General features: G+C 44.6%; 56 protein-coding genes, 1 tRNA gene and 1 pseudogene (1 of these 58 running past the window's edge). 23 read left to right on the top strand and 35 right to left on the bottom strand.

Going from position 1 to position 57,671, the window contains the following annotated elements:
- On the top strand, positions 1-134 hold the 3' portion of the coding sequence (locus tag AB5217_RS20995; RefSeq protein ID WP_032588333.1) for a nucleotidyl transferase AbiEii/AbiGii toxin family protein. The gene continues 883 nt to the left of window position 1, outside the view; 134 of the gene's 1,017 nt are visible here — the last part of the coding sequence; its start codon lies beyond the left edge, outside the window; its stop codon occupies positions 132-134.
- 45 nt (positions 135-179) lie between these two features.
- Here the strand turns inward: AB5217_RS20995 and mobC are convergent, their stop codons facing one another.
- From mobC to mobA, 3 genes are read right to left on the bottom strand one after another with little or no spacing between them, the layout of a single operon-like run.
- The gene (gene mobC / locus AB5217_RS20990; protein WP_032588330.1) at positions 180-2,189 is read right to left on the bottom strand and encodes a conjugal transfer protein MobC; all 2,010 of its coding nucleotides are present in this window, start codon (positions 2,187-2,189) and stop codon (positions 180-182) included.
- A 19-nt stretch (positions 2,190-2,208) separates the two neighbouring features.
- Positions 2,209-3,477, bottom strand: a complete 1,269-nt coding sequence (gene mobB / locus AB5217_RS20985) for a conjugal transfer protein MobB (protein WP_118023849.1) — start codon at positions 3,475-3,477, stop codon at positions 2,209-2,211.
- On the bottom strand, positions 3,462-3,884 hold the full coding sequence (gene mobA, locus AB5217_RS20980; RefSeq protein WP_118023850.1) for a conjugal transfer protein MobA: 423 nt from the start codon (positions 3,882-3,884) through the stop codon (positions 3,462-3,464). The genes mobB and mobA overlap by 16 nt, the downstream gene beginning before the upstream one ends.
- A 561-nt stretch (positions 3,885-4,445) precedes the next feature.
- On the opposite strand from mobA, the gene AB5217_RS20975 reads away from it, so the two are divergent.
- From AB5217_RS20975 to AB5217_RS20905, 15 genes are all read left to right on the top strand, one after another.
- Complete coding sequence (locus AB5217_RS20975) at positions 4,446-5,228, top strand: ParA family protein (protein ID WP_028728951.1); 783 nt, start codon at positions 4,446-4,448, stop codon at positions 5,226-5,228.
- A 1-nt stretch (position 5,229) separates the two neighbouring features.
- The gene (locus AB5217_RS20970) at positions 5,230-5,658 is read left to right on the top strand and encodes a DUF3408 domain-containing protein (protein ID WP_007478184.1); all 429 of its coding nucleotides are present in this window, start codon (positions 5,230-5,232) and stop codon (positions 5,656-5,658) included.
- A gap of 2 nt (positions 5,659-5,660) precedes the next feature.
- Positions 5,661-6,290 (top strand): hypothetical protein, encoded by a 630-nt coding sequence (locus tag AB5217_RS20965; RefSeq protein WP_122334448.1) that lies wholly within the window; start codon positions 5,661-5,663, stop codon positions 6,288-6,290.
- 170 nt (positions 6,291-6,460) lie between these two features.
- Positions 6,461-6,757: a DUF4134 domain-containing protein gene (locus AB5217_RS20960; RefSeq protein WP_004308755.1), complete on the top strand. Its 297-nt coding sequence runs from the start codon at positions 6,461-6,463 to the stop codon at positions 6,755-6,757.
- 10 nt (positions 6,758-6,767) lie between these two features.
- Entirely contained in the window at positions 6,768-7,130 is a 363-nt protein-coding gene (locus AB5217_RS20955) for a DUF4133 domain-containing protein (RefSeq protein WP_007566699.1), read from the top strand.
- Positions 7,127-9,640 carry a TraG family conjugative transposon ATPase gene (locus tag AB5217_RS20950; RefSeq protein ID WP_007566701.1) on the top strand — a complete coding sequence of 838 codons (2,514 nt, stop codon included), beginning with the start codon at positions 7,127-7,129 and terminating at the stop codon, positions 9,638-9,640. Before AB5217_RS20955 ends, AB5217_RS20950 begins: the two co-directional genes overlap by 4 nt.
- A gap of 11 nt (positions 9,641-9,651) precedes the next feature.
- On the top strand, positions 9,652-10,278 hold the full coding sequence (locus AB5217_RS20945; protein ID WP_007566703.1) for a DUF4141 domain-containing protein: 627 nt from the start codon (positions 9,652-9,654) through the stop codon (positions 10,276-10,278).
- A 19-nt stretch (positions 10,279-10,297) separates the two neighbouring features.
- On the top strand, positions 10,298-11,293 hold the full coding sequence (gene traJ / locus AB5217_RS20940; RefSeq protein WP_028728967.1) for a conjugative transposon protein TraJ: 996 nt from the start codon (positions 10,298-10,300) through the stop codon (positions 11,291-11,293).
- Between the two features lie 20 nt (positions 11,294-11,313).
- Positions 11,314-11,937 carry a conjugative transposon protein TraK gene (gene traK / locus AB5217_RS20935; protein ID WP_004325451.1) on the top strand — a complete coding sequence of 208 codons (624 nt, stop codon included), beginning with the start codon at positions 11,314-11,316 and terminating at the stop codon, positions 11,935-11,937.
- Between the two features lie 4 nt (positions 11,938-11,941).
- Entirely contained in the window at positions 11,942-12,238 is a 297-nt protein-coding gene (locus AB5217_RS20930) for a TraL conjugative transposon family protein (RefSeq protein ID WP_007754134.1), read from the top strand.
- Complete coding sequence (traM, locus tag AB5217_RS20925) at positions 12,216-13,529, top strand: conjugative transposon protein TraM (protein ID WP_007754131.1); 1,314 nt, start codon at positions 12,216-12,218, stop codon at positions 13,527-13,529. Before AB5217_RS20930 ends, traM begins: the two co-directional genes overlap by 23 nt.
- 33 nt (positions 13,530-13,562) lie before the next feature.
- Positions 13,563-14,498, top strand: coding sequence for a conjugative transposon protein TraN (gene traN, locus AB5217_RS20920; protein ID WP_007754128.1), 936 nt, complete (start codon positions 13,563-13,565; stop codon positions 14,496-14,498).
- A gap of 3 nt (positions 14,499-14,501) precedes the next feature.
- On the top strand, positions 14,502-15,083 hold the full coding sequence (locus tag AB5217_RS20915) for a conjugal transfer protein TraO (protein WP_007754126.1): 582 nt from the start codon (positions 14,502-14,504) through the stop codon (positions 15,081-15,083).
- Between the two features lie 13 nt (positions 15,084-15,096).
- The gene (locus tag AB5217_RS20910) at positions 15,097-15,555 is read left to right on the top strand and encodes a DUF3872 domain-containing protein (protein ID WP_007754124.1); all 459 of its coding nucleotides are present in this window, start codon (positions 15,097-15,099) and stop codon (positions 15,553-15,555) included.
- A gap of 12 nt (positions 15,556-15,567) precedes the next feature.
- Positions 15,568-15,888 carry a hypothetical protein gene (locus AB5217_RS20905; protein ID WP_007754121.1) on the top strand — a complete coding sequence of 107 codons (321 nt, stop codon included), beginning with the start codon at positions 15,568-15,570 and terminating at the stop codon, positions 15,886-15,888.
- A gap of 203 nt (positions 15,889-16,091) precedes the next feature.
- On the opposite strand, the gene AB5217_RS20900 is transcribed toward AB5217_RS20905, so the two are convergent.
- The 8 genes from AB5217_RS20900 to AB5217_RS20865 form a co-directional block, all read right to left on the bottom strand.
- Positions 16,092-16,574 (bottom strand): DUF6956 domain-containing protein, encoded by a 483-nt coding sequence (locus tag AB5217_RS20900; RefSeq protein ID WP_028728958.1) that lies wholly within the window; start codon positions 16,572-16,574, stop codon positions 16,092-16,094.
- A gap of 11 nt (positions 16,575-16,585) precedes the next feature.
- Positions 16,586-16,807: a DUF3873 domain-containing protein gene (locus AB5217_RS20895; protein WP_007754116.1), complete on the bottom strand. Its 222-nt coding sequence runs from the start codon at positions 16,805-16,807 to the stop codon at positions 16,586-16,588.
- A gap of 22 nt (positions 16,808-16,829) precedes the next feature.
- The gene (locus AB5217_RS20890) at positions 16,830-17,042 is read right to left on the bottom strand and encodes a hypothetical protein (protein ID WP_007754115.1); all 213 of its coding nucleotides are present in this window, start codon (positions 17,040-17,042) and stop codon (positions 16,830-16,832) included.
- A gap of 52 nt (positions 17,043-17,094) precedes the next feature.
- The gene (locus AB5217_RS20885; RefSeq protein ID WP_007754113.1) at positions 17,095-17,628 is read right to left on the bottom strand and encodes an antirestriction protein ArdA; all 534 of its coding nucleotides are present in this window, start codon (positions 17,626-17,628) and stop codon (positions 17,095-17,097) included.
- A 291-nt stretch (positions 17,629-17,919) separates the two neighbouring features.
- Positions 17,920-18,120, bottom strand: coding sequence for a hypothetical protein (locus AB5217_RS20880; RefSeq protein ID WP_007754109.1), 201 nt, complete (start codon positions 18,118-18,120; stop codon positions 17,920-17,922).
- 142 nt (positions 18,121-18,262) lie between these two features.
- Positions 18,263-18,793 carry an ORF6N domain-containing protein gene (locus AB5217_RS20875; protein WP_032536632.1) on the bottom strand — a complete coding sequence of 177 codons (531 nt, stop codon included), beginning with the start codon at positions 18,791-18,793 and terminating at the stop codon, positions 18,263-18,265.
- Between the two features lie 84 nt (positions 18,794-18,877).
- Positions 18,878-20,107: a site-specific integrase gene (locus AB5217_RS20870; RefSeq protein ID WP_007478215.1), complete on the bottom strand. Its 1,230-nt coding sequence runs from the start codon at positions 20,105-20,107 to the stop codon at positions 18,878-18,880.
- A 273-nt stretch (positions 20,108-20,380) separates the two neighbouring features.
- A tRNA-Ser gene (locus AB5217_RS20865) sits at positions 20,381-20,465 on the bottom strand.
- A 241-nt stretch (positions 20,466-20,706) separates the two neighbouring features.
- Between AB5217_RS20865 and pflB the strand changes: the two genes are divergently transcribed.
- Both pflB and pflA read left to right on the top strand, forming a co-directional pair.
- On the top strand, positions 20,707-22,935 hold the full coding sequence (gene pflB / locus AB5217_RS20860) for a formate C-acetyltransferase (RefSeq protein WP_004308785.1): 2,229 nt from the start codon (positions 20,707-20,709) through the stop codon (positions 22,933-22,935).
- Positions 22,936-22,950: 15 nt separating this feature from the next.
- Positions 22,951-23,679 (top strand): pyruvate formate-lyase-activating protein, encoded by a 729-nt coding sequence (gene pflA, locus AB5217_RS20855; RefSeq protein WP_004308786.1) that lies wholly within the window; start codon positions 22,951-22,953, stop codon positions 23,677-23,679.
- 27 nt (positions 23,680-23,706) lie between these two features.
- Here pflA and AB5217_RS20850 read toward each other — a convergent pair whose 3' ends face one another.
- From AB5217_RS20850 to AB5217_RS20840, 3 genes are read right to left on the bottom strand one after another with little or no spacing between them, the layout of a single operon-like run.
- Complete coding sequence (locus tag AB5217_RS20850) at positions 23,707-24,150, bottom strand: N-acetylmuramoyl-L-alanine amidase (RefSeq protein ID WP_004319684.1); 444 nt, start codon at positions 24,148-24,150, stop codon at positions 23,707-23,709.
- A complete protein-coding gene (locus AB5217_RS20845) occupies positions 24,137-24,328 on the bottom strand; it encodes a hypothetical protein (RefSeq protein ID WP_004302306.1) in 192 nt (63 codons plus the stop codon). Before AB5217_RS20845 ends, AB5217_RS20850 begins: the two co-directional genes overlap by 14 nt.
- The gene (locus tag AB5217_RS20840) at positions 24,325-24,828 is read right to left on the bottom strand and encodes an HU family DNA-binding protein (RefSeq protein WP_004305836.1); all 504 of its coding nucleotides are present in this window, start codon (positions 24,826-24,828) and stop codon (positions 24,325-24,327) included. Before AB5217_RS20840 ends, AB5217_RS20845 begins: the two co-directional genes overlap by 4 nt.
- A gap of 193 nt (positions 24,829-25,021) precedes the next feature.
- Between AB5217_RS20840 and AB5217_RS20835 the strand changes: the two genes are divergently transcribed.
- Both AB5217_RS20835 and AB5217_RS20830 read left to right on the top strand, forming a co-directional pair.
- Positions 25,022-25,252: a DUF4248 domain-containing protein gene (locus AB5217_RS20835; RefSeq protein WP_004302304.1), complete on the top strand. Its 231-nt coding sequence runs from the start codon at positions 25,022-25,024 to the stop codon at positions 25,250-25,252.
- Between the two features lie 87 nt (positions 25,253-25,339).
- Positions 25,340-27,457 carry a BT4734/BF3469 family protein gene (locus tag AB5217_RS20830; protein ID WP_015532734.1) on the top strand — a complete coding sequence of 706 codons (2,118 nt, stop codon included), beginning with the start codon at positions 25,340-25,342 and terminating at the stop codon, positions 27,455-27,457.
- A gap of 248 nt (positions 27,458-27,705) precedes the next feature.
- Here the strand turns inward: AB5217_RS20830 and AB5217_RS20825 are convergent, their stop codons facing one another.
- The 13 genes and pseudogenes from AB5217_RS20825 to AB5217_RS20765 all read right to left on the bottom strand — a co-directional run bounded on the left by AB5217_RS20825 (position 27,706) and on the right by AB5217_RS20765 (position 42,717).
- Positions 27,706-28,011, bottom strand: a complete 306-nt coding sequence (locus AB5217_RS20825) for a helix-turn-helix domain-containing protein (protein WP_004325432.1) — start codon at positions 28,009-28,011, stop codon at positions 27,706-27,708.
- A gap of 101 nt (positions 28,012-28,112) precedes the next feature.
- Positions 28,113-28,358: a hypothetical protein gene (locus tag AB5217_RS20820; protein WP_004325430.1), complete on the bottom strand. Its 246-nt coding sequence runs from the start codon at positions 28,356-28,358 to the stop codon at positions 28,113-28,115.
- 8 nt (positions 28,359-28,366) lie between these two features.
- Entirely contained in the window at positions 28,367-28,501 is a 135-nt protein-coding gene (locus AB5217_RS20815) for a hypothetical protein (RefSeq protein WP_022199423.1), read from the bottom strand.
- Positions 28,502-28,624: 123 nt separating this feature from the next.
- Entirely contained in the window at positions 28,625-29,980 is a 1,356-nt protein-coding gene (locus AB5217_RS20810; protein ID WP_004308792.1) for an MFS transporter, read from the bottom strand.
- A 13-nt stretch (positions 29,981-29,993) separates the two neighbouring features.
- Positions 29,994-30,899: pseudogene (locus AB5217_RS20805) on the bottom strand (glycerophosphodiester phosphodiesterase family protein).
- A 6-nt stretch (positions 30,900-30,905) separates the two neighbouring features.
- The gene (locus AB5217_RS20800; protein WP_230595666.1) at positions 30,906-32,660 is read right to left on the bottom strand and encodes a PKD domain-containing protein; all 1,755 of its coding nucleotides are present in this window, start codon (positions 32,658-32,660) and stop codon (positions 30,906-30,908) included.
- 28 nt (positions 32,661-32,688) lie between these two features.
- Entirely contained in the window at positions 32,689-33,843 is a 1,155-nt protein-coding gene (locus tag AB5217_RS20795; protein ID WP_008774983.1) for a glycerophosphodiester phosphodiesterase family protein, read from the bottom strand.
- A 12-nt stretch (positions 33,844-33,855) separates the two neighbouring features.
- The gene (locus tag AB5217_RS20790) at positions 33,856-35,301 is read right to left on the bottom strand and encodes a RagB/SusD family nutrient uptake outer membrane protein (RefSeq protein ID WP_004302289.1); all 1,446 of its coding nucleotides are present in this window, start codon (positions 35,299-35,301) and stop codon (positions 33,856-33,858) included.
- Between the two features lie 19 nt (positions 35,302-35,320).
- A complete protein-coding gene (locus AB5217_RS20785; RefSeq protein WP_080706936.1) occupies positions 35,321-38,863 on the bottom strand; it encodes a TonB-dependent receptor in 3,543 nt (1,180 codons plus the stop codon).
- 159 nt (positions 38,864-39,022) lie between these two features.
- Entirely contained in the window at positions 39,023-39,985 is a 963-nt protein-coding gene (locus AB5217_RS20780; RefSeq protein ID WP_032845127.1) for a FecR family protein, read from the bottom strand.
- Positions 39,986-40,048: 63 nt separating this feature from the next.
- Entirely contained in the window at positions 40,049-40,645 is a 597-nt protein-coding gene (locus AB5217_RS20775; protein ID WP_004302285.1) for an RNA polymerase sigma-70 factor, read from the bottom strand.
- Between the two features lie 212 nt (positions 40,646-40,857).
- The gene (locus AB5217_RS20770; protein ID WP_032845128.1) at positions 40,858-42,162 is read right to left on the bottom strand and encodes an outer membrane beta-barrel protein; all 1,305 of its coding nucleotides are present in this window, start codon (positions 42,160-42,162) and stop codon (positions 40,858-40,860) included.
- 6 nt (positions 42,163-42,168) lie between these two features.
- On the bottom strand, positions 42,169-42,717 hold the full coding sequence (locus AB5217_RS20765; RefSeq protein WP_004305819.1) for an RNA polymerase sigma factor: 549 nt from the start codon (positions 42,715-42,717) through the stop codon (positions 42,169-42,171).
- 175 nt (positions 42,718-42,892) lie between these two features.
- Between AB5217_RS20765 and AB5217_RS20760 the strand changes: the two genes are divergently transcribed.
- Positions 42,893-43,615, top strand: a complete 723-nt coding sequence (locus AB5217_RS20760) for a NigD-like protein (protein WP_004325420.1) — start codon at positions 42,893-42,895, stop codon at positions 43,613-43,615.
- 137 nt (positions 43,616-43,752) lie between these two features.
- Here the strand turns inward: AB5217_RS20760 and AB5217_RS20755 are convergent, their stop codons facing one another.
- Complete coding sequence (locus AB5217_RS20755; RefSeq protein ID WP_004302280.1) at positions 43,753-44,433, bottom strand: MIP family channel protein; 681 nt, start codon at positions 44,431-44,433, stop codon at positions 43,753-43,755.
- A gap of 146 nt (positions 44,434-44,579) precedes the next feature.
- Complete coding sequence (locus AB5217_RS20750; protein ID WP_009000812.1) at positions 44,580-45,506, bottom strand: hydrogen peroxide-inducible genes activator; 927 nt, start codon at positions 45,504-45,506, stop codon at positions 44,580-44,582.
- 136 nt (positions 45,507-45,642) lie between these two features.
- On the opposite strand from AB5217_RS20750, the gene AB5217_RS20745 reads away from it, so the two are divergent.
- Positions 45,643-46,119 carry a Dps family protein gene (locus AB5217_RS20745; RefSeq protein WP_004305814.1) on the top strand — a complete coding sequence of 159 codons (477 nt, stop codon included), beginning with the start codon at positions 45,643-45,645 and terminating at the stop codon, positions 46,117-46,119.
- A 95-nt stretch (positions 46,120-46,214) separates the two neighbouring features.
- Here AB5217_RS20745 and AB5217_RS20740 read toward each other — a convergent pair whose 3' ends face one another.
- The 6 genes from AB5217_RS20740 to AB5217_RS20715 form a co-directional block, all read right to left on the bottom strand.
- A complete protein-coding gene (locus tag AB5217_RS20740; RefSeq protein WP_032845129.1) occupies positions 46,215-47,414 on the bottom strand; it encodes a DUF1735 and LamG domain-containing protein in 1,200 nt (399 codons plus the stop codon).
- Between the two features lie 21 nt (positions 47,415-47,435).
- A complete protein-coding gene (locus AB5217_RS20735) occupies positions 47,436-48,506 on the bottom strand; it encodes a glycoside hydrolase family 18 (protein ID WP_032845130.1) in 1,071 nt (356 codons plus the stop codon).
- Positions 48,507-48,536: 30 nt separating this feature from the next.
- The gene (locus tag AB5217_RS20730; protein WP_032845136.1) at positions 48,537-50,177 is read right to left on the bottom strand and encodes a SusD/RagB family nutrient-binding outer membrane lipoprotein; all 1,641 of its coding nucleotides are present in this window, start codon (positions 50,175-50,177) and stop codon (positions 48,537-48,539) included.
- A 22-nt stretch (positions 50,178-50,199) separates the two neighbouring features.
- The gene (locus AB5217_RS20725; RefSeq protein WP_042994504.1) at positions 50,200-53,520 is read right to left on the bottom strand and encodes a SusC/RagA family TonB-linked outer membrane protein; all 3,321 of its coding nucleotides are present in this window, start codon (positions 53,518-53,520) and stop codon (positions 50,200-50,202) included.
- 253 nt (positions 53,521-53,773) lie between these two features.
- The gene (locus tag AB5217_RS20720) at positions 53,774-54,694 is read right to left on the bottom strand and encodes a FecR family protein (RefSeq protein ID WP_032845132.1); all 921 of its coding nucleotides are present in this window, start codon (positions 54,692-54,694) and stop codon (positions 53,774-53,776) included.
- A 165-nt stretch (positions 54,695-54,859) separates the two neighbouring features.
- Positions 54,860-56,080 (bottom strand): InlB B-repeat-containing protein, encoded by a 1,221-nt coding sequence (locus AB5217_RS20715; protein WP_229115841.1) that lies wholly within the window; start codon positions 56,078-56,080, stop codon positions 54,860-54,862.
- Positions 56,081-56,529: 449 nt separating this feature from the next.
- On the opposite strand from AB5217_RS20715, the gene AB5217_RS20710 reads away from it, so the two are divergent.
- Positions 56,530-57,093 (top strand): RNA polymerase sigma-70 factor, encoded by a 564-nt coding sequence (locus AB5217_RS20710; protein WP_032845134.1) that lies wholly within the window; start codon positions 56,530-56,532, stop codon positions 57,091-57,093.
- The last annotated feature ends 578 nt before the right edge of the window (positions 57,094-57,671 follow it).

Genomic DNA, 57,671 nt, shown 5'->3' with positions numbered 1-57,671 from the left:
TGAAGAAACTGACCTTTGACAAAAGCAATATGCCGCCGATAGGCAAGGCTGTGGAAACATTGAAGAACCTGCACGAAATATTAGTGCGTTTTGAAGCCTACCGCACAAAAAAACAGAATGAAGAACAACCGTAAAGCTACATCGGCTGTTCTTCACTCCATACATTATATTATATACAGCTATTCTTCCTCTTTTATCAAATGGCATAGCTCCGGGTCGTTCTTAATCCGGGTTATCTCGTCCTCGACAATCTGCCGGACTTCCTGCCGGATGCGGTCATAGTTGGCTTGTATCTCCTCCTGCATCCGGTCGTTGCCGTCCTTGTCGGTGAAGTCGATTATCTGCGGCAGCTTCACGTAACGGGCGGTTTCCCGCTTCACCTTTTCATTGTCCACCACGATTTCGCAGTGGAAAATCTTCTGCTCTATCCGTTCATCGAAGTTGTCCGCCACAGCACCCACGAACATGCCTTGCGTGAGGTTGGATATTTTACTGGCGGGTATCAGGCTGTCCATTTGGGTACTTATAGAGGTGGACTTCTCCCGCTGGTTGATTGTCATGCTCTGCCGTTTCTGCAACACCTTTCCGAAACGCTCGGAAAGGATTTTTGCCGTTTCACCGACTACCTGACCGCTAAACACGTTGCCCACAGTATTTTGTATCACCCGGCTTTCCTTGTCCCCGTAGTCACGGGTAAGCTGGCTGTAATCCTGAAAGCCCAGCAGAACCGCCACCTTGTTGCTTCGGGCAGTAGCAATCAGGTTGTCAAGCCCACGAAAATAAATCGTTGGCAACTCGTCTATTATCACCGAACTTTTAAGCTGACCTTTCTTGTTTATCAGCTTCACGATACGGGAATTATATAAGCCCAGTGCTGCCGAGTAGATATTTTGGCGGTCGGGATTGTTGCCGACAACCAGTATTTTAGGCTCTTTCGGGTTGTTGATGTCGAGTGAAAAATCATCACCCGTCATTACCCAGTAAAGTGCCGGGCTTATCATCCTTGAAAGCGGGATTTTCGCACTGGCAATCTGCCCCTGCAACTGTTCAACTGCCGAACTTTCCCAAGCATCCACGAACGGGGAAAGATAGTTTTCCAGTTCGGGATAACTGCGTAAAATCGTGAAAACATCAGCGTATTTCTTATTTAGCAGTTCAATGGCATGGGGGAACGTGCAATACTTACCGCCTTGATAGATACGGAGATACCAAATTATAGCCGCCAAAAGAATAATCGGGCTTTCCACGAAGAAGTCGCCCTGCTTGCTTATCCAACTTCGATTGAGGTTAAGCATTATCGTGTAGCTTGCTTCATAGGCATCCGCAATGTCCGACATGAAACTGGCGTTTATCGGGTTGCATCGGTGGCTCTTGCGTGGGTCGTCAAAATTGATAATGTAGAATTTGGGCTTTACCTTATACCCGTCCAAGTGGTTAAGCAAATGATTATAAGCGATTTCCGATAAATCGGGAAACTTATAATCATAGCAGTAGAGCGCAAAACCTTTCTCGATTTGCTGTTTTATATAATTATTTACTACTGCGTATGACTTACCACTGCCCGGCGTTCCTAACACGATACTCGCACGAAAAACGTTTACAACGTTAATATAGCCGTTGTTCCACTTCTTCTTATAGTAGAACCGGGTAGGCAAGTTTACAGAGTATTCATTTTCGATAAGCCTTGTTTCCTGCTGGAAACTTTCGTTTTCCGTGTTAAAGACATCATCCATCAGGTTGTTCTTCAACAGCCGGGACATCCATGTACCCGCCATGAGCATACAGATATAGCCCGCCGACAGCGTGGCGATATAAAACACAGTGTCCGCCGTATGTGGCAGCGGAAGTTCCAGCAGCCACCAGTTCAGGAAAAACAACACGACACCCGCCACAAGACTGCAATGTATCTTCGTCCACGTTATCTTTTCCTCTTTCACTCCCTTAGTACCGATGCACGACAGGGCGAGGAACACCACCGAAAAAAGTTTTGTCCAAAGAACGGACGAGAACAGCCCGGTGGTACGCTGGAAGTTCCACAGTATCTTGTCTATCACCTCAAATGTCACTCCCCATTCTTTCAGGGTGGAGTAACAGAACCAGTACACGTTTATTCCCACGAATAGAATACTGATAGCCCGCATAAAGTCCATGACCCGTGCAAGCCCTCTCAAATCATCTTCCTGTTGCATGATTGTAATGTTTTTTAAGTTAGTCGATGCGCCTTGTGCGCTTCTTTTTCTTCTTTCTCTTTTGGCGGGCGGTGTCCTGCGGCTCGTCACCGCCTGATGCACCGCCGCCAAGCAATCCACCGAAAGCACCCAGCACCGAAGCCACACCCGGAACGATATCGGATTTCGGCGTGAAGCCCGGCTGTTCCTGATGCGTGGGCTGGTCTTGCTGTGGTGCTGACAATTCGGACTGGTGCATCTTTCCGGTTTCGCCCGAAAAACGTTCGTTGAACACGTTCGCCGAATACTCCTTGCCCAAGCGTGAACCGTTCAGCACCACCCGGTTGTCATGGTCGATGAACGTAACGCCATAGATGCGCCCGCTGTCATTCTGACGGAATACCACGTCAATGCCCTGCTTCTTTAGCTGCTGTTCCAGTTCCTTGCGGCTGTGGGCGGTCTGCATGGCAGTGGCTACAATCTTCCGGGTGCGCTCTTTCAGCTTGCCGTTCTTAATCAGCTCGCCCGATTTCTCCATTCTGCGCTGCACCGCTTCATAACCTACCGACTTGCCGATGCGGGAAGCCTTTACCGGGTTGCCCGCCTTTTCTCCCTTGTCGTTCATGGCGGAATAGACTATGCCCTGATAGGGCTTGCCGTTCACTTCACCCTTGACATCCTCGGCGCAGACGTTGTAAACGGCAAGCAAAGCCTTGTATTCCCCGAACGATTGGAAGCGGTAGCCGTAGCAAGCCGCTTTCACGGTGTTGCCGATTTGGTGCTTCACGTCCCCGGTGGCATAATCCACCTTTTTAAGTTCCGGACGTTCGGCACGTTCCTTTCGCTCTGCCGGGTGCAGGTTGTATTTCTTTTCCAGTTCACGGGTGATTTGCTTGCTGCGACGATGCTCGAACTTGTCATTCAGCGGTCTGCCGTTCTCGTCCACCCGCAACCCCACGATGTGGATATGGTGGCGGCCGATGTCGGTATGCTTGTACACCAAATAAGGCTGGTTGCCATAGCCCAACTTCTGCATATACTCTTTGGCTATGTCGGAAAGCTGCTGGTCGGTCAGCACGTCTTCCGGGTGCGGGTTTATGGAAATATGAAGTATCGGCTTCTTGGTGGATAGCTGGACGGGCATCTGCATTTCAAAGCTGCGCATACACTCGCCGATAGAGAAGTTCCCGTCCTCGCTCAACAGCATTTTGTTGGAAAAAAGCACCTTTGCTTCCTCGCTGTCCACCTTGTTTTGGTTGTACACCAGTGCGCCGAACATATTGCCGCCCGTGCTTATTTTGGCAACCATAGTTCCTTGCATTCATTGGTTAATGCAATAACTTGGCGGTTCAGTACCGCCAGTTCGGTGGTCGCTTTCTCCAGTTTATAGAGAAAAGCCAATGCCTTTTTCTCCGAAAAGTTGCCGTGTAACGCCTTTACGACTTGGTTGTAATTGACCGCAACCGCCCGGAACTGGGCGTAAAATTCGGTCAGCCGGGCGCAATATTCTACTGCCGATTTGTCCACTTTCACCACCCGGAACGGCTCGCCGAACAGCCGGGCGGCGATGAAACGGGACTTGCTCGTAACGCCCGACTGCTCCCACTGCGAGAGGAAGCGGGCGTTCTCCCGGTCGTTCAGGTAAAGGACATGGCGATGCTTCGCCGGGTCTGCGAGGGCGGGGCGACCGCCCTTGTTGGTTCTTCTTGTTTCCATGCTTCTTTGGATTAAAAAATTACGACTTCGGAGTGATTTTTACCCCCGCAAGGGGCAAGGCGTTTTCAGGCACGGAAAACGGTTTTGTATGCTACAAAACACACCTTGCTATTTTCTGACGAAAATCGAAATCCGTCACGGACGGATTGGGGTTAGCGTGGAACGGTAAGCCCAGCCATTCACCAGCCCTGTTTTACACCTGCGCCCCCTGCGGTTCGTTACTCCGCTGCAAAGTAACGGTGATTTATAATGCTGTAAAATAGGTGGTTGGTGGACAAAACGGGACAGCGCAGGACAAATCGGGACAAGGTTTTCAGGGGACGTTTTTTCTCCCTTTTTTTGCATCGGATTTCAATATTGAAAGCAAGATTGAAAGAAATATTCCAATCAGGAAAGAATGATTGAAAGCAGGATTTCAATAAAACATGATTGCAGGATTTCAATATTTCAAGAAAGAATGAAAGCAGGAAAACAAGATTGAAATAAAACAGTCTTTCAATATTTCAAGATTGCAATATGGAAAGAATGATTGAAAGCAATAAACAAATCTATCAACCAATAATGAACGGAAGCAATATGGAAAACGAGAAAACACCCCTTTATGTCGCCTTTTCCACACAAAAGGGCGGGGTCGGCAAAACCACCTTTACCGTGCTGGCGGCGAGTTACCTATACTACCTCAAAGGCTACAATGTGGCGGTGGTCGATTGCGACTACCCCCAGCACTCCATTGCCGGGATGCGCAAGCGGGATGCCGAGCAGGTCGGGGCGGATGAAGATTACAAGCGCATGGCGTATGAACAGTTCACCCGGCTGGGGAAGAAAGCCTACCCGGTACTGTGCAGTTCGCCCGAAAAGGCGATTGCAACGGCTGACGGATATATAGCCGCCGGACACGTGCCGGATATAGTGTTTTTCGACCTGCCCGGCACGGTGAACAGCGAGGGCGTGATAAACTCCCTTGCGGGCATGGACTACATTTTCACCCCCATTTCAGCCGACAAGGTGGTGCTGGAAAGCAGCCTGTCGTTCGCAATGGCTATCCAAAAGCTATTAGTGAAGAATGAAGCCTGCCGACTTGCAGGGCTGTACCTCTTTTGGAACATGGTGGACGGTAGGGAGAAAACAGACCTTTACACCGCCTACGACAAGACCATTAAGGAACTGGAACTGCCGCTGATGAAAACCTTTATCCCCGATACCAAACGCTACAAAAAGGAACTGGTGGCGGATAAAAAGGCGGTGTTCCGCTCCACGCTCTTTCCCGCCAGCCGCCCGTTGGTAAGGGGAAGCAACTTGGAAGAACTGATAACCGAAATAGTGTACTACATCAAATTAAAATGATATGGCAAAGCAAAGCGGCGGGATGCCGAAGATAGACGAGGATTTTATGCGGGAACTTATCTCGCAGGGTGTACCCGCCAAGCGGGAGAGCCAGCCGGATGATGAACCGCAGCCCGGCAGCGAAACGGAAACCGCCCACGAGGGACGGCAGGCTGAAACAGTGCAAGTAGAGAAACCGACACCCCGCAAGCGCAAGGGCGGTTCGGGCGACTACCGGGAAACCTACTTTCAGAAAGTGGAACTGGCAGACCGACAGCCCTTGTACGTGAGCCGAACCACGCATGAGAAGCTGATGCGTATCGTGACGGTGATAGGCGGGCGAAAGGTGACGGTAAGCAGCTACGTGGAAAACATTCTGCTGCGCCACTTCGAGCAGTACCAAGACGAGATAAACACCCTGTACGAAAGCCACTTCCAAAAGCCTGTCTGACTATGGTAATCTATTGCATACTTACCGGGCTTTTGGTGTACTACATCGCCCTGTGGCTGTGGTATCGCTACACGGACAGCCGGACATCACCGGGCAAAACGGATGATGCGCCGCTTCCACGAAACTGGGTTTCAGGCTACACGCTGATAGGTGAAAGCCGATACAAGAGCGGACAATTTCAGACAGCGCAGGACAAATCGGGACACCTCCCGCAAGCGGCTGAAAATGATACTATTTTTGCGCCGCAGGCTGACGGACTGCCGGAAGAAACGCCCGGTTACGAGAATGACGAACCCGACTACGAGGACGAGGAAATAGCCGGGTACATGGACGGTGACGATGATACCGGGCGGGCTACGGGCGTGAGCTTTGACGAACTGGGCGAAGCGGTACGCACGGCGAACGCCGACAACCCCACCGAAACGGAACAGCGGCAAGCCGCCGGGACACTGGCAAGGATTGAGGGGACGAACCTCTACGATGCGGTGGTGGAGAACATCAACGGCGGGCTGGCAAAGGTGGCGGAACTGCTGGGACGCAACGAAGCGGAACTGGCTGCGGCTGCTGTCCCTGCCGAAGCTGGCAATAAAAGCAAGGAACACGAAGCGTTCGACATGAACGATTTCCTATAATATAATAATGTATAAGCCTGACAGCATGAAACAGCGTGATTACGGTTGATTGGCAACCTGAAAACCAAACAGACAAACGGGACTATCCCCGACCACTAAAATTTCAAATTATTCACCAGCCGGGAAAGGCGGACTATCCACCCGCCGCCCGGCATTAAAAACAAATCACAATGAGAAAGAAAATCTTCTTGTCGGCGGCTATACTTGCCGCCGTGGTAAGTGCCTACGCACAAGGAAACGGGCAGGCGGGCATCACCGAAGCCACGAACCTAATCACCGGGTATTTCGACCCCGGAACAAAACTGGTGTACGCAATCGGGGCGGTCTGCGGCTTGATTGGCGGGGTAAAAGTATATAACAAGTTTTCAAGCGGCGACCCCGACACCTCAAAGACCGCCGCCAGTTGGTTCGGGGCGTGCATCTTCCTGATTGTAGCCGCCACTATCCTGCGCTCGTTCTTCCTCTAAACCTGCGGCTATGTCTGACGAGTTGTTGAGGGCTAAGCCCGAAAAATATCAGGTAAACAGGGGTATCGGGAAGCCCGTGGAGTTCAAGGGGCTGAAAAGCCAGTACCTCTTTATCTTTTGCGGCGGCTTGCTCGCCGTCTTCGTGGTGTTCATCGTCCTGTTCATGGCGGGCGTGAACCAGTGGCTATGTATCGGTTTCATCGTGTCGGCTTCGCTGCTGCTCGTGTGGCAGACGTTCCGGCTCAACGCCAAGTACGGCACGCACGGGCTGATGAAAGCCGCCGCACGCAAACGGCATCCACGCTTCATTATCAGCCGAAAGGCGATACCCCGATTATTCACCTACAAAAAAAGAAAGGAAGAAAGACCATGAGAAATATGTTAAAGGCTACCACGCTGGAAAGGAAATTCCCCCTTTTGGCGGTGGAGAACGGCTGCATCATTTCAAAGGATGCGGACATAACGGTGGCTTTCAGGGTGGAACTGCCCGAACTGTTCACCGTCACCAGTGCCGAGTACGAAGCCATACATTCGGCATGGTACAAGGCAATCAAGGTGCTGCCCGACTACTCCATAGTACACAAGCAGGACTTCTTCATCAAGGAGAACTACCAGCCCGACACGGAAAGGGACGAGCTTAGTTTTTTAAGCCGCTCCTTTGAACGGCACTTCAATGAACGCCCGTTCCTGAACCATTACTGCTACCTGTTCCTGACAAAGACGACAAGGGAGAGAAGCCGCCGACAGAGCGACTTCTCCACCCTATGCCGGGGCAGGATTGTACCGCAGGAGATAGCCGACAAGGAAGCGGCGGCAAAGTTCATCGAAGCGGTCGGGCAGTTTGAAAGGATTATGAACGACAGCGGGTTTGTCACCCTTACCCGGCTGGCGGCATCGGAAATCACCGGGCAGGACGGAAAGGCGGGCATCATCGAGAAATACTTCTCGCTATCGCAGACAGATACCACCTGCCTGAAAGACATCGGGCTGTACCCGGAAGAAATGCGTGTCGGGGACGACATACTGTGCCTGCACACGCTTTCGGACGTGGAAGATTTGCCCGGAAAGGTCGGGACGGACACACGGTTTGAGAAGCTGTCCACTGACCGGAGCGACTGCCGACTGTCATTCGCCGCCCCGGTGGGCGTGCTGTTGTCGTGCAACCACGTCTATAACCAGTTCATCTTCATAGACGACCACGCCGAAAACCTGAAGAACTTCGAGCAGACCGCCCGGAACATGCAATCGCTCTCCCGTTATTCCCGTGCCAACCAAGTGAACAAGGAATGGATAGACGAGTACCTGAACGAAGCGCACAGCAAGGGGCTTGTATCGGTGCGCTGCCACTGCAACGTCATGGCATGGAGTGACGACCGGGAAGAACTCAAACGCATACGCAACGATGTGGGAAGCCAGCTTGCGCTAATGGAGTGCAAGCCACGCCACAACACGGTCGATACGCCCACGCTCTTTTGGGCGGGCATACCCGGAAACGAAGCGGACTTCCCCGCAGAGGAAAGTTTCTACACGTTCTTGGGGCAGGCTCTCTGCCTGTTCGTGGAAGAAACGAACTACAAGAGTTCGCTTTCGCCGTTCGGCATCAAAATGGTGGACAGGGTGAGCGGTCGCCCGCTGCATATCGACATATCGGATTTGCCCATGAAGAAAGGCATCACGACCAACCGCAACAAGTTCATACTTGGGCCGAGCGGGTCGGGTAAGTCTTTCTTTACCAACCACATGGTGCGTCAGTATTACGAGCAGGGGGCGCACGTGCTGCTGGTAGATACGGGTAACAGTTACTTGGGGCTGTCCCAGCTTATCCACAACCGCACGCACGGCGAGGACGGGATTTATTTCACCTACACCAACGAGAACCCGATAGCGTTCAACCCGTTCTATGTCGAGGACGGGGTATTCGACATAGAGAAGAAAGAGAGCATCAAGACCCTTATACTCACCCTGTGGAAGCGGGATGATGAAGCCCCGAAGCGGTCGGAAGAAGTGGCGTTGTCAAACGCCGTGAGTGCCTATATCGAACTGACAGGCAAAGACCGTTCGGTAACGCCCTGCTTCAACACGTTCTACGAGTTTGTCCGGGATGATTACCGCCGACAGCTTGAACAGAAGAACGTCAGGGAAAAGGATTTTGACATAAACAATTTCCTGAACGTGCTTGAACCGTACTATCGTGGCGGTGAGTACGACTACCTGCTGAACTCCGACAAGGAACTGGATTTGTTGCACAAACGCTTCATTGTCTTTGAGTTGGACAACATCAAAGACCACAAGATTTTATTCCCGGTAACGACTATCATCATCATGGAAGCCTTTATAAACAAGATGCGCAAGTTAAAGGGAATAAGGAAGTTAATACTAATCGAGGAAGCGTGGAAAGCGATTGCATCGGCGAACATGGCGGACTATATCCGCTACCTCTACAAAACCGTCCGAAAATATTTCGGGGAAGCGATTGTAGTCACGCAAGAGATTGAGGATATTATTTCTTCCCCTATCGTGAAAGAGAGTATCATCAATAACTCGGACTGCAAAATCCTGTTAGACCAAAGAAAATATCTCAACAAGTTTGACAGCATACAGAACCTCTTGGGACTGACCGACAAGGAGCGTTCGCAGATATTGTCTATCAACATGGCGAACCACCCCGGACGGAAGTACAAGGAAGTTTTCTTCTCGCTGGGCGGCACGCAGTCGGCGGTGTACGCCACAGAAGTTTCATTGGAAGAATATTACACCTTCACGACAGAGGAAAGCGAGAAAATGGAACTGTTCGCACTTGCCGACAAGCTGGGCGGCAACCTTGAACTGGCTATCAAGAGGCTTGCAGAAAGCAAACGTAATCCCCAATCATCAACAACTTAAAAATCAGGAACATGAAAAGAACAATTCTCCTTATGGCGGTATGCCTTTGCTTCATCGGCAACGCATCCGCACAGTGGGTGGTGTCAGACCCCGGCAATTTGGCACAGGGCATCATCAACACCACCAAGCAGATAGTGCAGACTTCCACCACAGCCAAAAACACGCTGGACGGCTTCATGGAAGCGCAGAAGATTTTCCAGCAGGGAAAAGTCTATTACGATGCGCTCAAAGCGGTACACGATGTTGTCAAGGGCGGCATCAAGGTGAAGAAGTCCATTGAACTGGTGGCGGAAATATCCGAAATCTACGTGCGAAACTACCAGAACATGCTGGCTGACCCGAACTACACGCCGGATGAACTCACCGCCATTTCAGCCGGGTATGCCAAGCTGCTCTCCGAAAGTGCGGACGTGTTGCAGGACTTGAAGAATGTAGTGAACGTGACGGGTATGTCGCTGACGGATGCCGAAAGGCTGGCGGTAATCAACAACGCCTACAAAAGCCTGCTCAACTACCGCAACCTCGTGAACTACTACACCCGAAAGAACATATCCGTGTCCTACCTGCGGGCAAAGAAGAAGAACGACACAGACCGGGTGCTGGCTCTTTACGGCTCGGCGGATGAACGCTACTGGTAACATATAAATCGGTATGCCTATGTTATTAGCAGCGGTGGATTTTGACAACCTGCACCAAGTGTTGCGGGTGCTGTACGATGAAATGATGCCCTTGTGCAGCAACATGACGGGGGTAGCCAAAGGAATAGCCGGGCTGGGTGCGCTGTTCTATGTAGCCGCCAAAGTGTGGCAGTCGCTCGCACGTGCCGAACCCATAGACGTGTACCCGCTCCTGCGTCCCTTTGCGCTGGGGCTGTGCATCATGTTCTTTCCCACGTTCGTGCTGGGGACTATCAACACGGTATTGTCGCCAGTGGTGAAAGGGTGCAACCAACTTATGGAAACGCAGACTTTCGACATGAACGAATACCGGGCACAGAAAGACCGACTGGAATATGAAGCCCTGATGCGTAGCCCCGAAACGGCTTACCTCGCTTCGGACGAGGAATTTGACAGGCAACTGGAAGAACTGGGCTGGTCGCCCTCCGATATGGTAACTATGACGGGTATGTATATGGACAGGGCGGCGTACAATATAAAGAAGTCCGTCCGGGACTGGTTCAGGGAACTGCTGGAAATGCTCTTTCAGGCGGCGGGGCTGATTATAGACACGCTGCGCACGTTCTTCCTAATCGTGTTAAGCATACTGGGTCCGCTGGCGTTTGCGATTTCCGTCTATGACGGTTTCCAAAGCACGCTGACCCAGTGGATTTCACGCTATATATCCATTTACCTGTGGCTACCCGTGTCGGACTTGTTCAGCAGCGTGCTGGCACGCATACAAACCCTGATGCTACAAAAAGACATCGAGCAGCTTTCAGACCCGAATTTCATTCCTGACGGGAGCAGCACCGTGTATGTAATCTTTATGATTATCGGCATCGTGGGCTACTTCACCATTCCAACGGTGGCAAGCTGGATAGTGTCGGCTGGCGGTACGTCTGCCTATAACCGCAACGTGGCACGGGCTGGGTCAATCGCCGGGGCGGCGGTCGGTGCGGCAAGCGGGAAAGTAACCGGGAAACTACTCAAATAACCAACATCAATATTTAGTATATGGAATTTAAGTCATTAACGAACATCGAAACGAGTTTCCGGCAAATCAGGCTCTTTGCGCTGGTATTCATCTGCCTGTGCGCACTGGTGACGGGCTTTGCCGTGTGGAACTCGTACAGCTTCGCCGAAAAGCAGCGGCAGAAGATATACGTCCTCGACAACGGCAAAAGCCTGATGCTGGCACTCTCGCAGGACATGGCGCAGAACAGACCCGTGGAAGCCAAGTCGCACGTGCGGCGTTTCCACGAACTTTTCTTCACGCTCTCACCCGACAAGGGGGCTATCGAAAGCAACATCAAACGCTCGCTGTTCCTCGCCGACAAGACCGCTTTCAACTATTACAAGGACTTGGCGGAAAAGGGCTACTACAACCGGGTGATTTCCGGAAACGTCACGCAGACGGTGGAGATTGACAGCGTGAAGTGCGACTTCGACCAGTACCCCTACAAGGTGAACACGTATGCCCGCCAGTTGATTGTCCGGGAAAGCAGCCTGACGGTGCGAAGCCTTGTGACCTCGTGCCGCCTGCTCAACGCCACACGGAGCGACAACAACCCGCACGGCTTCATCATCGAAGCGTTCACCATTACCGAGAACAAGGATTTGCAGACCATTAAGAGATAGCCTTATGGAAAGAAAACGAAACTACATCGGAAAGGTGCGGGACTGGGCGGACGACCGCCTGCGCCGAATGTGCGGACGGATTACGCCGGGCAAAAGGCTGGCGGTTATCCTCGTGATGTTCTTCTTCCTTGGCGGCTTGTCTATCTACATTACCGTTTCATCAATCTACAACATCGGGAAGCGGGACGGCAGGCGGCTGCAAATAGAACACATCAGGCAACTGCCGTTGCACGGCAACGACACAACCAAAAGTATCAACCCCTTAAACAGACCGCAATATGGAAGAAGTACAGAAGAATGAGAACGGCACGACCGTACCGCAGGCGGACGGGAAGCCGAAAAAGGAAGATAAACCCAAACGGGAACTTACCCCGCAGCAGGTGCAGCAGCGCAGGAAAATGATAGTCTTCCCGCTGATGTTCCTTGCCTTTGCCGGGTGCATGTACCTGATATTCGCACCCTCCGGCAAAGAGGACGTGAACGTGGAAAGCGTGGGCGGCTTCAACGCCGACATACCCCTGCCCGCAGAGGACGGGATTATAGCCGACAAGCAAAAGGCTTACGAACAGGCGATGATAAGCCGCAGGCAGCAGGAGAAGATACAGTCCTTGCAGGACTTCGGTTTCACCGGGAACGATGAAGCGGAAGAACCGCAAGCGGAAATCGACCTGATGCCGGAAGAGGATGCGAAGCCCCAAAGGGGCGGCGGTGCTTCTTCGGCATACGCTTACCGGGACATCAACCGCCAGTTAAGCACGTTCTATGAAACTCCGGCGGTGGACGAGGAAAAAGAGGACTTGAAGCGGCAGGTAGCGGAACTGACCGATAGGCTGCAACAACAGAACGCCACACCCACCGCTGACGACCAAATGGCACTCTTGGAAAAGTCCTACGAGCTGGCGGCAAAGTACATGAACGGCGGGCAGGGACAAGTCGCACAAGTCCCGGTAACGGGCGACATTGACCGCAAGCCGGATGCGGTGGCGGTGCAGGCTGTCAGGGAAACGACCGTTTCGGGATTGCGGCAGCCCATGAGCGATGCCGACTTCATCCGGGCTTACAGCCAGCCACGAAACTACGGCTTCAACACGGCAGTAGGCACGGGGTACGCTATGGGAAAGAACACGGTAGCCGCCTGCATCCACCAAGACCAAACCCTGACGGACGGGCAGGCGGTGAAACTACGGCTGCTCGAACCCATGCAGGCGGGGAACATAGTCGTGCCGAAGAATACCCTCGTGGCGGGGACGGCAAAGGTGCAGGGCGAGCGGCTTGACATACTGGTGTCCTCGATTGAGTACGCTGGCAACATCATCCCGGTGGAACTCGCCGTGTTCGACACGGACGGGCAAAAGGGGCTGTCCGTCCCGTCCTCTATGGAGCAGGAAGCGTTCAACGAAGCTATGGCGAATATCGGAAGCGGGCTGGGTACAAGCATTTCCTTTGCCCAAAGTGCCGGGCAGCAGGTGGCTATGGACGTGACAAGGGGATTGCTGCAAGGAACGTCCGGCTACCTCGCCAAGAAGTTCCGAACCGTGAAAGTGAAGCTGAAAGCCGGGTACAGGGTGATGCTTTACGCCAAACAACAATAACCATTTTATCAACCGTTAAAATTTCAATTAGCAATGAAACAGATTTTTGTAATGTTCGCCCTCTTGCTGGGCGTGTGTGCGGCAAACGCACAAACCACTGACACCGTGAAGTATGCGGCTGGCAACGACTTGTACCGGGGGATTACCCGGAAACTCCCGTACCGCCAAATGGTTACGCCCTACGGCGTGGAAGTGACCTTTGCCAAGACGGTGCATATCATCTTCCCCGCCGCCGTCCGCTATGTCGATTTGGGAAGCAACCATATCATAGCGGGCAAGGCGGACGGTGCGGAGAACGTAATCAGGGTGAAAGCCACGACAGAGGGCTTTCCGGGAGAAACGAACTTCTCCGTTATCTGCGAGGACGGCAGTTTCTTTTCGTTCAACGCCAAGTACGCCCGTGAACCGGAAATGCTCAACATCGAAATGAAAGACTTCTTGGAGAATGAAGATACGTCCGACTTCTCACATACCCGGATGAACATCTATTTCCGGGAACTGGGGAATGAAAGCCCGCTATTGGTGAAACTGATAATGCAGAGCATCTACAAGAACAATGACCGGAAAGTGCGCCACTTGGGTAGCAAGCGTTTCGGCATACAGTTCTTAATCAAGGGGATTTACACCTATAACGGGATGCTCTATGTACACACGCAGACAAAGAACAGTTCCAACGTGCCTTTCGATACCGACTTCATCAAGTTTAAGATAACCGATAAGAAAGTACCCAAGCGCACGGCTATTCAGGAAACGGTGCTGGATGCGGTACGTAGCTACAACGAGGTGATAGAGATTGCAGGAAAAAGTACCGTGCGCACGGTGTACGCCCTGCCGAAGTTCACCATTCCTGACGACAAGCTGCTGGTCGTGGAACTCTACGAGAAGAACGGCGGGCGGCATCAGACCATACGGGTGGAGAACGCCGACATCGTGAACGCAGAAGTGATTGACGAACTAAAAATCAAATAGGGAATGAAAAGACACATCTTTATAATGATGCTCTTTGCGCTGTGCCTGACCTCGTTTCAGGCACATGCGCAAAGATACCTGCCGGGCATGAAAGGCTTGCAAGTCACGGCGGGCATGGCGGACGGGGTGCATTGGAACTCCGACACGGATTTTGCCTACCACATCGGGGCGGCGTACAGCGTTTACACCAAGAACGCCAACCGCTGGGTGATTGGCGGCGAATACCTGCACAAGAAGTATGACTACAAGGATATGCAGATACCCGTAGAACAGTTCACCGCAGAGGGCGGCTATTACCTGAAATTCCTATCGGACAGGCGAAAGACTTTTTTCCTTTCATTGGGATTGTCGGCTCTCGCCGGGTACGAAACAAGCAACCGAAGCGAAAAGCTGCTGCCGGACGGCTCTACCTTGCTGGATAAGGATTGCTTCATCTACGGCGGTGCGCTGACGCTGGAACTGGAAGCCTACCTGACCGACCGGATAGCCTTGCTTGTCAGTGCAAGGGAACGGGCGTTGTTCGGCTCGGACATAGGCAAGTTCCACACGCAGGTATCTTTGGGACTGAAATTCATTATCAACTGACCGCTATATAATAATGTATATGAAGAATGTTATGTATAAAATCATCATGGGCTGCTACATCGTGGCCGCCCTCGTGCTTGTCACCGCCTGTAATGACAACTTGGATATTCAGCAGGCGTACCCGTTCAGCATCGAAACACTGCCAGTACCCAAAAGGCTGAAAGTCGGGGAAACCGCCGAAATACGCTGCCGACTGGTGCGTGGCGGCTATTACCAGCCGACTACCTATCAGATAAGGTATTTCCAGCCGGACGGCAAAGGGAAGCTGGAAATGGATAACGGCACGGTGTTCCTGCCCAATGACCTCTACCCGCTGGAGAAAGAAACGTTCTGGCTCTACTACACCTCGGCATCGACCGACCAGCAGACGATTGACATTTATATCATCGACAGCTTCGGGCAGATGCAGCAACTTACACTATCATTTAATAATGACAACAGCGAAGAAGAAACGGAAACAATAACCCCCTAATAATAAAACGACATGGTAAAAATAGAATTGGATATAGAAGGCATCTCGTGGTACATAGAAACCACGTTGGAAACAGATACAGTTCCGGCAGTAGGTGACATCATCATTATGGACAAGGACTGTATTTCCGAACGTGACAGTGCTGAATTATGGAAAACGCCGTCCAATCAGGTTTTCAAATGGGCGGACGAAGAAGATGATGCGCCTGTAATGGAATGGTTCGATTGCGACACGGAAATGCTTGTCAATAAACGGACATGGAAATATGACATCGAGGAAGAAGAAACCGTGTGCATACTTGGTGTAAAATTTATTCACTATGAGGATTTATAGTTGCGACATTCGTTTTTATCATCCTCTTGGGAAACCGGGTATGGAATGATACGCAAAGCGTAAATATCGGGCAGACATCCCGCCGGGAAGCATCGGCGGGATGTTTCCATGATAGGGAAAACGAAAGGCTTCTTTGTTACTTTCTTCACCCGCTGGCAGGCTCACGGAAGAAAGTAACGGCGGCAAGCAGCCGCCGTTTTCTATCAACTGGTTTTAAGGCTCTTTATGGACGTGTATTTCTCTAACCACACCTTTACCTGCTCCATGTTATATTCGCCCGTGATGATTGCCGTATGGTCGTCTATAGCTACAAACCGGACACTTTCATAGCTGTTTACCCAGCCTTGCAGGGAACAGACACCCCACGTTGCAACATCTTCAAAAACACTGCGGTCTATCCGGCTGATTGGTTCGCCGAAAACTACCGTCATTATCTGAAAGTCCGGTTTATCCTCCAACAGTTGCAAATGGTGCAGCGTGCCGAACTCGTCTATTTTGCGCCCCCACGCCCACACATCATTATACAAATCATCGCCCCACTGGTGCGGGTGGTCGAAACGGACTTTTACCTCTATGGTGTGTTCGTTTTCTTCTGTGTCCTCGATAACGCCCGTTACCATTAAGCCCGTAAAAATGCACTCGCAACGCCTGCCGATAAGCTCCTTGTTTACTTCTGTTGTTTTCATGTCCCTAAAATTTACTTGTTTATTACTCCGTTCTTCTTCGCTATCCATTCGTCACGCCTGCGGCGGCACTCGTCCAGCGTTTTGGCTACCGTGCTGAAAAGTTCGCCGTCCGTGTGGCGGTAGTCATATTGATAATAAATTTGTCCCCTGAAAGCCCCTAAACAGCATTTCACGAACTTTTCTTCTCCCGGTGTTTGGGTAATGCTTACCCCGTTTTTGTTAAGTGACTGCATGATGTTCTATTTTTTTTAATGGTTATAATATCAGTAAAGAAAGCAACAGCAGGAAAAGCAGAGCCACGCCCAGCGCATAAAGGGCTGAAAGGCAGACCCGGAGCAGGAAACGGGCGGCACAAAACACGATATACGCCGTTATCGCCGTGCCTGCTCCGGCTACGCTGGTAAACCGCCATGCAAGGCAGAGCAGCAACACCCGCCAAAGGATTTTATAAATGCTTTTCCGTTTCATCGCTTGGTCGTTTTTAACGGGCAGGGCTTTGACACCCCGCCCGGATTGGTTGTTATGCCGCACGGAACACAAAACCGTCATCAAACCAGTAATCGCACATAAAAAGGTCACGGGCGAACTTTTCATAATCGAAATAGGTCTTTGCGAACTCCGGCAGGTCGTAGCATTCCTCGATAATTTCATAGGCGAAATCTTCTTCATCGTCATATTGACCCAGATACTCGTCCCGGAAATCACGTACAAGGTCGTCCGCATCTTCCTCGCCCAAATCATGGCTTTTATAGTTGCACCACACGAAAAAGGCTTCCTGCTCGGTGTCGCTCAAATCCTCCACCGCATCACGCAGGGCGAAGAAGTTTTCAGAAATCCAGCTTTCGCCGATTAAGCCCTCCGGCACGTTCTCCCAGTCCTGAAACATGTATTCCGCATCTTCCTCGTCCTTGTGAAGTTCCCGGCAGGCTTCATAAAATTCTTCCTTGTCCGAATAGTCCGAAAGGTCGAGCCATGCGCCGGACAATGAACCGTTGTTGTACTTGGCATAAGTGCCTACATAAACTTTTGCTTCCGATAATACCTTTGCTTCCATATTGCTGTAATTTTTTAAGTTTTTAATTTTATGCGGATTTGAGAGGTGAGGGAGTTGAAGTTTCACTGAATTTTTTTCCTGTTTCCCGTAAATCCGACTTTTTTTTTATGCGTCTTCCGGTCGGGTCGGTCGTTTTCGTTTCACATAGGCGTAAAAGGGTAGTGTTTAGAGTTTGCAAGGTTTTGGGCAAAAAATACCTCGCAAGGCAGGGAAGATTTTTTCGCCAAACCGGAACGGCTCGACCTTGCAAAATCGTGAAGAACACGTAACTACCTTTGCCTATTGAAATGATTAAAACGACTGTCCCGGCTGGGGGACTGCGTAAGAGGAAGATTTACAAATAGGGAAACTGGGGAAAAGTGCCTGTTCTCTTTCATCTTTTAGGGAACACTCCATGCGGGCGGGAAAGGCAAGGGTGTTGTGAGCTTGCTTGCAATACGCTTGTGCGGGTTTCCAACGGCTCTTTTCACGAAATACAGTCAGCCATGCCACGCACGGCTGGCGTTTCGGGAAATGTGCCAGTTGGAAAAGGATATAAAAAATGCGGGTAGTCGGTAGACTGCCCGCAAGGTGGAAGAATGTACAATGCTGGGATATAGGTTATTAAGTGGAATTTCGTTACCGAAATCGTTACCTATTCGTTCTTGCCACGGTTATAGGTAACGAAACCTACCGGACGGCGTTCTTTCTGTTGTTTCGACTGGCTCAAAAGCTGGGTAAGGGCTTGGTACAGTTCGTTGAACTGCGCATCGGTGCTTACCTCCAGTTCCTCGATGCGCCTTGACAGTTCCTCGTAACCGATTGCCATTTGGCGCATGAGGACAAAAGCCCGCATGATTGAAATGTTTACTTCTATGGCTACTTTGGAGCGGAGAACCGAAGAAAGCATGGCTACGCCCTGCTCGGTGAAAGCCATAGGCATAGCAACGCCGAAGTTGTAAGCAGGGGGTATCACATTTTGTGATACCCCTATGGATAACAGCAAGTTAGCTTCCTCTTGGGTGAGTACAAACATAAAATCACCCGGAAAACGCTCGATATTGCGCTTGACCGCCTGCTTCAAGGCTCGTGTTTCCACTTGGTAGAGTTCTGCCAAATGATAATCGAGCATCACCCGGCAACTTCTGACCTCAAAAATCTTGTTTTGGATAATCTGCAAATCCATAATCGTATATTTTAGGAGATTTAGCAATGTTGGAATAATAGTAAGGACTGGTCACAAATTGTGACCAGTTCCATATAATCAAGATTACATGGCAACTTCCTTGTAAATCTTCTCAATGCCGACAAACTTCTTGTCAAGCCCCTGCATATCGCTGCCTATCTTGCTGTTGGTGATGCGGGCGTAGATTTGCGTAGTTTCTATGTTTGTGTGTCCCAGCATCTTGGACACCGTTTCAATGGGTACGCCCTTTGACAGCGTGGTGGTCGTGGCGAACGTGTGCCGGGCAAGGTGGAATGTCAGGTTCTTTTTAATACCGCATATATCGGCAATCTCTTTCAAGTAGGCGTTTAGCTTCTGATTGCTGATTACGGGAAGTATCTTGCCGTCCGGCAACTTGCCCTTGTACTTCTTCAAAATCATCTTGGGAATATCCAGCAGGGGGACATTCACGTCCGTGTTGGTCTTTACCCGCTTGGTGATTATCCAAAGGTTGCCGTCAAAAGACTTTTGGATATTCTCCTGCCGCAAATTGGCGACATCGCTGTATGCCAGACCGCAGAAACAGGAAAAGACGAACAAGTCCCTGACGTGTTCCAGCCGTTCGGAAACCATTTTCTTTTTAAGGATAATTTTAATCTCGTCCTCTGTCAGATAACCCCTGTCCACTTTTTCCAGCCGGATTTTGTAGCTGGCGAAAGGGTCGCCCACCAGTATGCCGTTGTTACGGGCGATGATGATGATACGCTTGAAGAACTGCATGAACTTGGCGGTGGTGTTGTAGCCGCACTTGCAGGCGGTACGCAAATACAACTCAAAATCGGTAATGAACATCGGGCTTATCTCCTTTATGGATATGTCCGATACGTTGTACTTGCTTTGGATAAATTCAGCGAGGTGGCGGCGGGTCACTTCATACTTGCGGTAGGTCGCTATCGTCTTGGATATGCCTACAAGCTGCTTCACATCGTCATTGTGCTTTTGGAACAATGAAAGGATTGTTTCGTGGCTCTCGCTGTGTCCCAAGAACTCGTTTTTCACTTTCTCGGCGGTCACGTAATTGTCACGCCGCTGCATTTCGTGGTAAATGGTATTCAGGGAAGAACGTATGTCGTCCAAAAGGGCGTTTATCCTCCCGGCATCCCTGCCTTTGGCTTTGCCCGCAGTAATGCTCCAGTTGTCGGGCTGGATGCTCTGTTTCGTACTGAACTGGCAAAGTTTGCCGTCTATGGTGATGCGTGCCATAATCATAACCTCGCCGTTTTTCTTTTCAGAACCTTTCTTCAAATAAAAAAGAACCTTGAATGTCGATTTCATAACTCACTTTTTTTAGTTGCAAAATTAATTTTTACCTCTCGTTTTCGAGTTATGCAGACTATGGACTAATCAAGTCATTATCAGGTCATTTATGGACAAATCGTTACCGTTTTTGTCCGGCGGGGAATAGGTAACGATTTAGTAACGAAACTTTGTCTTTTACCGTACTTTTGAAGTCTTGGAAGCAGGACTTTCGGGCAATAAAAAAAGCCACAAATCATTGATTTGTAGCTTTTTGTCCGTTTGCTGACCATTTCTGTCCAGCACGTTCAGCGGAGAGACAGGGATTCGAACCCCGGGTACCTCGCAGTACAACGGTTTTCAAGACCGCCGCAATCGACCACTCTGCCACCTCTCCAAAACTTCTTTATCAGAAGTGCTTTTCGTTAAAAGCGGTGCAAAGGTACGAATATATTTTAAACTTACAAGAGTTTTCACAAAAAAAAATCACGAACATCATTTCCAAAGAATAGCAATATCTAGGTATTTTATGTTGAAAAGCATAAAATAGAGCATATTTATGCTGATTATATGAAAAAACGTTGTAACTTTGTGCGCTCTAAAGAAAAGGATAACTACAACCTCTAATTTTATCATTTATGGAATTAAATAAGATCTTTAAAGACGGTCTTTGGAGCACAGAAATCAACGTAAGAGATTTCGTTAGTCACAACATCACTCCGTATTATGGAGATGCTTCTTTCCTCGAAGGACCTACCGAACGCACAAAAGCTGTATGGAACCGCTGCCTCGAAGCACTGGCAGAAGAAAGAGCCAATAACGGAGTACGCTCACTGGATAATGTCACCGTCTCAACCATCACTTCTCATAAAGCCGGATATATCGACAAAGAAAACGAACTGATCGTCGGTCTGCAGACAGACGAACTTCTGAAACGTGCCATCAAGCCTTTCGGAGGTATCAACGTGGTGAGCAAAGCCTGCCATGAAAACGGCGTGGAAGTGGACGACCGCGTAAAAGATATCTTCACTCACTACCGCAAGACGCACAACGACGGAGTATTTGACGTATATACCGAAGAAATCCGCTCGTTCCGTTCTCTGGGATTCCTCACCGGACTTCCTGACAACTATGCCCGCGGACGTATCATCGGCGACTACCGCCGTATGGCTCTCTATGGTATCGACCGATTGATTGAGGCAAAAAAAGAAGATTTGCGTAACCTTACCGGTCCGATGACCGAAGCCCGCATCCGCCTGCGCGAAGAAGTGGCAGAGCAAATCAAAGCATTAAAAGACATGAAGGTAATGGGCGAATACTACGGACTCGACTTGAGCCGTCCTGCCTACACCGCACAAGAAGCAGTACAATGGGTATACATGGCTTACCTTGCTGCCGTAAAAGAACAAGACGGTGCCGCCATGTCACTGGGTAACGTCTCTTCGTTCCTCGACATTTATATGGAATATGAATTGAGCAAAGGAACCATCACAGAATCTTTCGCACAGGAGCTGATCGACCAGTTTGTCATCAAACTGCGTATGGTGCGCCACCTGCGTATGCAATCTTACAACGACATCTTTGCCGGCGACCCGACATGGGTAACCGAATCCCTGGGCGGACGCCTCAACGACGGACGTACCAAGGTGACAAAGACTTCTTTCCGCTTTCTGCAAACACTCTACAACCTCGGCCCTTCACCGGAACCGAACCTGACTGTATTGTGGAGCCCGGAACTGCCGGAAGGATTCAAAGAATTCTGCGCAAAAGTATCTATCGACACTTCTTCCATCCAATATGAAAACGACGACCTGATGCGTGAAGTACGCCAGTCTGACGACTACGGAATCGCATGCTGCGTATCTTATCAGGAAATCGGAAAACAAATCCAATTCTTCGGCGCACGTTGCAACCTGGCAAAAGCCCTGTTGCTTGCCATCAACGGCGGACGTTGCGAAAACACCGGTACGGTAATGGTGAAAAATATCCCCGTACTAACCAGCGACACACTGAACTTCGAAGAAGTAATGAGCAACTACAAGAAGGTATTGACGGAAATCGCCCGTGTTTACAACGAAGCGATGAACATCATCCATTATATGCATGATAAGTATTACTACGAAAAAGCCCAAATGGCTCTTGTAGATACCAACCCACGCATCAACCTTGCTTACGGTGTAGCCGGACTTTCTATCGCCCTCGATTCACTGTCGGCCATCAAATATGCTAAAGTGACTGCACGCCGCAACGACATCGGTCTGACAGAAGGTTTCGATATTCAAGGCGAATTCCCTTGCTTCGGTAATGACAACGACAAGGTAGACCATCTGGGTGTTGACCTGGTCTATTTCTTCAGCGAAGAATTGAAGAAACTTCCGGTTTACAAAAATGCCCGTCCTACTTTATCTTTGCTCACTATCACTTCCAACGTGATGTATGGCAAGAAGACAGGTGCTACTCCCGACGGACGCGCCAAAGGTGTCGCTTTTGCTCCGGGAGCCAACCCTATGCACGGACGTGACAAGAACGGTGCCATCGCCTCTTTGAGTTCCGTAGCGAAATTACGTTACCGCGACTCACAGGACGGTATCAGTAACACTTTCTCCATCGTCCCCAAATCACTGGGAGCTACTGAAGAGGATCGCGTAGAAAATCTGGTGACAATGATGGATGGTTACTTCACCAAAGGCGCTCACCACCTGAACGTGAACGTACTGAACCGTGAAATGCTTTACGACGCCATGGAACATCCGGAAAAATATCCGCAACTTACCATCCGTGTTTCCGGTTATGCCGTAAACTTCGTGAAGTTGAGCCGCGAACATCAATTGGAAGTTATCAGCCGTAGCTTCCACGAACGTATGTAATCAGATCTACTCAATATGACGATAAACGTACATTCATACGAAAGTATGGGAACATTCGACGGGCCGGGCTTACGGCTCGTCGTTTTTCTTCAAGGATGCAATTTCCGCTGCCTGTATTGTGCCAACCCCGACACGATAGCCGGAAAAGGAGGCACACCTACCCCACCGGAAGAAATCGTCCGCATGGCTATGAGCCAACGTCCTTTTTTCGGGAAACGCGGAGGAGTCACTTTCTCCGGAGGAGAACCTACGTTTCAGGCCAAAGCACTAGTCCCTTTAGTGCGTGAACTGAAAGAAAAGGGAATACATGTATGCATAGACAGCAACGGCGGTATCTGGAACGAAGAAGTTGAAGAACTTTTCAAACTGACGGATCTTGTATTGCTGGATATTAAAGAGTTCAATCCGGCACGCCATCAAGCACTGACCGGAAGAAGTAACGAGCAAACCATCCGCACGGCAGCATGGCTGGAAGAAAACGAGAAACCTTTCTGGCTGCGTTATGTATTAGTGCCCGGATACAGCGATTTCGAGGAAGACATCCGCCGTTTAGGAGAAGCTCTGGGAAAATATAAGATGGTGCAACGAGTGGAAATCCTGCCTTATCATACATTAGGCGTACATAAGTATGAAGCGATGGAGCAGGAATACAAGCTGAAAGACGTAAAAGAAAATACCCCCGAACAACTTGAAAAAGCTGCGGAGGTATTTAAAGAGTATTTCACTACTGTGGTGGTCAATTAACCACCACAGTAATAAATAGGATAAAAATCACCATGTCTCTGCTTTCACCTCGAAACAGGGACACTCTTTGATCCGCTCCCAAGGGTCAACAATTCCATTATAATTGGTGTCAGGACTCAAGTCCCGATGACCGACCACCTTTGCATCCGGATAACGCTGCAACAGTTCGCGCACCAGGCGATGCAAAGATTCTTTCTGGCGGGAAGTACGCGTATCCGCTGCCTTTCCGTCCTCATCCAGTCCGCCTTCATAGCACACCCCTAAACTAATCGCATTAAAACCGCGTGCATGAGCACCCACCGTATCTTCATCCCTCATCGGCTCTATCTGTCCCGACTTGCGAATGTAGTAATGATACCCCCAACACGAAAAGCCCCGAAAGCGATGGGCAGTGTCCACATCCTTCGCCGTGAAGTCGCGATCGACACGGGTAGCAGAGCAGTGAATCACAATCAGACTAATCTTTCTCATCGTCCTTCTCCCTTTCCGTCGTTTTCACATTACACACTTCCTTATGGGTAGCATTGAAGCGCACCTCTCTCACAATTCTGTTCCGCTTTCTTTTTCCGAAGAAAGGCACAAGGAACATGATTACATCCAAAATCTTAGTTACAATTTCTTTCATTTGATCCAATATTAAAGTTATCATGCTGCCGGATCCGGAGCTTCTCCGCTTCCACCACCGTCTGAACCGCCACCGGAACCTTTGTCATCATCTTCTCCTTCATTGCCGCTACCGCCCGTTTGGGCCACCGCACGCGTCGTTACCTGCTGGTAGCTAAGAATCTTCGTGATGTCCGCCAACGTCTTTCCGGGACGGAAAATAATATGGGCAGCCGTAATCAGCGAACTTGAAAACTCCTTGACCGACACAGCTCCTTCACTGTTCAACCCGATCTGCAAACTGCCCAAATCACCCAACCGGACTATTCTTCCCGCTTTCAACGCACGCTTCGCCTCATAAAGAATACCCGAAATGGCGGCACGCACATCTGTCTCCGTACAGGTAGACCGACTGGTGATTCCTTCGCACAACTCTTCAAAATCCAACTCTCCCGAAGCCTGTGCCTGCGCGTAATACTTTGCCGACTCATCCTTTTTGGCAGGATTCTTGCGCGGCACTACTGAATAAGTTACTGTCATTGCCATAATAAAATAATTTTAAGATTTCACACATTTCGAACGCGTTCCTTATTTGTTAACGACATAAAGATAACACATTTTCCATCCTCCGGATTCCCCAACGAAGTTTCCTGATACTCTATGAATAATAATGACGTTATTCTTTTAATAAACCATTAATTTTCAGTAACTTTATAGCATAAACCAAACATCATTCATCATGTATTATCCGGACCAACCGTTTCTTATCCGCACTTATAAAAAGTCGGAACTAGCTCATCTTTACAACCCCAACGTATGCCTCAAAGTAGCCTTACAAATACTACGTCGTTGGATTGTCTACAACCTTCCGCTCCTGCAAGAACTCGAACAAGAAGGCTATCGTGCCCGCAACCGCCTTCTCTCTCCCCGGCAGGTGGCAACGATCATACGCTATTTGGGAGAACCCTAAGAACTTAATCAAAAAAACGAAAAGTTCCATTCTATTATTTTACAAACAAATTTCTTTGCAACCGCAAATTAAAAAGAACAAACTAACATGGATCATTTTACCATCTTTCAAGACTTTTACCGCGTCATAGCCGAAATGACAGAAGAAGAAATCGTATCGGCCATCAGCAACGGCACATACCGGGAAACGGTGGAGGACGTGCGCCGAATCTTCGCGGAACAAGGCGAGAAAGCAGCCAACGAAAAGAAAATAGAACTACCGGAAATCACCTTTTCAGCCAACTACCGGGGAGGACGTTCAAACGCAACTCTCGTCAAGTATCTGGGATACATCGTAGTAGACATCGACCATCAGACACAGGAAGCATTGGCACGCATCCTCGCACTGGCAAAAAAGTGTGCCCACACCCGCATCGCTTTCATCAGCCCCAAAGGAATGGGACTGAAAATCGTGGTACGTGTATGCCGGACAGACGGGACATTGCCCGAAACAATTCAGGAAATTGAAGATTTCCATCATGCTGCTTATCACAAAATCGCTTCCTTTTATGCCCAGCTCTGCGGAGTTGAGGTCGACACTTCCGGGCAGGATGTTAGCCGCACTTGCCTGTTCTCTTACGATCCGGATATTTATTTCAATCCCGATGCCACAGCTGTCATCGTGGAACAGCCACCGATGTTCTTCAAGTCTCAAAAGAAGAAAAGGGCATCCGGCAAAAAGAAAAAGACGACAGCACCAGACAACAATCCCCTCACCGAACAAGTGGCCCTCAACTACCATTCCTCGCACGCTTCCTTAATGGTGACTCTGAACTATTATCACAATAAATCCGAAAAGTACGTCACCGGCAACCGGAACAACTACCTGCATTGCCTAGCTTGTATGTACAATCGCTACGGCGTCCCCCAGGAAGAGGCGGCAGCTTTTATCAAGAGCCAGTTCACCGATCTTCCCGCGGATGAAATGGACGCACTGATCGGGAGTGCTTACGGACACAACGAGGAATTCGACACCCGCAAGCTGAATAGTACGCAGAAGCGAATGTTACAGATTGAGCAACATATCAAAGAAAATTACGATACACGCTACAACGAAGTGCTTCATATCATGGAATATCGCAGAAGGAAAACGGACACGGAGCAACCGGAACCTTTCCATATTCTCGACGAAATGATGGAAAACAGCATTTGGATGGAGATGAACGAACTGGGCTATTCGTGCACCGTCAAGACGATTCAGAATCTGATCTACTCCGACTTCAGCATCACCTACCATCCTATTCGCGAGTATTTAGACTCGCTACCTGAATGGGACGGAACGGATTATATCGGTATCCTTGCCAACAGCGTGCATACTAGTCACCAGAAATTTTGGGTAGAATGTCTGGAACGTTATCTGGTGGGAATGTGCGCTGCCGCCACACAAGACGATGTGGTGAACCACACTGTTTTGTTGCTTTGCAGCGAAATACAGAACATCGGAAAGACTACGTTTATCAACAACCTGCTGCCGCCCGAATTGCGCGCCTATCTTTCTACCGGTCTTATCAACCCGAGCAACAAAGATGATCTGGCTAAAATAGCGCAGGCGATGCTTATCAATCTGGATGAGTTTGAAGGGATGAGCGGACGGGAACTGAATATCTTCAAGGATTTGGTTACCCGCAAAGTAATCAGCATCCGCCTGCCATACGCGCGGCGTTCGCAGAACTTTCCTCATACGGCTTCTTTTGCCGGCACATGCAATTACCAGGAAGTGCTTCACGACACCACAGGTAACCGCCGTTTTCTCTGCTTTCATGTCGACTCGATGGAGTTTATCAAAATAAACTACGCGCAGTTGTATGCACAAATCAAGTATCTACTCAACAAGCCGGGGTATCAGTATTGGTTCACCCAGTCGGAAAACTCACGGATTGAAGAAAACAACGAGGATTTCATTTTCCACTCACCGGAAGAAGAACTGGTGTTGACACATATCCGCAAACCGGAACGTTTTGAAAAGGTGCATTATCTGACGGTCACTGAAATTGCGGAATTGATTCGCGAACGGACGGGGTATCAATATTCTCACGGAACCAAAGCCCAACTAGGAAAAGTGATGTCCAAACACGGCTTCGAATTTCATAAGGGAAAAAACGGGAGAAGATACACTGTATTCATTATTGATACGGAACAGGTGAAATCAAACAGGCTATATGAATAAGATTTCATCTCCTTCGCACGCAAAAAGGTGAGGGTTGGTGAGGGTACTTTTGCAACTTTTCATTTTTATATTTCTTATTTCTATTCTTCTATTTTCTAAAAAAAAAAAATACGAATGTTAGAAATTTACCCTCACCTACCCTCACCTTTTTCCTTTTTCTTCCTCTTCCTTCCTCAAAAAAACGGTGGGAAATTTGAAAAAGACAGTTATCTTTTTCAAATTTCCCACCATGTTTTTTTAATCGCTTCTTATAAAGACATCGAAAATTCGATCCTACAACCTAACGCATTCATGATGCGATAGAAAGTAGAAACCTTAGGTTCTGTCTGACCACTTTCCACTCTTGAAATATAAGAACGATCGGAACCGATACGCCGGGCTAACTCTGCTTGAGTGATCTTAGCCTTTTTCCTTGCGTCTTCGATAATTTGCCCGGTGTAGAAAGCATACGCTTTTTCTTCTGCTTCCGCACGAGTAACAGTTCCTTCCTTACCAAAACGCTCATCTATTAATGCGCTGACGTTAAAGAATTCCTCATTTGTTTTTGCTTCCATAATACTCCTTTCTTAATATCTTTGCTTTTTCAATTTCTTTCTTTGGAGGTCAATATACGAATTGTTGTTCAACTATACAACAATCGTCTTTTTATTTTATATTATTTTTCCTCAAATTCTCCAGCACGCTTTTTCTTCTCATAAGACACCAGCGTCTCTACACTAAGCGTTTTCCCATTCTTAGGGCTTATCACATCTACAACGCTTGCTAACGCACGAAAAGTCTGTTCGCAATTTGCTATTCCGTCATACGTCAACCTACCCCGATTGATGGCATCGAGCACAACAGAGACATATTGCTTCGGATTTCCCCGATACTCAATGGTGACAGGCGTGAGATGCGACATCTCTCGAGTCAGTTGACTGACGATTCTTTTTTTTGGTCGAGCAGCTCCATTAATTTTTCACTATGCACATTGATTTGTGCGGTTACTTCACGAAGTTCATCTTTCAATGAACACAATAATTCATCATTACATGAATTTTCCATAAAACATTATTAAAAAATGAATATAAAAAAGCCATTCCGGGAAGAGCAATCATTACTTACTTCCCGAAATGGTGACTAATACCTCGAAAACAAAGACTTATATTCTAACCTAATGTACTCACTTTAGCTTACTTCTTTTGATTTTGCATTCCAAACTAACAAAGCAAACAACACCGAAAGCAAAGTAGCCCCAATCCAAAACCAATTGATATAGGTGAAGTCATAAACATCAACTCCATTTTGAACGGTCTTTTGGCCTTCTATTAATATACCGCTCATCACATCTTGCAATCCGGCACCAATATAACTGGCAATACCGACTACTCCCAATGCAGCACCCGAAGCATTACGGGGAGCAATATCCACTGCCATCAAACCACCCAGAAAACAGATCAAAACTCCGATTCCTAAACCAAAAAGTACCATTGCCAACACATCTATCCAAAAATGAACTCCCGGAACTAAGAGAAACAGACAGAGAGCTATTACGTTCATCAATCCGAAAATTAACGCAGGGACATTACGACGTCCACCAAATAACTTATCAGAAATAACACCTGAAAACATAGTACCGATTATACCACAGACCGGACAAATAGAAATGATAAAACTGGCATCCAATGTAGAGTACCCCTTTTGAGCTTCCAAATAAAAAACGCCCCAACTATTGATAGCATAACGACTGATATACATAAAAGCACTCGAAAGAGCCAGTATCCAAATGGCAGGCATCAGCAATACCTGACGCTGTGCTTTATTAAAATCAGCCGTTTCTGTCTCACTCATTTCCTTTTTCTGTTTGGGAACATTCACCGAAGGAAATCCCATGCTTTCGGGAGTATCATGGAAGAACTTCCAGACGATCAACGCTCCTATCAATCCCACTATACCGGCTCCGAAGAAACCATACCGCCAGCCCAACACACTGACAATTGAGGCTATTATCAGAAAAGTCAACGCTTCGCCGATATTATGGCTCGCAGACCAAAAGCCATAGTATGAACCGCGCTCTTTGTCCGTGAACCAACGAGAAAGCCCTACTACACAAGAGGCTGCTCCCATAGATTGAAACCAGCCGCTAATCCCCCAAAGGATAGCGAACAGGATAAAAGAATTAGTAAAACCGAGACAGAGGTTAACCAAAGCAGTTATCAATAAACCGGTAGTCATAAAACGGTTGATATTACTACGGTCGGCAAGGAAACCGTTCGTGAATTTTCCGATGGCATAGGTGAAAAACAATACGGAACCTATGATGCCTAACTCTGTTTCCGAAAAAATGCCTTCATCTACAATAGGTTTCTTTACGACATTCAGGCTAAGACGGCACACATAATACATACCGTAACCAAAAGTCGCAGAAAGGAAAGTAGACCATTTCAGAAACTTCAGACGGCGAGCATCGGATGAAGACAAAGCTTCTCCGTTACAAGGTCTCGGCGAAGAGACCTTGTAAAAATTGATTAGTTGTTTCAACATGAAGAAAGTGCGTTTAGTCGTGAAGTTTCTTTTCGCGTAGATACTCTAATAATAGAGCTGGGCGGTCTGTTTGAATTAGCTTGGCTCCCTAGCCAATTATCCACCCCCAACTTTCATCCGGCTGATGAAGTTCTACTGCACGGTCGTCGTCATGCCCGCCACATAGTTCGGGCCAAAGCGAATTTATAAAAAGATTAGAGCCTGTATTACGTACTTTCTTTATCAAATTAAGAATCTCCGGACTGTCACTATCAAACACTAATTCATAAGCAGCAGGTTTCATATGTGTCTGATAACTATCAATGACAGCTTCCGCCCCGTCTTTATGAAGTTGTACAATAGGCATGAAGATTACCTTATCCAATACATCACCGTTTTCAGCCTTGACTTGTTCATAAGGAAGTCCGGCTTTAATAATACATTGCTGAACAGTTCCTGTTTCTTTCAAAACAGCATATACATCTTTGAAGTAATCATAGCCTTTATCAATATTAACAAGGATCTTACCTTTACATAATGACATTACTTCTTCCAATGTCGGTATCAAATGAGCTGTTTTATGCCCTGTACCACTTTTCAAACGGAACTGACGTAATTCTTCCAATGTATAGTCTGCCGGATAACCTTTTCCTGTTGTAGTACGATCAATTTTCTTGTCATGCATCAAAATCAGATGTCCATCCTTGGTTTTCTTCAGATCGATTTCAATTACATCTACCCCCATATCAATACAATTCTGGATAGCCTGCAGGGAGTTCTCCGGAGCATTACGCCAGTCAGCTCGATGAGAAACAACTAAAACTGAATTACTTGCAGGCTTCTGTAGATTCGCAATTATTTTATCCGAATGATTCTGTGCCTCTAACCCTCCTATTATCAGAAGGGTTAAAGCTATTAATATATTTATCTTTCTAAGCATATCTTTTTATTTTTGTAAAGCATTTCTTTTTGCATTCTGTCCGCGCTGTGCCCATGGAGAATTTGCAGGTCCTTCAATACCACAATCAATAGCTATCAATTTGCAGGCACCATTATCCTCATACGTGACATACACAATACCATAGTCAGCAATGACTGGTGACGACCAAATTTTAGAACCTAATTGTCTCTTATATTTCTCCGTACCATCAGCATTCAATATTATATAGTTACCGCCATCATCACAGATGTGAATATTTCCGTCACTGTCTATAGCTGGTGTTGTTCCTATTTCAGCGACAGAGGAATAACTCCATTTCTTTGCTCCTCCTTTAGTCAGGGCAACAACTTGGGCATTCGGATTCTTTGTACCCACATAGATGGTTCCGTCAGCACCGATAGCCGGTCCTCCCTGGTCAATCTTGCCCATAGTACCACTCGCCGGATATCTCCACAACTCATTACCCTGGTTATCATAAGCTGCAACCACTCCTTCAGAAAATGCCACATATACATTTCCTTGCGCATCAATAGCGGGATATACAGCTGCAGCCGTATTTCCTTTCCCTAGATTAGGAGACAAGTTCACACCATCTTGCGTAGTACGGGCAAATCCGTTCGCTCCCGACAAGGCTGAATAGATAACTCCATTCTGTCCAACCGATATACCACCATTAGCACCACCATTGGGAGATTTGCGTCTCCAAAGTTGTCTGCCGGAACTACGGTCAACCATGTGTACAGAACCATCCGTCCCTCTATTTCCAATCAAGATATTGCCATCACGAGACAAAGCAGGAGAAATATAGGGAATATTAGTACCAATACCTAGTTCATATCTCCACTTTTGTGTTCCATCCGGATGAATAGCATACAGACTGCTGCTTATGTTTTTGTCTGTTGTACTCGCACCCATATAAATAGTTCCGTCCGCACCTACCATAGGAGACGAACCTTGATTTCCTGCTCCTCCGTCCTTGCTTAAATCAAACATCCATTTTTGCTCTCCGGACGGCGAATAAGCAAAAAGGTGGAGTGCATTGGATGACACATATACATCCCCATTGTCACCAACAGCAGGAGAGATAGACCGTAAAGAAGAGGATACCTCAAACGTCTTATCCCAAAGGACAGTTACTCCGGATATAGAAGTATCACGAACGTATAAAGTAGCTTGCTTTGTATTTGTAGCTCCACGATCATCAGTAGCTGTCAGCTTTACAGTTACAAATCCTGTTGTCGTGAAAGTTATTTCCGGGTCTTTTTCTTGAGAAGTCTGCCCATTGCCAAAATCCCACTCGTAAGAAACAATTTCTCCATCCTCATCCACAGACTTATCGGTAAATTGAACTTTCTCATTCACTTTACAAATGGCAGGGCTATAGCTGAAGTTTGTAACCGGAGGCATATTCGTCGGACGAATCACAACAGTATGGGATGCAGTTGCATATCCTCCGAATTCATCTGTCACGGTTAATTTAATAACATAGGTTCCAGCCCTCTTATACAAAACGGACGCATCTTTAGTAGTAGCCCTATTCCCTTCCCCCTCAAATCCAAAATGCCAGAAATACTCTACTATCTCTCCTTCCGTCTTTACTGATTCATCAGTCAGATAAACGATATCACCGACCGTATATTCTTCTTTATCTATAGAAAAAGAAGCCTCCGGGGAGGTTGTCTGCCGCACTTCATCGCCGTCCTTACATGCAAATAGACAAACGACTGTCACTATCAGGAATATATATTTCTTCATAATCATTCTATTCATTATTTAAGATTAAAACCAATTATCTTTTACCTCTCTGTTTCAGATAGGCATCCAGCAACTGGGGATGGTCTGTCTGTATCAAATTAATCCCCTTCGACAAAATCAAGTCCACTCCTGTATAGTTTCCTTGTGTCATCTGTGTATCATAGGTATAACCATTCATATCTAACATATTAGTCGAGACAAACAGCCCTTTTGAAGATATGGCTGTCGAGAGCCCGCCATTTAATGTTTTCGACAAAGATATCTGGGCAAACATCACTCCTGGTTGCTGTGAAAGGAAATCTGCATGCTCCTCGTTTTCACACTGCGGATAAGGTATAGGAGCCGGCGAATAATCCAAAATATTCTGCAAGACATCCCGATTATTAGATGTATAAAAGAACACACGGTCTAACATCCCACAGCTTTTCACAACATCATACAGTTCTTTAGGAGACACTTTATTCAAGAAGTCCAAATCAAAAAAGATCTTTCCCCGCCCTGCAACCAATGCGTCATACAAAGAGGGGACCGTGTGATTGGTTACTGTGCCGTCTGCCAGCTTCAGACGATAAGACTGGAGCTGCTCATAAGTCAAATCTTTCACTTTCCCCTTCCCTGTAGTTGTCCTGTCTATGGTTTCATCATGCATCAACACAATTACTCCATCCTTTGTCATGCGAGGATCTACTTCTACAATATCTACAGCTCCCCCTAATTCTATACAACTTTCAATTCCAGCTATCGAATTTTCGGGAATATTCGGGTTGGAAGAATTGCCACGATGCCCCATTATCCAAACTTTTGCAGGGTCAAAGTGTTGCAAAGCATAACGTAAACTCTTGCCGGATACTTGTAATTTCTGCAGAGCCGCCGCTACATTGCCAGTCTTATCTGTCACCCTAACCGAAATATTATAACTTCCTTCTTTCGTAAACGTATATTCCAATTCAGGTTCTTCACCCAATGTCTGCCCTTCCATCGTCCAAACCACAGATTGGATGTCTTGCCCATCATTAAGAGCTACCTTCAGAACAACTTTCTCTTCTAATGCCGGATAGGCATTACTTGCCATAACTCTAGCAGTAATCGTTCCACTCCCCTGTTCTTCAATCGTACTATCATCCCCACAAGCAAATAAAACGACTGCTAATACTGATATATAAATGATATTTGAGATTTTTCTTATCATACTATTTTATTTTTAGTTATATCCTTCATTTTGATACATTCTTGTCGGATCCAGTTTATGTTCATCATACGGGATAGGCAACAAAAAATCTTTCGCAGAGAAATTTGGATTCTTCGCTTTCATGTGCTCCAACAGTTCCTGACGAGAATAAAGACGTAACAAATCATACCAATACTGTCCTTCAAAAGCAAACTCGACTCTTCTCTCACGAAGGATCGCATCGCGCAAACTACTGCCGGAATAATCATCCAGACCAGCACGTTCGCGTACCATGTTCAAATAGCTTACCGCATCATTCTCGCTCAAATGCATTTTCACTTCTGCCAACATTAATGCGACATCGGCATAACGAAGCACAATCCAGTTATTCGCCCCATAGCCATTTATGTCATCGAGATCTGTGTACTTCTTCACATAATTAACGTTCTGTGACGTACCGCACGAGATAGCCTTACGCGTATCTCCCGATTCATAGGCACTCATCATATCAGACGTCGGTATATTATTCCCCGTCCCCGTTTTCTGCGAAGTAAGCCCCGTCTGGGAAGTGGGTTGAAATATATAGGCGTAATTTGAGGCTAAACTGGAGTTGCCTCCTTTATACATCACCTGAAAAATATTCTCTTGACAGAATGTTTGAGCTTCCTTATCAAAAACATCAGCATAAGGGATATCTTTCAGGCTTGTAAAAGGTTTCATGTTCCATGCTGCAACTAAATTTGTTTTCGCAGATTGCAGATTTGAAGTTCTTTCCGACTGAAAATCAGAATCAGCAGCCATTGTCAAGTAAACTTTGCCCAATAAAGCATACGCAGCAGCTTTTGAAGCACGGCCTACCCCATTACCCGTTTGAATATCCGGCAATTCACTATTAATAACCTGTGTCAAATCGGAAATAATCAAATTATAGACTTCGCTCTTTGGCTGGCGGGCAGTATATTTCTGAATTTCATCTTTCGTCTTTAGTTCTTTGGTTACGATAGGGACATCTCCAAACTGCATTACAAGATGAAAATAAGTCAATCCACGCAAGAAATACATTTCCGCCTTTTTCTGGTTTTTCACAACTTCATCCTTAAAAGGAATATCATCTATCTGATCCAATATTATATTAGCTCTTGTCACGCATTTATACAAATCTGCCCAATGAGTTTTCACTTGTGCATTATCTGTTGTCAATGTATAGTTATAAAATTGATAATTAACCCCATTTCCTGCTCCCGGATCCTGCAACGTGGTGTTTTCCGAACGAACATCTGTGTATAAATACATATTCTTATAATACCCGTTTCCTCTCAAAGCTGCATACGCACCATTCGCAGCCATTGCAATATCATCTTCGGTCTGATAGAAAGTACTGGCCGGAATCTTATTTGGATTGGTTTCTTCCAGAAAACTCGTACAACTACTGCAAAACAATAGCGAACTTACTGCGATAAATACTATGTATTTTTTCATAATCTGATTCTTTATTTATTTAAAAAGTTATTTTTGCTCCTATACTATAAGTACGTGCCAAAGGATAAACCCCCCAATCAAAACCGGGTAACAGGTTATTACCTTTATAATCCACTTCAGGATTATATCCTTCATAATCGGTCAATGTGAATAAATTGTCAACACTGACATATAGCCTCAACGCCTGAACGCTCACTTTCTGCATCCACTTCACCGGAAAATTATACCCCAATGTGATATTTGCACAACGGAAATAGGAAGCATCATCCACCATATAAGAACTAAGCCGCTGACTGGTATTAGGAGTGGAACTACGCGCTGCACGAAACACTCCGCCGGAACCCGGATTTTCGTCAGAATGCCAACGGTTCAAAACAGATGCCAACTGATTGCCGGAGCCTTCCATATTGTACAGATAATATTTCTGGAAGTTTATTACTTCAGCTCCTTGAGAACCGGTAAATGTCGCTCTCAAATCAAAGTTCTTATAAGAGAAATCGGTACTGATACCGTATGTAAAATCCGGGTAAGCATTGCCTAGAATTTCACGGTCGTTTTCTGTAATCAAACCATTCTTATCAACATCCCGCCATTTCACATCTCCCGGATGTATGTTATTATAATTAGGAACTGCCGGTCCTATCAACTGATATCCGTCAGGAAATTTGCCATTAACCAGATTGCTTTTATCAATCATTATATTGGTGTAATCCTTCTCGGAAATAATACCATCAGCAATGTAGCCATAGAAAGAGCCGATAGGAAGCCCGGAACGGGTCACATGGCTTACCACATTGCGCTCACTAACTAAATACAAATCATTAATACCACCCAAATCGACAACTTTATTTCGATTTACTGATATATTAGCACTTACATTCCATTTAAAATCTCCTGTCAAAATACGCCCGTCTATTTGGAAATCAACTCCGCTATTACGTACTTTTGCATTTTTCAAGTTTGTTTTTACACTGGAAGAGCCCGATATGGATGATATAGGCTGGTCGTACAACAAATCATACGAAAGACTATTATAATAGTTACCTATCAAGTTGACACGACCATTGAATAATCCCAAATCAAACCCTACATTGTATTGGGATGTTTTTTCCCATCCGATAGCCGCATCTTTGAAAGTTCCTTGCCAATAGGCTGTTTCGACAGTATTACCATATACGTAACCACCTTGAGACATAGTAGCTGTATGCTCGTAGTTACCAATATTGTTGTTTCCACTCAATCCCCAACTGGCACGAAGTTTTAAGGATGAATTATTACCTAACAAATCCTGATAAAACTTTTCATTCGATATAGTCCAACCTAAAGAAATAGAAGGAAACCAACCCCAACGGTTTTCTTTTCCAAAACGTGAAGATCCGTCAGTTCTTACTGTACCCGTCACTACATAGCGATTATCGAATGAATAGTTTACACGTGCCAGATAAGACATCATTGTCCATGCAGCCTTTCGGGTATCGCTGCTATACAAGCCTATATCGGAAGCATTCGGACCATGCGCTGTCACTTCATGAATACGGTCGTCGGGAAAACCTGTTGCTTCAACGGCTACGCGGTCATAAGTTTTTTTCTGTAAGGTGTAGCCCACTAAAGCATTCAGGCGATGTTTCCCGAATTCACCATTATAATTTAACGTAAACTCTCCCAAACGGTCAATATCACGATTTGTTATGTCACGAGCTTTCACACGTGCCTGAACAGCATCCGAATTGGGCATATCACCATCTTGTCCTACAGTACGCGGACGATAGTAATTATAACGGGAAGTATAATATTGAGTTCCCAAATTGGCTTTAAACTGAAGCTGTTTCAATATATCATAAGTGATATTAGCATTGAAATTCATTCGGCTTGACTTGTTGCGGATATCAATTTCATGAGCAAGTGCCACGGGATTCTCGACCATCTGATAGCCATCAGCTTTCATCGCAATCTGATTTCCGACTGCATAAGTTCCATCCGAATTATATACAGGGAATTGAGGAAACATTAATAGAGCACTTTGTACGACACCATCATTTATATAACGACCGTCTGCTTGAACCTGTCGTTCCGAAACATCAACAAAAGAAAAGTTTACTCCAACTTTCAAGCGTTTCGTGACTTCTGCATCTACATTGGCACGAACATTCAAACGCTTATGTCCGGAAGGAGCTATAATTCCATCCTGATCCAGATAACCCAAACTAAAACGATATTTCAAGAAATCCTGTCCTCCTGTAACAGATAGATTATGACGATGCATCGGAGCATTCCCATAGATGGCGTCCTGCCAATCTGTATTGTAAGTAGGATCGACCGGTTTTCCGGTTGTGAAATCAAAAAACAAATCAGAAATGCCCACTTCATTCAAGTTAAAACCTTTTGAAGCTCTTATTGCATTATCATCCAATGGGTTCCATGATTTTCCAGCAGCTTCTGCTTTATCACGATAAGAATTATTACGGGCTTCAATCACCAAATCCCTGTATTGATAGGCATCCAGCAACTTAATCTTACGCTCTACTTGTTGCATACTAAACTGATAGTCATAATCAATACGGGCTTTTCCTGAATTCCCCCTCTTTGTGGTGATAAGTACCACGCCACTGGCACCGCGAGAACCATAAATGGCTGCCGAAGCTGCGTCTTTCAATACGTCAATAGTTTCGATATCCTCGGGATTGATATATACATCTTCTGAAGCCGGATATCCATCAATCACATAGAGAGGTGTTGTACTAGCTGAAAGAGAGTTCGTTCCACGAACTTTAATCTTCACTCCTTCTCCCGGCGCACCACTTGTCTGCATCACCTGTACACCAGCGACTTTACCTACTAAAGCTTGTCCGGCAGTTGCTGCTGAAAGAGATAATTCACTAGCCTTAACACTTGCCAAAGAACCTGTAAAATCACTCTTACGCATAGGAGTATAGCCAACGACTACGACTTCTTCAATCATCTTACTATCTTCCTGCAGAACAACTTTCGCCATATTTTTATCGGTAGCACGAAGTTGAACGGGTTTATATCCGATGTAGGAAACTGTTAGTTGAGATGTTTCAGAGACATCATTGATGGAAAAATTACCATCTAAATCGGTTATTGTTCCATTAGATGTACCCTTGACCACAACACTAGCACCGATAATAGGCTCTCCATGCGAATCAACTACGGTTCCCGAAACCTTTATATTACGCTGCTTTTCTTGTGATTTACGAATCAATACAATGACATTCTCTTGCTCTTTCTTGTAGGTTAACTCCATTTTACCCAAAAGTTGTTGCATGGTTTGTTCAATCGTTGCATCTTTCACATTTAACGAAACTTTTTGGTTTAACTCCGGAAGGCTCTCATTGTAGAAGAATTTGTAATTGCTTACTTGCTCGATTTTCTTTAAAGAGGCTCTCAAAGAGATGTCTTTCACATTCACCGTTATTTGAGAATAAACGGTAAAAGAGACGCTTAAAAACAAAAGCAGACAAATAGCCCGCAGTGTTTTCCAGTTCTTACTTCTCCCCACGTTTGTTTGAGGGAGTTTTTCAAAGGTTGTTTTGTGCTTCATATATCAAAACTTTTAAGTTGTTTGATAGGTATACAGACTACTATACTCACTCGTCCAATCGCCTATCAGACTTTAACTCTCGTTAACTTATTCAATTCAGAGAACAAAAAAGCCATTCCTAAGTAGTGGGCTTCGGAATGGCTCTATTCATTATTTTTTCTACAATTTCTCTTTCAAAACTATCACCGAACCGTCCATTTCATAATAGAAAGGTGAAGTTAGCATCAGAATATTCAGCGCATTCTGTATGCCGCCTCCCGGAATGGTTCCGGTGAAATATTCATTAGGTAGTTTATTGGAGTCGAAACGAATCTCTACGTCATAAATACGTGAAAGAGTTTTCATGATATTTTCCAAAGATTCTTTCTCAAAGTACATATTTCCTTTCGTCCACTCAATATAGTCAGTCGGATGCACTTGAGTGGCTGTTATCTTATGAGTGGCTTTATTATATTCTATTTTGTCGCCGGGCTTCATGATATGCGATATTTTCTGCGCATAGACCCCTACTTTTCCTTCCAAAAGAACGACTGTCACGTCTTTGGCATCTTCATAGGCAGATACATTAAAAGAAGTACCGAGCACTTTCACTTCCAAATCACCGATTTGCACAATGAAGGCGTGTTTCTCATCATGGGCTACTTTAAAATAGGCTTCACCATTCAGTTGCACACGACGCACATTTTCTCCGAAGTTATTCAGGTAACTTAATTGGGAAGCTGAATTGAGAACAACATTTGTTCCGTCCGGCAATTCGATGGTTGCTTTATCTCCTTTGCCCGCTTTCACAATAAAGGGTGTTTCTGCCGTTGGAGAAGAATCTAAAAGATAGTAAGTGAAGAAAGCGACACAGACAGGTAATAAAATGGCAGCAACCCATTTCCAAGGGATGATACGGAGGGGGCGCACTTCCTTGCCCAAAGTCTCTTCTTTGATCCGGGCAAAAAGTTTATCACGCAACACTGGGTTCATGGAGGAATCCGATCTCTCAAACTCTTGTTCCCACCAGTCATGCAACTGACGGTCATTCTTTATCCAGTCTGACAGTTCTTTTATCTCGACATCCGTGATCGTTTCTTCGAAATATTTTTCAATTAGCTCTTTATAATGTGTCTTATCCATCTTTCCACTTATTTACAAGTATACATTTTCATCCTACTTCCCATCCAAAAACAAGTATTACTATTACATTTCATTAACAAAAAAGGCCAACAAAAGGGTAATTACCTTATCATAATGCTTCATCAACTGTTCACGCATAAATTTCACAGCCAAAGATAATTGGGTAGCAACCGTACTTTCGGAAATTCCCATGATTTCGGCTATTTCTTTATTTGTGTAATTCTGCCTTTTGCTCAAAATGAATATTTTCTTCCGTTGCGCAGGCAGTTCTTCGGCAAGAGAATCGATATACTCATTCAAAAAGCGCAGATCAATATTCTCTTCTGTCTGTGAATCACGGTCTACGCTACTTTTCATGAGATATTCATTGTAAACATACTCTACGGTCTGACGCTGATACATATTCATCAATAAGTTTTTGGCAATCGTACAGAGAAAAGAGATAAACGAGGAAGCCGGGTCTACTTTTTCATGCACTTCCCATATACGAATGAAAGTGGCTTGTACCACTTCTTCGGCCATATATTGATTGCCGGAAGAGAGTCGCATAATGAAATTGTACAGTTTGCCACTATACATATTATACAATCTTTCGAATGCCTGAAAGGAACCGCCTTTTAAGTCGATTAATAAATGTTTTTCATCTGTAGAATCTACCATATCTTAGAATTTTGCAACAAAGGTATGCAGCCATAGGTCATAAACAGGTGACAATATTATTAATATTTTCTCAATTATCCGACTTTTCTGAAGAAAAAGATAGTAAATAGCAAATAGTAACGCCATCCGGTCAGGATAATGACGCTATCCAATCAGGATAGTGACGGTATCCGAACCGGATGGCGTTACTATATTTAGTGAGGTAGTTCGTACTAATAAGTCAGACGAACACCTGCTTGTATGTTGAAGTTAAACGGATTCTCTTTACGTATAGTCTGTATATCGGAGCCATCATTGAAATAATAAGCAACACCCGGTTCCACGTAAATACCCAAACGTTTCGTTGCATTGATCTGCGCACCTACACCACCGGATACCGAGAACTGCAAAGGCTTCACTGTTTCTTTTTCAGATCCTAGCTTTCCATAAACACATTTCTCAACCATACCTCCACCGGAAACATAAAGAGTGACGAGTTTCTTATCCAGGAAGTTCCAGTTGGCACGCAACGGAATACCGATATAATGCAGTTTCTGCTCTATCTGTTGTTCTTCACCTGCCAGTTTTGCATCCGAAGAAAGCAGCGTATAAATCAGTCCTGTCTCAAGAGAGAATCCTTTAGCTAAACCTTTACGAACGGACAATCCGAAAGAAATAGGCTGATGATGTTTAATGTCAACCACCTGTTTTGCCTGACGCAGGTAAGGTACTCCATCTTCGAAAACCAATGTTTGGTCATTAGGAATCGTCTCCATCAGACCGTTGGAAACTGAAAGCATACTCACACGTGACATATAAGCATGAGATCCGGCACCTACTTCTGTTGAAGCACCTCCTGAATTTCCTACCGAAAGTCCCATTGACCATGTTCCCTTTTGAGAAGATCTTTTTTCTGTCGGAATATGAAGTTTGTCTTTACCGGAAGGACGACGCGGTCTGTTATTCGATCGCTCTGTATCCTGTGACTGTCCCTGACTGACATCTGTATTTTCTGCCTGCTTCGGTTCATCTTTTACATTTTCAGTTTCTCCATTTCCTTTTACATTCTTATCTTCCTCACTCAAAGAGTCTTCTCCATTTCCTGTTGAAAGTTTATTTTCATTACCGATCCCTAATGGATCTACACCTGTTTTCTGCTCCGTATGATTCCTGTCGACTTTCGCCAAACGATCTTCGCGAGTTACCGGCCGTAAGACAGGTTCCACAGCAGTTCCCTGCATATCCGGTTGTTGCACACCCGGCAATGCATCGGGCGTGGAAGCCAATGCCGGAGTTTGTATATGACGTATTTCATCCGCAGCGGGTGTCCCTAGAAAATACAGACTTACTGACGAAACGACAGCTAATATTATAATAGCTGCAGCAGCCATCATCCATTTTCGATAAGGATATATTTTCTTCTCCACAGGAGGCATAAGTTCTTTCTCCAGTTGTTCCCAACCGGAAGCAGGCGCCGGTTCGGAATAATCCGCAAGCTTCTCCTTCAACTTATTCATCCACAATTCTTTCTCTTCCATCTCTATCTATCCATTATGCATTATCCATTCTTTTACTCTTTTTGCTAATACACTCTTCGCACGAAACAGTTGCGAAGCTGAAGATTTTTCATTGATACCTAATACCTGTGCGATTTCTTTATGCGATTTGTCTTCAAATGTATAAAGATTAAACACAGTACGATAGCCGGCGGGTAATTCTTCAATAAACTGCATCAACACATTTTGTGGTATCGCTTCTACATCGGAAGCATCCGGCTCTTCATATTCTTCGGGCAACTCTTCCAAAGGTGTCGACTGATTAATCACATCATTTTTCCGAAGATACTGTAAAGCTGTGTTGACCATCACCCGTTCCATCCAGGCTCGCAAAGAGCCTTCACCCCTCCAGGTGAACTTATCGAACGAATCGAATATCTTTAAAAAACCGTCGTGAAGCAGATCCTGGGCTGTATCCCGGTCGCCGGTATAGCGTAGACAGATGCCAAGCATACGCCCCGCATACTGTTCATACAGTTCCTTGCGGGCCCGGTTATTACCCAGCCTACATTGTTCCGACAACTCTATTTCTTCCATTCTCTTATACACGTGTTTACCTTATAAATGCAGCAAAGATAGAAATACTGCATAGAGAGAACAACTCTTTTATCACTTTTGTTTCTTTAACAGATCCGAATGCAATATTTTCTATCCTCTTGCATTTTCACTACAGAAAACATAAATATTATAAAATCTAAAACCTAGTAAGTATATGAAGAAATTTAAATTCATTGCCTTTATCTTTGCTATTATGACTACCATGCCGATTCTCCAGTCATGCTTGGACGACGATGATAATTCGTCCGATCTTCTGGCTATCAGCACCATCAATATGATTAGCCAGGATAGCAAGGAATTTTATTTCACTTTGGATGACGGGAAAAAGATGTATCCCAGCAACTCACAAGGATGGAACAATGAAGATTGGGTGGAGGGACAAAGAGCTTTTGTGATATTCAACGAGCTGGAAGAGCCTGTGAATGGATACGACCTAAATATTCAGGTGAAAGGTATCAATCCAATCTTAACCAAAGACATCGTCACAATGGGTGAAGATGACAACGACGAAGAGAAAATCGGAGATGATAAGATCAACACGACTTATATGTGGATCAATAAGGATAATAAATATCTGACGATTGAATTCCAATATTACGGAACACATAGTGAAGATAAAAAACATTTCCTGAATCTGGTGATTAATGACAAAGAAGAGACTGCTCCCACTGCTGACGAAGGCAATGCGGAGGACGAATATATCAATCTGGAATTCCGTCATAACAGTGAAGGAGATGATCCTCAACGTTTGGGTGAAGGATATGTGTCTTTCAAACTGGATAAGATTAAAGACCGGATGGAGGGGAAAAAGGGACTAAGAATTCGTGTCAACACCATTTATGGCGGGCCGAAAACTTATGAAGTGAAATTTCCTTAGACTTAGACGACTAATCTAATGTGAACATGCGAAACACACTCTTTTTTAATATAATATATTAATTACGCAAAAGAGGGCGGTAGTTGTGAAACTGCCGCCCTTTTACTTTCTTCTTTATATTCTTTCTTCTAAAAGAGTTATTTCTTATCTCCCAGATAATTCCAAACAACTGCACTCAATGCAGCTCCTACAAATGGAGCAATGATGAACAGCCACAACTGCGACAATGCTTCTCCTCCTTGGAATAATGCCGGAGCAATACTACGTGCCGGGTTTACAGAAGTCCCTGTGATAGGAATACATACAATATGTACCAATACAAGAGTCAAACCGATGGCAAGTCCTGCCAGATTGCCTGCTCCCTTCTTCGGATCGGTAGAGCCGAGCACTACCAATACAAATATGAAAGTAAATACTGCTTCCGCAATAAATGCCTGCAACATTTCTCCATCACCAAAACCATTCGAACCTGTCGCTGTAGGCCCGTCATGAGCACCGGTAGAAACTAAAGCAAAAAGAATAGCCGAACCGATAATAGCTCCGATTACCTGGAAAATCATATACATACCTGCATCTTTTCCATTCATACGACCAGTCAAAAACACTCCTAATGTAATAGCAGGATTAATGTGACATCCCGAAATACCTCCGATAGCATACGCCATCGCTACTACGGATAAACCAAAGGCTAAAGCTACGCCGATTGTTCCCACACCAGCACCTACTGTATCAGCCAAACCACCAGCAAAGACGGCGCTACCACATCCCATAAGAACGAGCACCATCGTTCCAATCATTTCTGCAATGTACTTTTTCATAGTAATTAATATTGTTTTTGTTTACTTTCCAAAAATAAGCAATTCAGACTAGAAATCAAAACATATCCGTATTATTATAACGCAACTTTGCTACATTTTTTACAGAAAGAGATTGTTCTCGATGGAAAAAGGGATTCCCTAATGTGCTATAACAAACATTGTATGGACTGTAAAGAAAGCATTTCCTTGGGAACCGCCGCCTTTATTTCCTCTTTCAGGACGCATAAGAGACTGTGGCGAATAAAATCTTTATTTGTTACCAGTACCACTTGCCGTGTAGGTCGGGGAATGGCAAACGGACGTACCAACTGCCGCTGTTCTTCCGTCAATTGCATCACTGCCAATTCGGGAATAAAAGTGATTCCTTTTCCACTTTCTACCATTCGCATAAAGGTTTCCATACTTCCCAAACGATAGGCCATCTGATTAACCTTCACAGCCTCCATCTGACAGAAACGGACGAGTTGATCGCGAAAGCAGTGTCCTTCGTCCAAAAGCCAAAGATGTTCGCCTGTTATATCAGAAGTACGGATCATATCATGCTTGAAAGAGGATTCTTTTCGTGACACATAAGCGTAAAATTGCTCATAGAAAAGAGTTTCTTCTGTCAAGAACGTATCTTCCAGTTTGCTGGCAATAATTCCCGCATCCAAATCTCCGGCATGCAAAGCCTGCTGAATATCCTGTGTCTTCATTTCCGTGACACGAATATCCAGTTCGGGATATTTTTCCATTAGTTGAGGAAAAAAGCGAGGAAGCAGATAGGGAGCGATAGTGGGCAATACTCCCAAGCGGAATACGCCTGACAATGACTGTTTATCTTCACTGATTATTTCTTTCACTTGAGCTGCCTGCGCCAGAATCACGCGAGCCTGGTCTATCACTTTCTGTCCGATGGCTGTCGGACAAACGGGCTGTACTGTCCTATCGAACAACTTTACTCCCAGTTCATCTTCCAGTTTCTGAATCATTGCACTCAAAGTAGGCTGCGTCACACGACAATATTCAGCTGCCCGTGCGAAATGCCTGAACTGGTCTACAGCCAGTATATACTCTAATTGTTGTATCGTCATCTATCAAATCTTATTAAGTTATAGATTTCATCTATGCAAAGATAGAAATTTTCAGTTTGACAGCAAGCATTTTACGCCTTATCTTTGCAGTACAGAAAAAAAGAGAACAAGTATAAATCATTAAAAATAGAAGAATATGAAAACTTTAGAATTTATCAAATTGAACGAATCGGGAGCAAACAACGTAGTAGCATCTTTGCAACAACTATTAGCAGACTTCCAAGTGTATTACACCAATCTTCGCGGTTTCCACTGGAATATCAAGGGACATAATTTCTTTGTACTCCACAGTCAATTCGAAAAGATGTATGATGACACGGCTGAAAAGGTGGATGAAATCGCAGAACGTATCTTGATGCTGGGTGGTACTCCTGCCAATAAATTCAGCGATTATCTAAAAGTAGCAAATGTGAATGAAGTGGATAAGGTAAGCAACGGAGACGAAGCATTGAATAATATCCTTCAGTCTATCAGCTATCTGATTGGTGAAGAACGTAAGATCTTATCTATCGCTTCTCAAGCCGGAGACGAAGTAACCGTTTCGATGATGAGCGATTATCTGAAAGAACAGGAAAAGTTGGTTTGGATGTTGGTGGCTTATAATAGCAAGTAATTAAGATAAAAGGTTTAGGTTAAAAAAAGGAGATGTGTCAAAATAATCACATCTCCTTCTTATTTCTATTCAAACTTACAAATAAACTAGAAGAATCAAGGACAAGGTACCTCAGTCATCCATTCTATATCGCCAGTTCCTTGTTTTACAGCAGTATGACCGTGCCCGGTATAATCCTTACACTCGTCACTCATGTCATCCAGTTTCCAGTATCCTTCCAGTCCTTCACTGTCCACTTCTACAAAACAACGGTGAAGCGGATTCTTCAACTCGGAAGCAGTCAATGCCCTTGTCCAAAAACGTGCTTCGCTCACAGAGCCTTTCAAATAGAAACCGTTTTGCACTCCTGGCGCAGCTCCGATGTAGAACTTATCTGACAATGAAATCGGATTTGCATATTCCGCTTGTACAAACAAAATTCCATCAATGTACAAAGACAGGGTATTATTTTCAAATACTCCGGCTACATGATACCAAGCATTCTTTTCGAGCGTATATCCCAACTTACCAGCATACACTGACCACCCTTTCGTTGCAAACATAAAGACAGGCACATCACCTTCACCTCCCACACGGTCAGGAGTTCCATCTACAAAAATCCATGTACCTTTCTCTGCATTCTCTCCAACAGGAAAACCTATAATACTCATTAGATTACCACCATAGTATTTAGGGAACTCCCATAAACTTACTCTTGTTTCGATAGTAAATGCGCTCATATTCTGGAATCTGCTGACATCATTATCCTTAAAGTTTATCTTAAAATAATTCTGTCCATTCAGTTTAGGAACATTCACAAGTAACTTCCTGTTGACTATGACATATAAAACATCACTTCCCGGCAAACCAGGATAATCTTTATTTTTACTAACCAACTTTACAGGTAACAAAAAATTAACGCCTTTCTGTATGGCATCGATATCCTTTACCACCAATTTTACCGCTTCAGAACGATATTTTCCACTTTCTATCAATACGGAACTACTTGACAACACACAAGCACCTTCCGGTAATGTCTTGTAAGATTCCCCATGATCACTATTATAACGTTCCACCAACGAATTGTCAATCATCAATTCACCTTCTATATTTGAATTTGCAACCAACGAACTGGAAATTGTTATTCCCAGTTCATCGTTATTGTTCGTTGCAGAGAAAGTCGTTATAGGAGTCTTTTCAGCAGCAGTGATATACACCGCTTCCACATCTATGCTTTCATTGCAGGACGTTCCTATAAACACAAGACATGAAAGGCAAGCAACAGCCCATATATTTTTTGTGAATAAATTCTTCATTTCTTTATAACTTTATAATTGTTATTCTTCGACTTCATCCTCTCCTCCTTCAGATTCATCTTCCACTGTTTTACCAGCAGGATTCATAATCTGAATCGCCTGACGTGCATAATAGTAATTATTAGGTGGTACCGGCAAATTCAAATGGTTTCCTTCAGCATATCCGAACTGTAATACATAAGCGCCACAACCCGCTACATTATTCGGACTTTCCGCAGCATAATGCGCCATTCCCCATAAACTGGGGATGTATTCATTATTATACCGGTATCTCACTCCACCTTGTCCAAACGCATTGCCAACCTGGCTCACCCATTCGCAAAAGATTCGCTTTTCATTTGGAAATCCCTTTCCATAGTCTTGATATCCATTCTGACATCTTCCATTCAATGAAGATTCGGAACTGGCATTATATGCCTGACCTATAAAATAATCAAAACGATCTGCATATTCAGCGTCATTCCACTGTCCGTCAACAACCAACAATTTATGTTTGCCATTCACCTTAAATTGTTCATCACACTTAGGCCCCAGGTATTTGCTCATCACATCAATAAAAGTACGCATCATTTCCGTGGTATAGCTATCCCCACCGAAACTAGGTTCGTAATCCAAATCAAACCCGTCCAATCCCCATGTATAAATAGAATCAACTAGATTTTCAGCGTATACTATCATCGAATCCAAGTCCTCTCTTCCTTCTCCAGTCGTAGCAAAATATTTATCTGGCCACATTGTCAACAATACTTTGGTACCTCTGTGCTCTTGAAGAAACTTCACATCTTCCCGATTCTGCTTATTATTCACATATCCCGTAAAGAATGAGACAATATCAAGACTGTCCGGGATACCTCTTAACCGGGTCTGCATGGAAGAAGTAGCAGGACTATAGTTCATCCATGCAAAGAAAATCTTATGTTTCGAATTTTTGTAGGCAATCAACGCAGCCTCTTCTTCCGGCGTCAATTCCTTATATTTCATTTCCGGCAAAATAGTCGGTTCAGCTTCTATCCAATCGCTGCATCCGATAATCTGGGTCACCATAAACAGACAACACAGAAATTTTATTATCCGATCGTTTTTCATATCCATATAAAACTATTAAGATTATACACTATATTTTTAATTCTGATAAGGTTTATCATTTCTTTTATCCCACCAAAGTTTCGTTCCACCATTATCTGCACCACCGAGCAATTCAGAATTATTCACGGCTTCTTGATACAAATCGGGATAATCTTTCGACAAGTTGGTAGGATAAGGTAATCTAGCCACTTGTTTTTTAGAATCAATACGCCCACCACTATTGTTTGTAGCTACCCGAATCACTCTCGGACATCCCGTTCTTCTGAATTCGCTCCATGCTTCTTGTCCGTCAGGGAACAGAGCAATCCACTTTTGAGTAATGATTTTCTCCAACTTTTCATCAAAGCCAGTGGCATCCGCCCAATTCACTGACACTTGTCCCGTACTACTGTCACTATAACTGGAGTTCTTCGGATCAACATAACCTTTCGGCAAAGTAGTCCGTTTTATGTATGCACTCGCGTCTCCCGCTTTTGCTTGAGTAGCCCCCAGAGGTTGGGAGAAAGCAGTTGCAATTCCATTTTCATACAATGTTTCTGCATCGCCTCCCGCATTCCATCCACGCAAAGCAGCTTCCGCACGCAGAAAATAGACTTCCGCAGCATTCATAAACTGGATAGGCGTACTTGAAGAGACATTCAGATTAGAAAATACCTTATAGTCATTTCCATTGAACATACTACCACATCTGATTCCGTTATATTCTTTAAATCCTGAAACTTCCGATTTGGCAAACCAAATATCCAGACGAGGATCCTCATACCCTTTTAAATAGCCCTCCATGGTTGCTCCCAAACGACTGTCGTTATAAGTATAACAAATCATATACAAAGGATTGACTGTTGCAGAACCATCCACTTTTAACATGGCATTATCCTCATTATCAATAAATACACCGTCTCTTATTGCCTCTTCAGCTTTCTGCTGGGCCATCGTTTCGTTTACATAAACGATACGAAGAGCCAGACGCAACTTTAAAGAATTGGCAAACTTTACCCACTTTTCAAAATCACCACCATAAATCTTATCATAACTCACCAATGGTTTGGCACCGGGATTATCTTTGATAAATTCTTTCAATATCCCGATTGCTTCATCCAGTTCACTAAAGAACTGTTCATAAATGACTTGTTGTGAAGTGAACGGAACATTAGAAGCTGGTGCGAAATCCTTATAAGGGACCGGACCATACATATCCGTGATACGGTGCATACCGAATACTTTCAGAATCTGTCCCACCGCAAATGTGGAAGGATTGATATTCCTCTTGGTGTAAAGAGTATACCAAGGAGTCATATAATTCTGATAAGCCACAGTATAAGCAGCCGCACACCAGTCAGGATACATGTCATACGTCGTATTATTCCTTCCGTTACTATCAAACATGTTGGAAGCTCCCTGATGTCCGGAAAAGATATCTCCGGCAAGGCTGAACATTTTCTGATAGTTATTGACATCTATATTCTGATCTTTTGTAATACATGGATACATCTGATACTGCATCTGCGTTATCATTGATCCCGTACCCAGGTTATCATACCCTAACTCTTCTTCCGTTACGGCATTGGGATCGGTATTTGTCTCCATGAAATCTCCCGTACAAGCTCCCAACATCCACAAAGAACAAGCAGAAACCAGAAGCAGACTTTTGCCGAAATATCTATTATTTAGTATCATTTTCATCTGTTTGTTAATTTAGTTATAATGTAAATTTAAGACTCACACCGAAGCTTCTCAAGCTCGGCATCAGGAAGTAATCGATACCTTGATAGAAAGTACCCACCGAAGAGGTCAGTTGCGGGTCGAAAGGAGCCTTATTATAAATCATAAACAAATTACGTCCAGTCACGGACAGAGTCAAATCCTTCACAAAGTTCTTGAACAATGGTTTGAAACGATAAGAAAGTGAAGCTTCTCTCAAGCGTATATTGGTAGCATCATATACATAATTGGACAATACACCTGTACCTGCTCCCATTTGAGTATAGTAAGTTTCCGCATCCATCAGCACTCCGTTTACAAGCACACCACCATTGTCACGTGCCTTTGCACTCTGTTCGGATACACCGAAAGAATCCAACACAGCTTGTGTGGCAGAAACCACTTTTCCGCCAATCCGGGCGTCAATCAAGAAAGAAAGAGTAAACCCTTTATAACTGAACGTATTGTTAAATCCCAAAGAACAATCCGGATTGGTATTTCCCGCATAAATCAGGTTTTCATTGTCCACCATCATACTCAAAGTATTTGGATTCACATATACATATCCATTTCCGTCTTTCTTCACCGAATTGACATATATATCACCGATAGAACCGCCTTCATCAATATAGTTCCGGAATGAATAAGAAAGACCACCCATGTCAAAATGCGAAACATCCATATTGGCTCCAGTGAACGGATTAGGAATATTTCTTACCAATTCCACAATCTTATTTTTATTGTATGTAACGGTCAGTTTAGGCGAATAATTAAACTCTCCAAACGTCAGGTCGGCATCAATGGAAGCCTCAAGACCTTTATTGTTTACTTTGCCGGCATTCACATAGAAGTTGGCATAACCGCTACTTTCTGGTGCTCTGAATTTGAACAACTGGTCGTAAGTGTTAGCATTATAATACGTTATGTCTAATCCCAACTTGTTATTCAAGAAGCGAGCATTCAGACCAATTTCAAACGATTGTGTCTTTTCAAATTTCAAGTTATCGATAGGTAGGTCAGGATTGATGCTTACACCACCACCCGGACTAATCGGATAAGACGGAATCGTGATTCCTGCAAGTGACATCGGTACATTTCCTACCTTGGCATACGACAGGCGAAGCTTGGAGAACGTCAATATTTTCTCCGGAACTTTGAAGAACTCTGTCAACACAAAAGACATACCTACCGACGGGTAGAAGAAACTCTTGTTTTTGGTATTGGCTAACAATGAAGTCCATTCGTTACGTCCGGTTACATCAAGGAATATTTTTCTTTTCCAATCCACAGAAGCACTGAAGAACACAGCTTGCGACTTCATCGTTTTACCTTCCTGATATTGGGGTTCCGGAGTCAGGTTGTTCAATGTAAACTTATTGGCTACACTGGCAAGAGGTGCTCCGAATTCCAGTTTGTTAGAATTGGCCGTATAATCGAATGACGCATTCTTAAAGCTGGCACCCGCATTGACTACAAATCCCCAGTCTGATATCGTTTTCTGGAAATTAGCAATCACATCCCCATAATCCTGGATATTCTTTTCCGTTGCCAACAAATATGAACCTTTATCCGAACTGGAAGCCAGCAACAACAATGTAGAAGCATAATTCTTGATTTCATTCTTCTTGTTATCGCGGTCCGTACGGAAACGAGCACTGATGTTAAACCATTCATTGAACGTATATTTCAAGCTTCCTCCAATAATGAAACGCTCGTTATGGTTAATGTTGAAATTGCGGTGCGTAATCCAATACGGATTCTGAATACTTCTCTTTTGGTCGCCATAAGGCCAAAACTGAACCGGGAATCCTCTGTCCGCACTATAACGCTCGTAAGATTTATACTTATCTATATTATCACCGCGAGGAAACAGATAGATCGGTACAATCGGATTATAATAGTCACCCTGCGAAAGCATATTCTGTGCTTTCTTGTTCGTATACATAAAAGTAGCTCCCAAAGAAAGTTTGTCCGTAATGGTATATGTACCATTATAGGAAACGTTGTAGCGGTCGAGATTGTTGTTATGGACTACCCCACGGGCATTATAAGAAGAAAGAGAAATATAGGATTTATGATTCTCCGTTCCCAACTGTGCCCCGATGCTGTTGGAGAAACTCATGCCTGTGTCAAAGAAATCTGCCGGATCATAATTCGCAGGAGTCTCCAGCTTCGGTCCCCAACTGGAAAATTCATCCGTCCGGCTTCCGTACGTATTTTGCAACTTCGGCAAGAGAAGTGGTTGGTAGAAATCGGAATAATGGGAGAATGAAATACGAGGCTTTCCGTCTTTCAGTCCTCCTTGTTTGGAGGTCAACATGATTACTCCATTCGCAGCCTGACCACCATAGAGAGCAGCTGCCGAAGGTCCTGTCAACACAGTCACTTCCGCAATATCCTCCATATTGATATTGGAGATACCGTCACCTTCGTCCACTCCGCCATACTGCGCATTAGAGGTAGCCCCTCTCCGCGGGAAAAGGTCGGGAAGCGGTATACCGTCCAACACATACAATGCATTATTGTTTCCTTCTGCATTTACAGACTTGCTACCACGCATCACCACCTTTGTGGAACCGCCGATACCGGAAGCTCCCTGGCTAATTGTGACACCTGCCACCTTACCGTTCAACGCATTCGGAACACTAGCTTCTTTGACAGACATAAACTGTGCATCTCCCAATTTCTGTACATTATAACTCAATGCCTTGTCCGAACGCTTGATCCCCAATGCAGTGACAACGACTTCATCAAGCACTGCATTGTCTTCTTGAAGTACAATATTCAAAGTCGCATTTCCCGTAATTGTTACATTTTGAACCGTGTATCCTACATAAGAAAATTCAAGGACATCCCCTTTCTTCGTCCTAATCGTAAAATTACCATCCATATCTGTAATTGTACCGATATTTGAACCTTTTACTTTTACATTTACTCCAATAAGAGGTTCGCCATTCACATCCTTTACTATACCTTTTACGGGAATAGTCGCATCTTCCATTGTTTTTTGCACGAAAGGTTTTGCGGAAAGAATAATCTGTTTATCCACCACCGTATAAGATATAGAAGTACCCCAGAATATTTCATCCAGAATGTCCTGTATCTTGCCGGAATTATTATTCACTGAAACAATGCGGTTCTTCTGAATCGCCTTATCATTATAAAGGAACACATAATCCGAACTTTCCTCTATCTTATTCAGTACCTGTTCAATAGATACATTATTCATCGAAATGACTCCCCGTATACGTTGGGCATAGCCATTTGCTGCAGAAAGTTGCAACACGACTGCAAAAAGTAATGTTAGACTAATCCTCATAACTAAAGGAAGTTTTAGATTTAAAGCATATTTAAAGCATAATGCAATAAATGAATGATTTTTTTTCATACATTTGTAGCTGACTAAAGTTTATTACTAAATGAACTAAGGTGTTGATTCCGGTTAGCGTTTGCGAGACCCTGTACCGTGAATCTTAGATTTGGGAGAAGACAGCCGTTGGTAGCGGCCCTCCTCCCTTTTTTGATTATCAATATGTGTTATATCATAGGCTATTTGTTTTTTCAGATGATTACTAATATAAATCTACTATTATTTTCGTCTTTGTAAATGTATCATCTTCCCGTTGTTCGGGAGTCAAAATCTTCCATTTCAGGTTTGCCGACTTAGCTAAATAATCTAATATCTGCGTCAATGTTTCCGTTCTGAAAGTGGCCCGATAGCTATACTCCTTTCCCAAATGATTATTGAATTCAATATCTACATTGAAATGGCGTTCCAGACGCTTGATAATTTCTTCCAACGAAGCATTTCGGAATATCAACTTTCCATCCTTCCAAGCCACCTTCCCATAAACATCCACTTGATTTTTCTGCACCTGGCGGGTTTGTTTGTCATAAACCAATTGTTCGCCGGGAATCAGTGTAATCGTCTCCTGTCCGGGAGTCACTACATTGACTTTTCCTTTCTCCAATACAGTTTCTATGTAGTTATCGTCCTCATAAGCTGTCACGTTAAATTGGGTACCATACACATATACGCTCAATCCATTCGGCGTATTCACATAAAACGGACGCTCCGGTTCTGCCTCCACTTGAAAATAAGCCTCACCAGTCAGTTCCACATTGCGGTTGTCTTTTTTGAAAACAGTAGGATAACGCAACTTACTACCTGAATTGAGCCAGACAACAGAATGATCCGGAAGTTCATAACGCACCACCGTTCCCATGGTAGAAGTAACTTCTGCGTATCTTATTTCTTCTTCCGATTCTGCAAAATATAAATATCCCAAAATCAATGAAGCCAATAGCAACGGTATGGCCAGAAATGCAGCACAACGTATCAGTTGATTGTGCAGTCTCGTCCTTTTCAGTCCTCTAATCTTCATTTGAGACTGTCGATAAGCAGTTAATGCATCAATCGACTCCATTTCTCTAATATCATCACCCAAAGCTTTCGCCTTGCGGAATGATGCCTCCAGTTCTTTATTATCCATATTTCCTTTTTATAATTGCAACTACATAAATAATACAACCGACTCATTGAAAAGGGACACAAAAACCAATAATTGTTCACAAACTTGAGAAAAAACATCCGCTGGATCTTTTTTGTCGCACATAGAAAAAACTGCGGATGTTTTCCGTTTCATTGTTGTTACAAATTATATCGCTCCGACATATTCAAATCTCACTACATTTACAGAAGGATATGATACATTTGGCTGTAAAATCAATACACCCTCAATAGTGTATATTCCAGTACCCTCATCATATTTTACAGTAAATGAACCAGGGTCGTCAGAATCTAAATTCCGATAACTTCCACCACCCGATATTGTCACATAGGCGCTACTCATCTGGTCTTTTGAATATTCTCCCGGCTTCAATTCAGTCGATTTCAAGGTTACCTGTACGCTATTACCGTTATCATCTCTTAATATTAACATCAAATTGCCAAATTGGTATTTAACGGCCTTAGTCAATGTCAAATGAACATCCGCAGCAGGCATCGTTTTAGTATCCACATTTGCATTTTCACTAAGATTCTTCAAGTTACTTTCCCAAAAAGAAATTTGTTCATCAGTCATTATGGCTTCAAGAATCTGAACTTCTCCCTCTTCTGTCACTTGATTGCCGCAATGGAGCATATAACCATTCTCATATACCATAGTCTTTAATTTCAATGAAGACAAATGATTGTTGTTACAGTACAATTCTTTCAGTTTTCCACTTCCCCCCACAGATAAATCAGTCAATTCATTATGACTGCAATCAAGTTTAGCAAGCTGGGACCATACGACATTTAATGTAGTCAATTCATTTCCACTAATTTTCAACACTTCCAATCCTGTAAATTCAGTTAATTCATTCACACTTTTTATTTTGACTCCATTCACCCCACCGGTAATATCAATAGCTTTTACTGCTGACGCTTCATCAGGGGAAAGTACACCGTTACCATTCGTGTCCCACTTCGGATAAGTAACTCCGTCTATTTCCTGTTCTGTATCCATTCTGGATTGACAATAAGCTTTCAATGCAGGGTCGGTTATTCTTTCAAGCACATCATTTCTTATCATAAATGTAGCTACAATTACTACATCCTCCATAGGCATAGTGAATGTGGAAGGATTTGCCTGCACATTCTCAATTACAGTATTACCGACTCTTATTTTCCATTCTTTAAATAAAAAGCCTTCAGCAGGAGTAGCCGTAACAGTGATAGCTTCTCCCGCTACGGCAATTTCCTTATCAGCTGTTGCAATGGCACCACCATAACCGGCAAATGCAGTAATTGAATGAACCTGCTTGTCTTCGTCTTCTCCACACGAAAAGAATATAACACAAACTACAGCCATCAATAAAAAACTCAATCGTTTCATGTTTTTCAATTTTTGTTGATTAATAAATTTATTACTAAATGATTCAATGTTACCAACAAACTCCTCTTGTTTCACTAAGGCGGTGAATTATCCTCACTTATCCACATTCATACTAATGATAAACTCACTTTTGATTCCTGTCAGCGTTTGCGAGACCCCGGACTATGAATCTAAAAACAAAAGAAGAAGATTGTTAATTAAGGTTCGTAGTGTAATTCAATTGAAATATATATTCCATAGGCTATTATTTTAAGTTCAACAACATTAATAATACAAACAGGATTCCCAAAAAGGACAGAGAAATCAAACTTTTTTTTATTTTTCCCGAATCCAGTTAAAATGAGGCGATAATATCAACTGAAAACCAAAAAAAGAACAGGAAATTAGGTTTAACCGACTATCTTATTATATATTTGCATCGAAATGAAAAAACACAGAATCCCAAAATAATGAAAATTTCTTTTTCTACACAGACTAAAGACCGGACTTTCAAGCAACTTTATGAGGAGTATTACGCCCCTTTCTGCCTGTATGCAAAAAGATTCATTGACGATTTGGATACACGACAGGATATCGTTTCAGATGTATTCGCTTCATTATGGGACAAGATGGATACCGATTCTTTCGACCTACAATCGGACACGGCATTGGGATATATCAAGATGTGCGTGAAAAACAGTTGCCTGAATTTCCTGAAACATCAGGAATATGAATGGAGCTATGTGGAAAACATACAGAAGAAAACTCCAGTCTATGAAACGGAACCGGATAGTGTATATACTCTTGACGAACTGTACAGAATGTTGTATGAAACATTGGACAAACTTCCGGAGAACTACCGTACAGTATTTATGAAAAGCTTCTTTGAAGGCAAAACACATGTAGAAATTGCAGAAGAGATGAATCTCAGTGTGAAATCTATCAACCGTTACAAGCAAAAGACAATGGAACTTTTGCGCAATGAACTGAAAGACTATCTGCCATTGTTACTTTTATTAATCTATCGCACCTAACAGTCTCTCCTTATCATCACACACTAACTATTACTTGTCCGTCCGGAAAGTATTAACAGTAAAGTTGCTATCGACTAATAGCAAACTTGCAAACCCTTATATATAAAGTTATTTTTGACTAATCATAAACTATAAATGCAAGCTTCGTTTTTATAATCAAAGGTTGCATTTATAAAAATGAAACTTGCAATTATATAATCAAAGCTTGCATTTATAGTTTATAATAGGTGAAAAACAAGTTTACTATTAACCCAAAACAAGTTTACCCTTAATGAAGAATAACTTTTCTATTAATGATTCAGGCGTAAAATAGCAGTAGATTGTTATACAACTGCTATGAGAAATAACAAGAATGAGTATGAGAAATGCCTGTTTTTAGGGATAGAGCACAGGAAAAGTATGAGAAATGCCAACTTTTAAAAGTATTTCTCATACTCTATTACATTATGTTTCAACAGGTTGACTTATATTCATGAGAATATGAGAAATAAAATTGCCAAATCTGGTTCTTCGTCAAATTTGGTGGTAATCTCTTTTTTATTTCAACTGTCTTCTTCTTTCTTAATCCTATTAAAAGT

The sequence above is a fragment of the Bacteroides sp. MSSM.1001136sp1_RTP21357st2_D2_RTP21359_211015 genome (assembly GCF_040913205.1).
In the GTDB taxonomy this organism is placed as follows: domain Bacteria; phylum Bacteroidota; class Bacteroidia; order Bacteroidales; family Bacteroidaceae; genus Bacteroides; species Bacteroides ovatus.
Note: the sequence above shows the minus strand (reverse complement) of the source record. Positions and strands in the feature narration are given on the sequence as shown.

Coding starts and splice junctions, on each gene's coding strand:
- AB5217_RS20910 (WP_007754124.1), top strand. CDS start 15,097: ATGTATATGAAGAATGTTATGTATAAAATCATCATGGGCTGCTACATC.
- AB5217_RS20905 (WP_007754121.1), top strand. CDS start 15,568: ATGGTAAAAATAGAATTGGATATAGAAGGCATCTCGTGGTACATAGAA.
- AB5217_RS20890 (WP_007754115.1), bottom strand. CDS start 17,042: ATGAAACGGAAAAGCATTTATAAAATCCTTTGGCGGGTGTTGCTGCTC.
- AB5217_RS20755 (WP_004302280.1), bottom strand. CDS start 44,433: ATGAAAAAGTACATTGCAGAAATGATTGGAACGATGGTGCTCGTTCTT.
- AB5217_RS20710 (WP_032845134.1), top strand. CDS start 56,530: ATGAAAATTTCTTTTTCTACACAGACTAAAGACCGGACTTTCAAGCAA.
- AB5217_RS20830 (WP_015532734.1), top strand. CDS start 25,340: ATGGATCATTTTACCATCTTTCAAGACTTTTACCGCGTCATAGCCGAA.
- AB5217_RS20785 (WP_080706936.1), bottom strand. CDS start 38,863: ATGAAGCACAAAACAACCTTTGAAAAACTCCCTCAAACAAACGTGGGG.
- pflA (WP_004308786.1), top strand. CDS start 22,951: ATGACGATAAACGTACATTCATACGAAAGTATGGGAACATTCGACGGG.
- AB5217_RS20715 (WP_229115841.1), bottom strand. CDS start 56,080: ATGAAACGATTGAGTTTTTTATTGATGGCTGTAGTTTGTGTTATATTC.
- AB5217_RS20900 (WP_028728958.1), bottom strand. CDS start 16,574: ATGAAAACAACAGAAGTAAACAAGGAGCTTATCGGCAGGCGTTGCGAG.
- AB5217_RS20945 (WP_007566703.1), top strand. CDS start 9,652: ATGAAAAGAACAATTCTCCTTATGGCGGTATGCCTTTGCTTCATCGGC.
- AB5217_RS20950 (WP_007566701.1), top strand. CDS start 7,127: ATGAGAAATATGTTAAAGGCTACCACGCTGGAAAGGAAATTCCCCCTT.
- AB5217_RS20835 (WP_004302304.1), top strand. CDS start 25,022: ATGTATTATCCGGACCAACCGTTTCTTATCCGCACTTATAAAAAGTCG.
- mobA (WP_118023850.1), bottom strand. CDS start 3,884: ATGGAAACAAGAAGAACCAACAAGGGCGGTCGCCCCGCCCTCGCAGAC.
- AB5217_RS20765 (WP_004305819.1), bottom strand. CDS start 42,717: ATGGAAGAAATAGAGTTGTCGGAACAATGTAGGCTGGGTAATAACCGG.
- AB5217_RS20960 (WP_004308755.1), top strand. CDS start 6,461: ATGAGAAAGAAAATCTTCTTGTCGGCGGCTATACTTGCCGCCGTGGTA.
- AB5217_RS20725 (WP_042994504.1), bottom strand. CDS start 53,520: ATGAGGATTAGTCTAACATTACTTTTTGCAGTCGTGTTGCAACTTTCT.
- AB5217_RS20735 (WP_032845130.1), bottom strand. CDS start 48,506: ATGGATATGAAAAACGATCGGATAATAAAATTTCTGTGTTGTCTGTTT.
- AB5217_RS20955 (WP_007566699.1), top strand. CDS start 6,768: ATGTCTGACGAGTTGTTGAGGGCTAAGCCCGAAAAATATCAGGTAAAC.
- AB5217_RS20815 (WP_022199423.1), bottom strand. CDS start 28,501: ATGGAAAATTCATGTAATGATGAATTATTGTGTTCATTGAAAGATGAA.
- AB5217_RS20895 (WP_007754116.1), bottom strand. CDS start 16,807: ATGCAGTCACTTAACAAAAACGGGGTAAGCATTACCCAAACACCGGGA.
- AB5217_RS20885 (WP_007754113.1), bottom strand. CDS start 17,628: ATGGAAGCAAAGGTATTATCGGAAGCAAAAGTTTATGTAGGCACTTAT.
- AB5217_RS20875 (WP_032536632.1), bottom strand. CDS start 18,793: ATGGATTTGCAGATTATCCAAAACAAGATTTTTGAGGTCAGAAGTTGC.
- AB5217_RS20930 (WP_007754134.1), top strand. CDS start 11,942: ATGGAAAGAAAACGAAACTACATCGGAAAGGTGCGGGACTGGGCGGAC.
- AB5217_RS20795 (WP_008774983.1), bottom strand. CDS start 33,843: ATGATAAGAAAAATCTCAAATATCATTTATATATCAGTATTAGCAGTC.
- AB5217_RS20745 (WP_004305814.1), top strand. CDS start 45,643: ATGAAAACTTTAGAATTTATCAAATTGAACGAATCGGGAGCAAACAAC.
- AB5217_RS20870 (WP_007478215.1), bottom strand. CDS start 20,107: ATGAAATCGACATTCAAGGTTCTTTTTTATTTGAAGAAAGGTTCTGAA.
- pflB (WP_004308785.1), top strand. CDS start 20,707: ATGGAATTAAATAAGATCTTTAAAGACGGTCTTTGGAGCACAGAAATC.
- traN (WP_007754128.1), top strand. CDS start 13,563: ATGAAACAGATTTTTGTAATGTTCGCCCTCTTGCTGGGCGTGTGTGCG.
- AB5217_RS20780 (WP_032845127.1), bottom strand. CDS start 39,985: ATGGATAAGACACATTATAAAGAGCTAATTGAAAAATATTTCGAAGAA.
- mobC (WP_032588330.1), bottom strand. CDS start 2,189: ATGCAACAGGAAGATGATTTGAGAGGGCTTGCACGGGTCATGGACTTT.
- AB5217_RS20760 (WP_004325420.1), top strand. CDS start 42,893: ATGAAGAAATTTAAATTCATTGCCTTTATCTTTGCTATTATGACTACC.
- traM (WP_007754131.1), top strand. CDS start 12,216: ATGGAAGAAGTACAGAAGAATGAGAACGGCACGACCGTACCGCAGGCG.
- AB5217_RS20730 (WP_032845136.1), bottom strand. CDS start 50,177: ATGATACTAAATAATAGATATTTCGGCAAAAGTCTGCTTCTGGTTTCT.
- traK (WP_004325451.1), top strand. CDS start 11,314: ATGGAATTTAAGTCATTAACGAACATCGAAACGAGTTTCCGGCAAATC.
- AB5217_RS20840 (WP_004305836.1), bottom strand. CDS start 24,828: ATGGCAATGACAGTAACTTATTCAGTAGTGCCGCGCAAGAATCCTGCC.
- AB5217_RS20720 (WP_032845132.1), bottom strand. CDS start 54,694: ATGGATAATAAAGAACTGGAGGCATCATTCCGCAAGGCGAAAGCTTTG.
- AB5217_RS20775 (WP_004302285.1), bottom strand. CDS start 40,645: ATGGTAGATTCTACAGATGAAAAACATTTATTAATCGACTTAAAAGGC.
- AB5217_RS20790 (WP_004302289.1), bottom strand. CDS start 35,301: ATGAAAAAATACATAGTATTTATCGCAGTAAGTTCGCTATTGTTTTGC.
- AB5217_RS20740 (WP_032845129.1), bottom strand. CDS start 47,414: ATGAAGAATTTATTCACAAAAAATATATGGGCTGTTGCTTGCCTTTCA.
- AB5217_RS20965 (WP_122334448.1), top strand. CDS start 5,661: ATGGTAATCTATTGCATACTTACCGGGCTTTTGGTGTACTACATCGCC.
- AB5217_RS20850 (WP_004319684.1), bottom strand. CDS start 24,150: ATGAGAAAGATTAGTCTGATTGTGATTCACTGCTCTGCTACCCGTGTC.
- AB5217_RS20800 (WP_230595666.1), bottom strand. CDS start 32,660: ATGATTATGAAGAAATATATATTCCTGATAGTGACAGTCGTTTGTCTA.
- AB5217_RS20770 (WP_032845128.1), bottom strand. CDS start 42,162: ATGGAAGAGAAAGAATTGTGGATGAATAAGTTGAAGGAGAAGCTTGCG.
- AB5217_RS20975 (WP_028728951.1), top strand. CDS start 4,446: ATGAACGGAAGCAATATGGAAAACGAGAAAACACCCCTTTATGTCGCC.
- AB5217_RS20915 (WP_007754126.1), top strand. CDS start 14,502: ATGAAAAGACACATCTTTATAATGATGCTCTTTGCGCTGTGCCTGACC.
- AB5217_RS20970 (WP_007478184.1), top strand. CDS start 5,230: ATGGCAAAGCAAAGCGGCGGGATGCCGAAGATAGACGAGGATTTTATG.
- AB5217_RS20820 (WP_004325430.1), bottom strand. CDS start 28,358: ATGTCGCATCTCACGCCTGTCACCATTGAGTATCGGGGAAATCCGAAG.
- AB5217_RS20810 (WP_004308792.1), bottom strand. CDS start 29,980: ATGTTGAAACAACTAATCAATTTTTACAAGGTCTCTTCGCCGAGACCT.
- AB5217_RS20825 (WP_004325432.1), bottom strand. CDS start 28,011: ATGGAAGCAAAAACAAATGAGGAATTCTTTAACGTCAGCGCATTAATA.
- mobB (WP_118023849.1), bottom strand. CDS start 3,477: ATGGTTGCCAAAATAAGCACGGGCGGCAATATGTTCGGCGCACTGGTG.
- traJ (WP_028728967.1), top strand. CDS start 10,298: ATGTTATTAGCAGCGGTGGATTTTGACAACCTGCACCAAGTGTTGCGG.
- AB5217_RS20750 (WP_009000812.1), bottom strand. CDS start 45,506: ATGACGATACAACAATTAGAGTATATACTGGCTGTAGACCAGTTCAGG.
- AB5217_RS20845 (WP_004302306.1), bottom strand. CDS start 24,328: ATGATAACTTTAATATTGGATCAAATGAAAGAAATTGTAACTAAGATT.